Genomic DNA, 56599 nt, shown 5'->3' with positions numbered 1-56599 from the left:
GGCCCGTCCGACCCGCGTCATCGGACGCTTGGAGACGAGAAGCTTGCGGCCCGATTGGCGCGCCTCCTTTTCCGTCATGCCGACGCGTCCGAGCGGCGGATCGATGTAGAGCGCGTAGCCCAAAAGCCGGTCACTCACGCGCCGCGATGCGCCGTCGAGGAGATTGGCGGCCACGATCTCGTAATCGTTGTAGGCCGTGTGCGTGAAGGCGCCGCGTCCATTGCAATCGCCCAGGGCCCAGATTCCCGGGACATTCGTCGCAAGAGTGTCGTCGACCTGGATCATGCCCCGTGCATCGACCGCGACTCCCGCCTTGTCGAGGCCCAGATCGTCCGTGTTGGGGCGGCGTCCGACGGCGAGCAGCACATGCGAGCCGACCACGAACGGATCGCCGGAGGTGCAATCCACATCGACCGCCACGCCGTCCGCATGCGGCTTGAACCCGATGCAGGTGGCATCGGTGCGAACTGCGATCCCTTCGGCAGTCAGGATGTCGCGAATGGCTTCCGACACATCCTCGTCCTCGCGGGCGATCAGGCGCGGCCCTTTCTCGACCACCGTCACCTGCGCGCCGAAGCGGCGATACATCTGGGCGAATTCGAGCCCGATATAGCTGCCGCCGACCACGACGAGATGACGGGGAAGAGTGTCGAGCTGGAGGATCGACGTGTTGGTGAGATAGGACACCGTGTCGACGCCCGGCATGTCGGGCACGCTCGCGCGACCGCCCACATTGAGGAAGATCCGCGGCGCCGTCAGCAGCTCCTCGCCGACGCGAATCACATCCGGTCCCTCGAAGCGGGCATGGCCTTCGAGGACGGTCAGACGGTCCATGCCGCGCAGCCAGGTCTCGACATTCGTGCGTGCATGGGTCGAGACTGTCTGGGCCCGCGCCTTCACCCGCTTCATGTCGACCGCGACGGGGCTCGCAATGGAGACGCCGAAATCCGCCCCCCGGCGCGCCAGATGCGCCGCGTAGGCGCTCGCCACCAGGGTCTTGGTCGGCATGCAGCCGGTATTGACGCAGGTTCCGCCGAAGAGCTTGCGCTCGATGATGGCGACATTCATTCCCGCCGCCGTCAACCGCCCGGCGAGCGACGGCCCTGCCTGCCCGGCTCCGATCACGATGGCGTCGAAAGTCTTCGTCATGGCACCGCTCCCACGATCAAGGCCGCTCCGAGGATCGCAATCGCATCCTCGATCAGGGCGGCGGGACGATCCTTGCTGAAGGCGGCGGCGAGGCGCGCCCTCCCCTCCGCTCCTCCAAGGGTTCCGATGATCCCGCCCACGGCTCCGGCGACGAAACCGCCGAGGAAGGAACCGCCCTGCGCGGCGATCGCGCCGCCGCACAACCCGCCGATGATGATCCGAGCCGCGAAGGGAAGCGGCGTCTTGCGGCTGGGCGTGGTGGGAAGCTGATCGCCGATCAGTTCGCCGATGGCGAGAACCGTTAGGATCCACGGCGTGAAACGATAGCCCAGGAAGGCGAGCCAGGTTCCTTCGAGATGGATGAGGCCTAGAAAGGTCGCCCAGCTGATCGCAGCCGGGGCCATCATCGCACGCAAGCCAGCAATCACTCCGATCAGGAGCGCCAAGATATAGACGACCATCGCTCTCCCCTGCTGCTGCCGGAGCTTGCATGGCCGGGGTGACTTTTACAATCCTATGCGGAAGAGCATCGGGAGCGCGACGGCCCGGAAGGGAGGTCGGGACAGTCCGTCCCTCCTCCGGTGGATCAGGCCGCGGAAGCCTCGGACCGGCCTTCCGCCAGCTCGGCCAGCTGGCCCGCCACGATGCCCCAACCCTGATGGAAGCCCATCTGCTCGTGCTGCTTCATGGCCTCTTCGCTCCAATGCCGCACGCAGGCGGTGTAGCGGGTGCCGGAGCCTTCCGGCTCGAAGGTGAAGACGGCCACCATGAAGGCATTCTGCGGGATCCAGCCCGGCCGGAAGGCATCGGTCACGACGATCCTGCGATGGGGCACGACCTCCAGAAAGACGCCTTCATGAGGCATGTCGGTGCCGTCGGGCGAGCGCATCATCGTATAGGCCCGCCCGCCGGGACGAAGGTCCCAATCGATGACCGGCGTCGTATAGGGGCGTGGCGCCCACCATTCGCCGGCGCGTTCGGTCCAGATCGTGTAGACGGCCTCGGGCGAGGCCGCGATCAGCCGCGTGATCGAGAGTTCATGCGCGGCGCCGTTCTGGTCGGTCATCGTCTTCTCTCCCCCTCTTGAATTTTGGGCTCAGGCCATGACCGGCGCGCTCATGGCGTCCTTGGCGGCCGCGAGATCCATCCACATCACTTCCCAGATGTGACCGTCGGGATCCTCGAAGCTGCGGCCATACATGAAGCCGTAATCCTGCTTCGGGCCGGGATCGATCGTGCCGCCGGCCGCCGCCGCGTTGGCAAGGGTGGTGTCGACCTCGTCACGGCTGTCGGCCGACAGGCAGATCAGCACCTCGCTGCTGTCCTTTGCATCGGCGATCTTTTTGGGCGTGAACTGGCGGAACTTATCGTGCGTCAGCAGCATCGCATGGATCGTCTCAGAGAAGACCATGCAGGCGGCGGTGTGGTCGGTGAATTGTTCGTTCTTCACCGCACCCAGCGCCTCATAGAAGGCGATGGATCGGGACAGGTCGCTGACGGGCAGGTTCACGAAGATCAGCTTGGGCATGGAGTCGTTCCCTCTCGGCTTGTGGTTTGACATGGATTCCACGCTTAGTTATAAATAGCAACTATGAAGTTAGAAAAAATAACTGATAATTTGGAAGGCCGCTCCAGGCGCCATTACGAGGATGCCTGCGCGACCGCCCACGCGCTCGACCTCGTCGGCGAACGCTGGGCCCTTCTGGTGATGCGCGAGCTCATGCTGGGCCCGAAGCGCTTCAGCGACCTGCGCGAGAGCCTGCCCGGGATCAGCGCCAACGTCCTGACGCAGCGTCTCGAAGGCCTGGAGGCCGCGGGCATTCTCGTGCGGCGCAAGCTGCCGCCGCCCGCCGCAGCGCAGGTCTACGAGCTGACGGAATGGGGCTATGAAAGCGAGCCGATCTTCCAGGCGATGGGCCGCTGGGCCGCCCGCTCGCCTTCGCACGATCCGACCCTGCCGTTCAGCACCGCATCCCTGGTGCTGTCCATGAGGACGATGTTCGATGCGAAGCGCGCGGCGGGCCTGGATGCGCGGATCGGCTTCCGCATCGGCGAGGACACCTTCGTCGCGCATGTCGCGGACGAACGGATCGATGTTGCCCGCGCGCCGCTCGATCGGGCGGACGTAATCCTGACCGGGATGCCGCCGGTGCTCGCCGGCGCGATCTATGGCGGCCAGCCCGTCGACGGGCTGGAACAGGCGGGCGTGCTTCAGGTCGAGGGCGACCGCGCCCTCGCCCTTCGCTTCATGAGCCTGTTCCCACTGCCGTCGAAGGCGCCGAAGCCTGTGTGAGGGCTCAGAGCATTTTTCGGCAAAGTGGATCCGGTTCGCCGTTCAAAATGCGGCCTCGCAAAGAAGTGAGCTGCTTCCACAGCGTGGAATCAGCTCTAGCGCAATGTCTCGTCGAAGAAGGTGAGCAGGCGCTTCCAGTGCCGTTCGGCGCCCTGCTCGTCATAGACGCCGTGATCGGACACGGTCCAGCCATGGGCCATGCCGATATAGTTCTCGATGATGTGATCGATCTCGGCCCGCCGCAACGCCTCCGCCAGAAGGGCCGATTGTTCAGGCGGAAAGCTGCCGTCGACGCCGGCACTGCCCACATAAACGCGGCCCTTAATCGTCGACACGTGACGATGCGGGCTGTCGGGAGCATCGCTTGCGAGGCGCCCGCCATGGAAGCTCGCGGCAGCCGCGACGCGGTCCGGATAGGCCGCGGCCGCATGGATCGCGCGCCCGCCACCCATGCAGTAGCCGACCGTGGCGATCGGACCCGTGGCGCCGGCCTCCGTCAGGGCGGCGATGAATGCGGCCGTGTCCCGCCGGGTCATGTCCTGGCTCGTGCCTTCGATCATGGCTCTCAGCGCGCTGCGGGTCGGCTCCTCGGAAAAAGCCGTCTTGGCATCGAGCGGGCCGTAATCGCCGAAGCGATAGAAGAGATCGGGCACGAGAACCAGGTAGCCCTCGCCGGCGAGGCGCTCGGCCATCGCATCGAGGGCAGGCCTCGGCCCGAACGCATCCATGTAGAGGATGACGCCCGCGGCGGATCGATGGCTCGGGCGGAACAAGCCCGCCTTGGCGGTTCCGTCTTCAGTCCGGATGGAAATGTCCTGCTTTGCCACGATCGTCTCCTTGCATTGGCGCTGCCCATGCCCGGAACCCTCACCGGAGGCGAGCGTTTCCTGCCGTCTCCTATGCCCGCATGGGAGCGTTCGTTCAAACCTGGCGACGCATGCCCATTTGCCAAGGTATTTCCGATGAACCCTTCGTCGCAGTCCGGTCGGGAGAAGTTGGGCGCGGAGCAGCCGCTCGTCCTGGTGCTCGGCGGCGGCAACGCGCTCGGCTCCTATCTGGCCGGCGCCTACGCGGCGCTTCTGGTACGGGCCATCGAGCCGCAATGGATCGTCGGCGTATCCATCGGGGCGGTCACGGGTGCGATCATCGCCGGGAATGCCCCCGAGGATCGCCTGGACCGGCTCAAGGCCTTCTGGGACGAGGCGATGATTCGCTCGCCCGGCCAGATGGGACGGGGCACGCGGATCCGGCACGCCTACAACGAGCTTCACACGCTCACGGCGCTTCTGTTCGGGCGGCCGGGGCTTTTCGGCCATCGTTATCCCGGGATGCTGTCCATGCTGCCCTGGATGCCGGACGACGTGGCGCTTTACGATCATGCGCCTTTGCGCCGAACGCTGGAGCGGCTCGTCGATTTCGACCGGCTGAACCGGGGCGATATCAGGCTCACGATCGGTTGCGTCGATCTGGAAACCGGCGACGAGGTGCTGTTCGACACCACCCGCGACACGCTCACCCCCGAGCACGTCCTGGCGAGCGCGGCGATCACGCCGGTCTTCCCGCCGGTCGAGATCGGCGGCCGGCTGCTGTGCGACCCGGGCTATACCAACAACCTGCCCCTCGACGTGCCGTTCGCCGAACCGATGGAGCGGGATTTCACCTGTATCGCGGTCGAGCTGTTCAACCTGCATGCCTCCCGACCGGCATCGCTCGATTCCACGGCGGAGCGGGCGAACGACCTCATCTTCGCCAGCGCCACGCGGCGGACTTTGAAGGCGCTCGAGCGGGAATATGCGTTGCGCGACCGATGGGAGCCGGACGGACCTAGGGCCACGCTGCTGCACATGGCCTATTACGCGGGAAGCGACGAGCGCGCCGGCAAGGCCTTCGACTATTCGCCCTCTTCGATCCGGGATCGCTGGGCGGCGGGAACGCGCGACATGGAGAAGAGCCTGTCGCTCCTGGGCGATGCGCCGAAGGAGCATCGGCGCCTGCGCTACCTCGCCCTCGGTCCGCAACAGGAGGCGGTGTCGGCCCAGCTCGGAGCCATGGCGGCGAGTGCCTGAAGGCTCAGGGGCCGCCAGCCAGTGACCCCACCACGGCCATCGTCAGCTCATCGAGGTTGACGCGGCCTTCGATGGTGATCATCTCGGCCTCGCCCGACGTGAAGCGAAGACCCTGCTCGCCCGCCTCCGACTGGCGCTTCAGCTCGGCGACGATGGCCTCGCGCACCTGCTCCTCGATGTTCATCGTCCTGTCCTTTCGCCGTGACGTTGCTCGCTGTCGAACGTCGGGCAGGACGGCGCTGTTCCACAGCCGCAGGGCTAAAGATCCGGCGGACTCGCCCGGCGCGCCTTCAGGCTCCTGAACACGTCAGCATCCATGGTGCCGCGCTCGTTGTTGCAGGCCGCGCAAGCCAAGACGATGTTGTCGCGGTCGAGGGGGCCGCCGGCCGATTTCGGCGTCACGTGATCGAGGGTCGCGAGATCGGGAGCGCGCTTGACGCCGGGGCCCGGCCGCCGCGCAGGGATGCCGCAATAGACGCAGAATCCCTGGTCGCGGGCGAAGATGTCGTTGAAAAATGCGATGCGCCTGGCTGCTTTCATGCGGATGGGATCTGCGTTCTTGTCCTGGAACCGGAGGGAAGCCGGGTGGTTGCTCCTGCAAACCACGAGGAGCAGAACGATGGTAGATGTCCGCCGCAGGAATCGGAACCCTTTCAACGACGACAACGGCTATGGTGACATGCCTTCGCGGGGCGCCGTCGGCTTTCGCGGAGAGGGCCGGGAATATCCGGGCGGCTATGGTGGCGATGCCGACGACTTCGCCGGCGGCGTGATCGACGACGGACGCGGCGGACCTCCGGACGACGAGGGCTTCGATCCGGGCTACAGCCGTGGCCGCTCGGGCCTGGGCGCCTTCGGTTCGCGCGACCCGAACGATCCCGAACTTCGCTCCGACGGCGGCCATCGCGGACGCGGGCCCAAGGGCTACCGGCGCTCGGACGAGCGCATCCACGAGGACGTCTGCGAGCGCCTGACGCAAGACCCGTTCATCGACGCGTCGAACGTCGAGGTGATGGTGAAGGACGGCGAGGTCACGCTCGCCGGAACCGTGTCGAGCCGCGGCCTCAAGCGCCGGGCGGAAGACCTGGCGGAGCTGGCCTCCGGCATTACCCATGTGCAGAACAACCTTCGCGTCGAAGGCGCCTGAACGGGCCGGAGGCGCGTGTCCGGATCAGTCCCTCACGGAACCTCGGGCGGCGGCATCGGGTGGATGACCGGCGTCTCGGGTTCCGGCGGCTGCTCGGGCATCGGGGATGGGGTGCTGGGGAAAGCGGGCTGAGGCGTCTCGGAAGGCGTCGGAATATCGGGTACCGGCTCCGTCGGTGGCGGCTTGGGATAGAATTCGTCCGGGCGCGGACGGCTGCTGGCGCTGAACACGGACAAGAATTTCTCCCTTGCAACATTCTGTCTTTCGTTCAACCGCTCAGGCGCGCGAAAGTTCTTCCCCGTCTGTCACGAACGCGAAACCATAGAGCCAATCGAAGGCTTGACCTTACGTCTGTTTGCGGCCACCACGGCAGGATGGAAATTGCAATCGGAAGAGCCATGCGCGCAGCCCCCTCCCTCGCCGTTCTCGCCGCCCTCGTGGCGGGCACGACCACGGCTCAGGCGGCCGATCTGTTCTTTTCGCCCCAGCCCATGCAGGAATCCACGGGCTGGATCGTCACCGTGAAGGGCAACCTGCGGGTCGGGCCGTCCTATCCGGGTTCAGACGAAACCAGCTTCATCGGCTATCCGTCCCTGAGCTTTCGCCGGGCCGGCACGGTCGAGCGCTTCAGCGCTCCCGACGATGGACTGAGCTTCTCGTTCCTGGAGGATTCCGCCGTTCGCGTCGGCGTCGTGGGCCGTTTCGTAGGCGGGCGCTACTATCAGGACAACCGGGAACTCTATGGCCTGGAGAAGGTCGACTGGGCGGTGGAGCCCGGCGTCTTCGTGGAATACTGGCCGCTCGAGTTCCTGCGGGCCCGTGCCGAGATCCGGCGCGGCTTCGGCGGGCATGAGGGCTTCGTGGCCGATTTCGGCCTCGATGCGGTTCAGCGATTCGGGGCTTTCACGGTCTCGGTCGGCCCGCGCCTTGCGCTGGGCGACAGCGAGTTCATGCAGACCTATTTCGGCGTGACGCCTATCGAGGCGGCGCTGAACGGCCAGGTCACACCCTATCGGCCGTCGGGCGGTGTCACCTCGGTGGGCGTCACGGGAGCCGTCAGCTACGACTGGTCCCCGCAATGGTCGACCACCGCCTTCGTGACCTACAAGCGCCTGGTCGGCGACGCGGCCGACAGCCCGATCGTCAAGCAATTCGGCTCCGAGAACCAGTTCGGTGCCGGACTGACGGTATCCTATTCGTTCGGCTACACGCCCTGACAGCGGGCGGCACGCCTCCACAATGAAAAAGCCGCCCTCGCGAGGGCGGCTTTTTCATCGTGACGATCCGAAAGGCCTCAGGCCGCGAGGCTGCTGCTGGTGCCGGCCGTTTCGCCGCGATAGATGCAGCCTTCCGTGGAACCGGGCATGCCGCGCCTGAGCTCGACCTCTTCGAGATTGGGGAAGCGGTTCTTGACCAGGCGCCAGATATAGGTCGTCACGTTCTCGAGCGAGGCAATGCCGATCTCGGGGTTGAGATCGAGATTGCCGTGGTCCAGGCCCGATCCGTGCTCGCCCTTGATTTCCTTGATGTAATTCTCGACCTCATAGAGGTTGACCGGCCAGCCATAGATCTCGTCGACGGCGCCGCCGAAGGTGAGCTTGACGATGAAGGTATGCCCGTGCAGCCCGGAATAGGGAGCCACCGAATGCGCGGCTTCGAACGTAAATTCGCAGTATGTCTTCATCAATCCTGCTCCCACTGATCCCGGTCGTGCTGTCTGATTGACGTTCCGGCAGATTGATCCTGCGTAACATAGGACGAACCGTCCGGCCAAGTGTGAGAAGGTATTTTCTCTTATGGCCGTGGTTGCGTATGGTGGCCGTCAGCGCTCCCGCCAGGAACGGTGGAGGCCCGCGATATCGGACGAGCAGAGAAGCGGCATGGCCTCCCTGATCTGCTCGACCGGCCAATCCCACCAAGCCATTTCGAGCAGCATGGCGATCTCCTCGTCGGAAAAGCGTTTGCGGACCGGTCGCGCGGGATTGCCGGTCACGACCGTGTAGGGCTCGACATCCCGGGTCACGACGGCCCGGCTCCCGACGATGGCGCCGTGGCCGATCCGCACACCCGGCATGATCATCGCCTCGGTTCCGATCCAGACATCGCTGCCGACCACCGTGTCGCCGGCCGGGAGGAACGGATCCTCCGGGCTTCCGAACGCCCCGTCCTTGTTCATGTAGAAGAACGGGAAGGTGGAAATCCAATCCCGCCGATGCCCCTGATTGCCATGCATCACGAACGTCACGCCCGTGGCGATGGAGCAGAAGCTGCCGATGATCAGCTTGTCCACCTCCGGCTCGTCGGCCAGCAGGTAACGGGCGCATTGATCGAAGGAATGGCCGTGATAGTAGCCGGAGTAATAGCTGTACCGTCCGACGACGATATGCGGATTGGTGACCTGCTCCGCGAGGGGAATCCCCTGCAGCGGGCCCTGGAAGAAGTTCGTCATGCTGCCCCTCGTTTGACCGAATTTTAGCACGGTCGAGCCGGGGGCGAACAAGCCCGTCTATCGGCTAGAGCATCGAACGCGAAAGAGGGTCCCGGTCATGCGACCTGAACCTTGTGCCGGAGGGCGGCCAGGGTGTGAACGAGCTCCCGAGCCGGCTTGGGGCGTCCGAAATAATAGCCTTGGGCATCCGTGCATCCCGCCGCCTGGACTTGGCGCAGCTGGTCTTCGGTCTCGATGCCCTCGGCCACGGTCGGCATTCCGAGGCTCGAGCCCAGATTGGCGACCGACTGCACGATCGCCAGGCAATCCGCCCGCTGCGACATTTCCCGCACGAAGGACTGATCGATCTTGATCTTGTCGAACGGAAAGCTGCGGAGATAGCTCAGAGACGAGTAGCCGGTTCCGAAATCGTCCATCGCGATGCGCACGCCGAGCCGGCGCAGCTGATGGAGCGTCGAGACGGTCATCTCGTTGTCCTGCAGGAGGACCGACTCGGTGATCTCCAGCTCCAGCCGGTGCGGAGAAAGCCCGGACGACGCCAGGGCATTGCTGACGCTCTGCACGAGCCCGCGGTTCCTGAACTGGATCGGCGAGAGGTTGACCGCCACGTGCATCTCGCCCGGCCAGGTGGCGGCCTCCTTGCAGGCCTCCTCGATGATCCAGTCGCCCAGGGGTGAGATCAGCCCTGTATCCTCGACGACGGGGATGAACTCCGCCGGCGGGACGAGACCGCGCTCGGGATGGTGCCAGCGCAGGAGAGCCTCGAAGCCGCCGATCTCGTTTCTTTGGATATTGATCTGCGGCTGGTAGAACAGCTCGAACTCGCCGCTGGTCATCGCCTTGCGCAGATCGACCTCCAGGGCGCGGCGGGCCTGAAGCTGCTCGTCCATGTCCGGCTCGAAGAAGCGGAACGTGCCTCGTCCATCGGCCTTGGCGTGATAAAGCGCCATGTCCGCATGTTTCAGGATCTGGCTCGGGGTCATGTTTTTCTGGGCCAGCGCGATGCCGATGCTGGTGCCGATGAAAAGCTCCTGCCCGTTCACGCTGAACGGCTCGCGCAACGCCTCGACGATGCGCGAGGCGAGCGCGGCGCATTCTTCGGGCCGACGGATCCCGGTCTGCAGGATGGCGAATTCATCGCCGCCGAACCGTGAAATCAGGTTTCGCACCTGGCCTTCGCTGGCCGGTATGCAGGCACGCAGCCGCTCGGCCACAGCCTTGAGCAACTCATCGCCCGTTTCATGGCCGAAGGAATCGTTCACATCCTTGAAGTGATCGAGATCCAGATAGGACACGGCCAGCGTGCGGCCGTTCGGCCTCAGGCGGGCGAGCGCCTGCTCCACTTCGCTGCGAAGCACCACGCGGTTGGGAAGTCCCGTGAGCGCATCCTGATGCGCGAGAACGTGCAACTCCTCGTGGGCCCGTCCCAAAAGGCGATTATGCCGGTTGAGGAGCAGGATCAGGACGACCCCGATCAGGATCAGGCTGGCGGCGATCGCGGAAAAGACCCAATGCAGGCGAATGAGCTCATGTTGATCCTGCTGAACGTTTTCGGACCCGTAGATGAGCACGGTCGACGCGATCTGCGCCAGGCTGCCGTCGAACGGCTTCAGGCTGTCGATGACCTTTTGGACGGCGCCTGGCTGCTCCAGGTTCTGGATCAGCGGCTCCATGGCTTCGAGCGCGGTCTCGAGACGCTGCAGATTGGCCTGATGCTCGGGCTCCCGCCGGAGCAGGGCGTGGAAATCGCCCTCGTTCAGCATCTTCACCCGCCCGACGAGGATGTCGTAGCGCAAGGCGACTTCATCCTTGTCGACGCCGCTGCCGGGTCTCTCGAACTCCGAGAGGCGGTGCTCCAGTCGAACGAATTCGGAGGCTGCCTGGCTGGCTTCCCAGGCGGGATTGTAGACGCCGATCTGACGCAGCGCACCCTGGCGCTGGACGACCAGCACCGAGATGTAGATCGCGGCGATCAGAAACCCACCGATCACGAGGGCGATCACCGTTTTGAATGTGCGCAGCGACAATGGGAGGCCTCCGCCCCTGCCTACCCTTGCTATTTCACGTCGATCCTGGCGACCTGCCAGGCCGAGCGCGCGAAATAGGTCTGGCTCTTCAGATCCGGATTGCTGTCATAGGGATAGATGATGAACAAGGGTCCCTTGTCGCGCACGGACATGTATTCGCCGTCGCGCTTGATGGAGAGAATCACGTTGTATTTTGAGAAATCCTCCATCGGGATCTCGGTCGTGTAGTCGTTCAGCGCCACGACCACGACTCTCTGTCCGGAGGCTCCGACCAGCTTCATCAGCTTGTCCATGGGAACGCCTTCGAACTTCACCTTGCCCTCGTGCCACGGCGTCGTGGTCTCGACGGTGACAAGACCCATCGATTCCAGCATCGCGCGATCGAACTGGGCCGTGTTGTCCTTGTTGGTGACGCTGATCTTCCCCGAGATCGTGAGGATCGGCCGCTCCTTGGGAGCCGGCAGCGACGCGGCATAGGCCACGCCGAAAATACCCAGGAACGCGATAAACGTTCCCAGCAGGCCCGTTCTCATCTTGGCGCCAAGCATGCAGATCCCCTACGGAACATTAATATAAGCGATAGAAACACATAAATTTGATCAAAGCGTTACACAACTCCGCTACGGAAGTAAAAGCGGCTAAAATGCCCGTGTTGTCCAGTCATGGTTATTCAAACGTAGCGGCTTCGAAACCTGATAGGTTTATAGAGCAAAACCATCCCGCAACCAGTGCGGGATGGTTTCAACTCCTGCGGTCCTTCTCAGACGACGGCGCTTCGATCAGAGCGGCTTGAGACCCGCTTCGATCTGAGTTCGCCGGGCCTCCAGGAAGGGCGGCAGGGACAGGCGTTCGCCGAGCTTGTCCATGGGCTCGTCCGTGGCGAAGCCCGGACCGTCCGTTGCGATCTCGAACAGGATGCCATTCGGCTCACGGAAGTACAGGCTCTGGAAATAGTAGCGGTCGACGGGGCCGCTGGAAGGCGCCCTGAGGGATTGCAGCCGCTCCCAGCATTCCTGGTAGGTCTGCTCGTTCGGTGTGCGGAAGGCCACATGATGCACGCCACCGGCGCCCGGCCGGGCCGGAGACAATCCGGGTTCCACGGCGACATGCAGCTCCGCCGCAGGTCCACCCTCGCCCATCTCGAAAACGTGAACCGGCGTATCGCCGACGCGATACTCGCGAACGGCGCGCATATCCATGGCCTCTGTCAGGACGCGAGCCGTCCGCTCGAGCTTCGGAACGCTGATCCGGATCGGACCGAGCCCGCGGATCTGGTACTCGACCGGCACTGGGCTGCGCTCCCACGGATGCGCCTCGCCCTGTCCACCGTCGTCAACGAGGCTGAGACGCTGGCCCTCGAAATCCTCGAAGTCGAGGCTGAGCCGCCCGTCACGCTCCACGATGGACCCGCTCTCGATGCCGAGGCCGCCGAAGCGGTCCTTCCACCATTGCAGCGCCTTCTCACCATTCACACGCATGGCGGTCTGCGAGATGCTGTGCGTGCCGCGACGCTCACGCTCGACCGGCCAGTCGAAGAAGGTGATGTCGGTGCCGGGCGAAGCCTTTCTATCGGCGTAGAACAGATGGTAGGCGCTCACGTCGTCCTGGTTCACGGTCTTCTTCACGAGGCGAAGGCCCAGCGACTGGGTGTAGAAGGCGTGGTTGCCCGGCGCGTCGGCGGTCACGGCCGTCAAATGGTGAATTCCCGTCAGCTTCATGGTGCTGTCTCCATCAATGTTGCGGTGAAGATAGACCCAGGACTGTGACGTTACGAGACTGCAGGACGCCAAGCCGATCTTGCCAAAATGCAAGAACGGCCGGTTCACATCGCAACGCGTTTGCAGAACCGAAAAGATGCCGGCTGTCAGAGTTCCTGGGAGCCTCGGGTCACCAGGGACCGAGCTGGGACAAAGATCCACAGGTTCCGCCGCGTTTCGCCTTTCGACGATGTTGCGGCTCTGGCGCCCCACGACAGTGTTCCGGTATTGTTCGCTCATGGCACCCCGCACCAAACTCAGTCTCGCCCAGGCCCGGCGCATCGCGCTCGCCGCCCAAGGGCTTCACGAAGCCCGGCCCGCATCCACCTCCAGGCGGCATGTGAGCCGCGTGCTCCAGCGCTCGCACCTGCTGCAGATCGATTCGGTGAACGTGCTGGTCCGGGCCCATTACATGCCGCTCTTCTCGCGGATCGGGGCCTATGACCGCAACCTCCTCGAGACGCTCGCCTGGCATGCCCGGAAGCGCGAGACCTTCGAGTACTGGGGCCATGAGGCCTCGCTGATCCGGCTCGACCTGCAGCCTCTCTTCCGCTGGCGGATGGAGCGCGCCCGGCGGGGCGAAGGCATCTATGGCGGGCTTGCCAAATTCGGCCAGGAAAAGCGTGGCTTCATCGAGGAGGTGCGCCGTGAGATCGCCACGCAGGGCCCCATGGCCGCGGGCGAATTGTCCGGCGGGCACAAGGGGCAGGGCTCCTGGTGGGGCTGGAGCGACGGCAAGCGGGCCCTGGAATGGCTGTTCTGGGCCGGGGAGGTCACCACCGCCACGCGGCGCGGCTTCGAGCGCATCTACGACCTGCCGGAGCGGGTTTTCCCTTCGGACGTCCTGAACGTCCCGACACCTTCGATCGAAGAGGCACAGCGCGAGCTGCTGCGGCACTCCATCCAGGCGCTCGGCATCGCGTCCGAGCGCTGCCTGCGCGACTATTTCCGCCTGGAGCCGCAGGACGCGAAGGCCCGCATTCCCGAACTGGTGGAGGCCGGCGATCTCGTTCCCGTCACGGTGGAGGGCTGGAACGGCCCGGTCTATCTCGACCCGCAGGCCAAGGTCCCCCGCCGGGTCGAGGCCCGGGCCCTCGTGTCGCCCTTCGATCCCATCGTCTGGGAGCGCACGCGCACGGAACGTCTGTTCGATTTCCGATACCGGATCGAGATCTACACGCCGGCCGAGAAGCGGGAATTCGGCTATTACTGCCTGCCCTTCGTGCTCGGCGAGACAATCGTCGCCCGCGTGGACCTGAAGGCCGACCGGGCGGCGGGCAATCTCATCGTGCACTCGATCCACCCGGAAGCCTCCGTGGCTCCGGACGCCATCGCTCCCGCCCTCGGCGAAGAGCTTCGCCTGATGGCCGAGTGGCTCAACCTCGGCAGCATCACCGCGCCGGGGGGATGGCAGAAGCGGCTGGAGGTGTGAAGGCAATGGTGCCTCCGTCGTCATGGCCGGCCTTGTGCCGGCCATCCCGATTGCTTGAAGCGCTTTACCTTTCCGATCGGGATCACCGGCACAAAGCCGGTGATGACATGGAGGGTAACCGTCAGGGTCTGAGACGACATCTCTCGCGCACTCATCCCATGCCCCTCGCCAGACGCGCCCCACTCTCCTATCTCAGGGAGCCATGAATACGCTTCTCGCCCCCGCCACGCGCCTGTGGTTTCGTCTGCGCCTCAACGAGGTCGGCCCACTCCTGTCCCTGTCCGCCTGCGGGTTCTTCGCCTGGGCGTTCATCGCGCTGGCCGACGAGGTGAGCGAAGGGGAGACCCACGCCCTCGACAGCCACCTCCTGCTGGCCCTGCGCGATCCGCAGAACCCGGCCAATCCGCTCGGGCCCTCCTGGCTCGAGGAATCGGCCAGGGACTTCACCGGCCTCGGCGGCTACGCGATCCTGACGCTGATCACCCTGGCGGCCGTCGTCTATCTGCTCATGGCCGGCAAGCGTGGCGCGGCCATCCTGGTGTTGGTCGCCATCGTCGGTGGCACGCTCCTGTCCACGGGGCTGAAGCTCGGGTTCGAGCGCCCTCGTCCGGATCTCGTGCCGCACGCGACGCGGGTTTACACGGCGAGCTTCCCGAGCGGCCATGCCATGATGTCGGCCATCACCTACCTGACCCTCGGTGCCCTGCTCGCCAGGGTGGAGAAGAGCCGGCGCGTCAGCACCTTCATCATGGGGCTGGCCATCGTCATGACCCTCCTGGTCGGCATCAGCCGGGTCTATCTCGGCGTGCACTGGCCGAGCGACGTCGTCGCCGGATGGGCTGTCGGCGCCGCCTGGGCGTCCCTGTGCTGGTTCGTGGCGCTCCAGCTGCAGCGTCGGGGGCAGGTCGAAAAGCCGGGCGAGCTCACGCCGCCTTCCGATGCGAAGCCAGAATGACGGACGAGACCGGCAAACCCCTCCGCAAGCCGCCGCGGCAGGTGACGCCCGCCTACCTGCAGCGGGCGGCCCTCGCCTATCTCGAACGCTATGCCTCCTCGGCCGAGAATCTGCGCCGCGTGCTGCGGCGCAAGGTGGACAAGCGCTGCCGCCTGCGCGGCGAGGATCCGGCCGGGTTCCAGGACATGATCGACGAGGTGGTGGCGAAGAGCCTCAGGACCGGCCTCATCGACGATACCCGCTATGCGGAGGCCCGGGTCGCCACCCTGCGTCGCCGGGGCGGCTCCGCCCGCGCCATTCAGGCCAAGCTCTCCGCCAAGGGCGTCGATCGCACCGCCATCGCGGCCGCGCTCGAGGGCGACGAGGGTGACGAGGAGCAGGCCGCCCGCGCCTTCGCCCGCCGCCGCAAGCTCGGGCCGTTCCGGCCCGGCGAGCGGGCGCCCAATCGCGACAAGGATCTCGCCGCCATGGCGCGGGCCGGCTTCCGGTTCGATGTGGCCCGGGATGTGATCGATTGGGATCCGGACGAGGATCCCGACGGGTGACGCGGGCCTCCGGGTCCGCACGAGGCGCTAAGCGCCCGGGTTGTCCCGGACGAACATGATCGTGGGCTTATCCTTGTAGGTCGTGCGACGGAACTCCCGGTAGCCGCAGCGTTCCGCCACCCGGATCGAGGCCCCGTTCTCCGGCGCGATGATGCAGGCGGTACGGCCGGGTCCGAAATGTGTCTCGCCCCACCGGATCGCCGCCTGCGCGGCCTCGGTGGCGTAGCCTTTGCCCTGGCAAGCAGGCGCGAGAACCCAACCGATCTCCGGCATGCCATCGAGGGAAGGATCGATCTCGCGCCTGAAATCGGCGAACCCGACCTCGCCCATGAAGCGGCCGGTCTCTTTCTCGGTGATCACCCAATAGCCGAACCCGAGCATCGCCCAGTGCCCCACATAGCGCAGCAACCGTCCCCAGACCTCCTCCTGCGTCGAGGGCTTGCCGCCGATGAAGCGCGTCACCTCCGGGTCCGTCCAGAGCGTGAAGCAAGCGGCGAAATCGTCCGCTCGGTGGCCCCGCAGGACGAGGCGCTCGGTTTCGAGGATCGGGACGGAAGCGGCAATCGCCGGGGTGGTGAGCATCGGTTCCTTCGCTGGGTCTGGATCACACGCTTTCAGCGGCGATTTCTGCATAACGATGGTGGTCGTGCAAGGCGGGCGGGCCTGAGAGCCCAGGGCCTAAAGCAGTCCCGCCCCCACGTTCACCGCGAGCGCGAGAATCGTGGTGTTGAACAGGAAGGACAGGATCGTGTGGGCGAGTGCCAGGCGCCGCATGCGCTTGGACACGATGACCACGTCCGACGTCTGGGCGGCGGCTCCGAGATTGAACGAGAAATAGAGGAAGTCCCAGTAATCGGGCCGATCCTTGTGCGGAAAAGCGAGGCCCTGCCGCTCGCCTTTGTCGCCGTAATATTCGTGAGCGTAATGGATGGCGTAGATCGTGTGCACGAAGAACCACGAACAGAGAATGGTGATGCCCGCGATGGCCAGGTGGAAGCCCTGCCCTTCGGCTCCGCCGTCACGAATGCCGGCGAGTTCCACCGCGATGGCGGCAAGGCTTGCGACGGAGGCCGCGAGCGTCAGGGCGAGCACGACGGCGGCCGCCTCGTCCTCCTTAACGGCGCGGTCCTGCATCATGGTGGTCGTGGACCGCGCCGCCATGGCGCCGGCGAGCAGGAGATAGACTACGACGCCGAGATCCCAGGACACGAGTACGCGCGAATTGATCGGCCAGGAGGATGGCAGGATCACGAAGACCAGAACGACGACGAGACCTGCTCCGAGAAGCCGCGGGCGCAGACGGACTTGGTTGATAAGCGACATCACGAACTCGCAACTCGAATGAGGCCGGCACTCTGGAGCCCGGCCCGATCTGTCCTAGATCACTAGCGCATCGCGCGGAAAAGTGGACCCGGCTTTCGCTGGCGCGGCCCTCCGGGTCCGCCCCGAACGATGCGCCTTTCAAGGTGTTGAGCATCGGATGCGGCTCCCCCAAACGGGGCCGCTTTTGGGTCCGATGCTCCGCACCCATCCGCAGAAGGAGATCACGATGAATCGCAAGGCAAGAGCCGTTTGGCAGGGGACGGGCAAGGATGGCACCGGCCATCTCACGTCGGATTCCGGCGTCCTATCCTCGACGCCCTATTCCTTCAAGACCCGTTTCGAGAACGAGAAGGGCACGAACCCGGAGGAACTGATCGCCGCCGCCCATGCCGGCTGCTTCACCATGGCCCTTGCCTTCCAGCTCCAGGGCGCCGGCTTCACGCCCACCGAGCTCTCCACCGAGGCGGTCGTCTCCCTCGAGCAGGAGGGCAGCGGATTCGCGATCAAGAAGTCGGCCCTGACGCTCAACGCCAATGTGCCGGGCATCGACCGCGCCAAGTTCGAGGAACTGGCCCGCGCGGCGGAGAAGAACTGCCCTGTCTCCAAGGTGCTCAACGCCGAAATCACGATGGATTTCACCCTGGCTTAGAAAAGCGTCATCCCGGGTCCGCCTAGCGCATCGCACGGAAAAGTGGACCCAGTTTTCCACCTCATCTGATGCGCCAGCCAAGAGAAGGAGCATCGGATGAATCCCAAAAGTGGTGTCCACTTTTGGGTCCGAGGCTCTAGCGGAACCCGGGATCGCGTGACGAGAACAATGCCTTATTCTGGTGGCGATCCCGGATCGGCTCATGCCGTCCGGGATGACGCCTTCCTGACAACATCCAGGCCTACATCGCGGCCTTCTTGTAGCTGTCGATGATGGCCTGCCCGTCGGGGCCCGCCTTCTTCAGCCAATCCTGCGTCAGCTGCTCGCCGACCTTCTGCAGGCCCGCCTTGAGCTCGGCGCTCGGCGGCTGGATCTTCATGCCCTTCGCGGCCATCTGGTCGACGTACCACTTGGTCTTTTCCTGGGCGGTCGTCCAACCCCGCTCCTCGGCCGTCTTGGCGGCCTTCAGCAGGGCCTCCTGGGTCGGCTTGTCGAGGGCGTCGAAGGCAGCCTTGTTGACGAAGGTCAGGTTCTTCGGGATCCAGGCCTGCGTGTCGTAGAAGTAGGACAGGGACTCCCACACCTTCGAATCGTAGCCGGTAGCGCCCGAGGTCATGAAGGTGGTGACCACGCCGGTGGCCAGCGCCTGCGGCAGGTCCGCCGCCTGCACGGTGACGGGTTGCGCGCCGACGAGTTCGGCGATGCGGGCGGTGCCGGGATTGTAGGAACGCCACTTGACGCCCTTCAGGTCCTCGACCGTGTTGATCTCCTTCTTGGCGAAGATGCCCTGCGGCGGCCACGGCACAGCGAACAGCAGCATCAGGCCCTGGCTGGCGAATTTCTTCTCGATGGCCGGCTTCTGCACGTCCCAGAGCTTCTTCGCCTGGTCGAAAGAGGTGGCGAGGAAGGGCACCACGTCGAGGCCGTAGACCGGATCCTCGTTCTCGTGCAGCGACATCAGCACCTCGCCGGCCTGGGCCTGCCCGGTCTGCACCGCGCGCTTGATCTCCGGCGCCTTGAAGAGCGAGGCATTGCCGTGGACCGTGATCTGCAGCTTGCCGCCGGTCGCGTCGGCGACATCCTTGGCGAAGGCGTTCAGGTTCTCGGTGTGGAAATTGTCCGCCGGATAAGCAGCCGGCAGGTTCCACTTGGTCTGCGCCATCGCGGGCGCCGCCATGAGCAGGGCTCCCGCAAGGCTCAGTCCGAAGCGTGTCATGTGTTTCATCGTCATTCTCCCTCTGGTTTTTATAAAAAGGTCTATTCCGGGAAAGCCGTGCGCGGCAGCCACAGGGCAATGTCCGGAAAAGCCGTGATGATGGCAACGGCGGCGACGAGCAGGAAAAAGAACGGCAGGGCCGCCCGAGCCACGGTGAAGCTGTCGCGCCCGCTCATGTTTTGCAGCACGAAGAGATTGAAGCCCACCGGCGGCGTGATCTGGGCCATCTCCACGAGGATGATGAGGAACACGCCGAACCAGACGAGATCGAAGCCCGCCTGCTTCACCATGGGCAGCACGACCACCGTGGTGAGCACGATCATCGAGATGCCGTCGATGAGGCAACCCAGGAGGATGTACATGACCGTGAGAGCCGCGATCAGAACGTAGGGCGACAGGTGCAGCGACTCGACCCATGAGGCCAGGGCCACGGGAATGCCCGTATAGGCCATGGCCGCGGTGGTGAAGGCGGCGCCGGCCAGGATCAGCATGATCGTGACCGTCAGGCGGGTCGCGCTCAACAGGCTCTCGACGAAGGTCGTCCATGTCAGGGTTCCGGACCACCAGGCCAGGATGAGCGCGCCGGTCACCCCCCAGGCGGCGCATTCCGTCGCCGTCGCCCAGCCGAAGATCAGCGAGGCGAAGATGGCAGCGATCAGCAGGAGGACGGGCAAAAGCTTCGCCGAACTCCGGAGCTTGAAGGCGAGGCTCGTCCGGGGCTCGGGCGGCGGCGACTTGCCGGGATTGAGGGCCGACCACAGGATGATGTAGCCCGAATAGAGACCCATCACGACGAGGCCCGGCAGGAAGCCCGCGAGGAAGACCTGGATGACGGACACGTTCGCCGCGATGGCATAGACCACCATGGGAATGGAGGGCGGGATCAGGAGGCCGAGGGTGCCGGAACCGGCGAGGCTTCCCAGGCTCATCATGTCGTTGTAGCCGCGCTTCTTGAGCTCCGGCAGGGCGATCTTGCCCACGGTGGCGCAGGTTGCGGCGGAAGAGCCCGACACGGCCGCGAAGACGCCGCAGCCCACCACGTTCACGTGCAGCAGGCGGCCGGGCAGCCAGTTGAGCCAGGGCGCCAGTCCCATGAACATCTGCTCCGACAGGCGCGTGCGGAACAGGATCTCGCCCATCCAGATGAAGAGCGGCAGGGCCGCGAGCGTCCAGGACGCGGAACTCGCCCAGACGGTCGTGGCGAGGACCGGGCCGACGGGCACGGTCGTGACCATGAGGATGGCCGCGAAGCCCACGAGGATCAGCGCGATGCCGATCCAGACGCCGAGTGCCAGAAGGCCGAGGAGAAGACCGAAGAGAACCGCCGCGGTGGCGACGAGGCTGAGATCCGACACCATGGCCTAGAGCCCACTCTCGGCCGCGCGATCGACGATCTCCTCGGGCGTGGCGGCCGGCGGCTTCTCGTAGCGCGGCGCCCCTCCGCTCAGGGCATGGATCAGCTCGTCCAGGAAGGCGATCGCGAGAATCGTCAGACCCAGCGAGTAGCCGAGCTGCGGGAACCAGAGCGGCACGGCCACGACCCCCTGGGACATGTCGTTGAAGCGCCAGCTGTCATAGGTCATCTGCAGGGCGTGCCAGGCGAAGAACGCGATGATCCCGGACCCGACGAGGAGGCAGAGGATCTCGACGGCGCGCCTGGAGGCGGCGGGCAGACGGTCGAGGATGAGCCCGATGCGGATCAGCTCCCCGGACCTGAAGGTATAGGCAAGCCCCAGGAAGGCCATCGCAGCCATGGACCAAGCGGCGAAATCGTCCCCGGCCGGAATGTTGAGCCCGAACCCGCGCCCCAGGGAGAGGCACATCATCAGCAGGAAGATGACGAGAAGGAAAACGCCCGCGAGGTAGCCGGCGAAGCGATAGAGGCCGTCGAGGAAGGTGCGGATCATGCGGTCCGTTTCGAATGCGCGGCGAAAAAGCTTGGCCGAGTTTAGGAGCATTCTCCGAAGGAGCAAGCGGTTCCTTGCCGTGCCTCTGCACAGGGCTTGGGCAAAACATGAGGCACTGCCCAACTTCTTGACAGAACCAATCTCGACCTCCGCCGTTGAGAGAACATGAAGTGACAGTGCGTCACGGATAATCAGGAGGAATACATGGCTTCAAAGCATCTCATGATGGCGCTTCTCGGAACGGCTCTTCTGTCGGCCCCGGCGCTCGCCCAGAATCAGCCCGCTGGTTCGTCGACCACCAGCCCGAACGCCGCTTCGTCGACCACCACGTCGGGCGGTGCCATGTCCAGCGGCAACTGGATGACCCAGGAGAAGGCTGGCCAATGGCGTGCATCGAAGATCGAAGGCCTGAACGTCTACAATAACAACAACGAGAAGATCGGCGACATCAGCGAGCTGCTCGTGGATCAGAGCGGCAAGATCGAGGCCGTTGTGATCGGCGTCGGCGGCTTCCTCGGCATGGGCGAGCATGACGTCGCCGTTCCTTTCGACCAGATCAAGTTCGTGAACGAGCCGCGCTCGAACGCAACTGCCGCGAACACCACGACCGGCACGGCAACCAATGCCCCGGCCACGACGGGTTCGACCGCTGGCTCAACCACGACGACGACAACGACGACGACATCCGCCGACAGCAACATGAACCGGTCCGCTCCCGATCATGCCATGCTGAACATGACCAAGGATCAGCTGAAGGCTGCTCCGGAGTTCAAGTACAATCGCTAACCCGTTCCCAGCGGATAAGAGAAAGGGGCCCGTCGGGCCCCTTTTTTGTTGGCGTTCACGATTTCTGATGGGCGATGATCCGGTCCTTGATCGCGTCATAGGCGTTCTGCGGAATGATCTTCTTGTCGACGAGCTCGTTCTTGGCCCGGTAAGGGCGTCCCTTGATGATCGCATCCGCCCGGGCCGATCCGATCTGGGGCAGCTTGTCGAGCTGGTCCTTGGAGGCGGTGTTGATGTCGATGAGCGCGCTCGTGGACGATGTGGTGCTGGGCATCGGCTTGGTGGCGCCCGTCGCCGGAGCCGTGCCGGTCATCGGCGGCTTCGCGGCCGTGCCGGGCGAGGCGGTGCCCGGAGCGGCAGTCTGCGCGAGGGCCGGCGAGACGAGCAGGGAGCCGAGAGCGAGCACGGCCCCGAGATGAGATAAGCGCATCGTATCCTCCTTTGACGGCCGGGTTGTCCCCGAAATCCTTCACCCGGCATCATCAGAGGAGAGAATTAGAGCACAGTTAGACCGGAACGACCCGTTTCCCCGGCCCTTTCGGATACGGGCTCGCCGGGAATCGCCGTCGCCCGCATGGTCGTCCTGCCGTGTCCTCCGACAGCGGGATCGGATGCGACCTCCCGCCCCTGCTGCGGCCCTCGCCAAGGGCCGATCTTTATGCTAGAACAAAACACGAACAATCCTGCGAAAGACCCATGGACGAGAAGCTTGCCAAGAAGCTGCGCATCCTGGCGGACGCGGCCAAATACGATGCCTCCTGCTCATCCTCCGGTGCGCCCAAGCGCAAGGCCGATGTGGGAGGCCTGGGCTCGACGGACGGCAACGGCATCTGCCACGCCTACACGCCGGACGGGCGCTGCGTCTCGCTGCTGAAAATCCTGCTTACCAATTACTGCCTGTTCGACTGCGCCTATTGCGTGAACCGGCGCTCGTCCAACGTGAAGCGGGCGAAGTTCTCGGTCGACGAGGTGGTGACGCTCACGGTCGAGTTCTACAAGCGCAACTACATCGAGGGACTGTTCCTCTCCTCGGGCATCATCCGCTCGCCGGACTACACCATGGAGCAGATGCTGCTGGTGGCCAAGAAGCTGCGCCGCGACCACGGCTTTCGCGGCTACATCCACCTGAAGACCATCCCCGAGGCGAGCCCCTGGCTCATCGAGGAGGCGGGGCTGTGGGCCGACAGGCTGTCGATCAATCTCGAACTGCCCACGGAAAAAAGCCTGGAGCGGTTGGCGCCGGAGAAGGACGGAGCCTCCATCGAGACCGCCATGGCGCAGATGTTCGAGCGCATCGAGGAGGCCCGCGAGGAGCGCCGCCATTTCTCGCCCGCCGGTCAGACCACGCAGATGATCGTCGGCGCGGACGACACCACGGATGCGGACGTGCTGCGCACCTCCGCCAAGCTCTACGGCCATTACGCCATGAAGCGCGTCTATTATTCCGCCTTCAGCCCGATCCCGGATTCGAGCGCCATCCTGCCGCTGAAATCGCCGCCGCTGATGCGCGAGAGCAGGCTGTACCAGGCCGACTGGCTGCTGCGCTATTACGGCTTCGACGTGGACGAGATCGCCGCCGGGACCGACAAGGGCATGCTCGACCTCGACGTCGATCCGAAGCTCGCCTGGGCGCTCAAGAACCGCCACCGCTTTCCCGTCGACGTGAACCGGGCCGAGCGCGAGATGCTGCTGCGCGTCCCGGGCCTCGGGGCGCGGGCGGTGGACAAGATCGTGGTGGCGCGAAAGCACACGACGCTGCGCCTGGAGGACGTCGCCCGCCTCACCTCGGGGCTGAAGCGCGCCAAGCCCTTCCTCATCACGGCCGATCACCACCCGAAAGCGAGGCTCGATTCCCTCGGCCTGCGCGAGAGGTTGGTCGAGAAGCCCGAACAGTTGAGCCTGTTCGGATGAGCGCGAACCGATTGTGTCTCTTCCCTCCCAGCAAGGGGGAGGGAACAAAGCCCAGTCAGGATGACGAGAGCAAACCCATGAGCCTGCACCGCATCACCCTCGGAACCGGCGCGGATCTCCACACCTTCCGCCAGGCGGTGCGGCGGCTGATCGCCGAGGAGCTGGCGCCGCAGCATGTGGTCTTCGCCATCGACGAGGCCCCGAACCTGTTCGGCGAGGAAGCCATGGGAGAGGCGCCTCCGGTGGCGATTCCGAAGGGCGTCGCGCGCCTCATCGAGCATGTGGTCTGCCACAGGGATCCGGAGCGCTACGCGCTGCTCTACCAGCTCGTCTGGCGGGTGCTGAACGGTGAGCGCGAGCTGCTCGATGTCGCGAGTGACCCGCTCGTCCACCGCATCGACCTGATGGCGCGGTCCGTGCGGCGCGACCTGCACAAGATGCACGCCTTCGTGCGCTTTCGGCGGATGCCGGGCGAAGACCTCGAGCGCTTCGCCGCCTGGTTCGAGCCGGAGCACTTCATCCTGGAGGCGGCGGCTCCGTTCTTCGTCGACCGCTTCCGCGCCATGGACTGGACGATCCTTACGCCCATCGGTTCGGTGCGCTGGGACCGCCGGACCCTGACCTTCGGGCCGCCCGCGCAGCGCGAGGACGCTCCGTCCGAGGACAGCTTCGAGGAGGGCTGGCGCGGCTATTACGAGAGCGTGTTCAATCCGGCCCGGGTGAACCCCAGCGCCATGCGGGCCGAGATGCCGAAGAAGTACTGGCGCAACATGCCCGAGACCGCGGCGATTCCCGGCCTGATCCAAACCGCCTCCCGGCGCGTTGAACGGATGATCGAACAGGAGGCGACCATGCCCGCCAAACGCACCCCTGAGCGCGCTCTCGAGGCCATGTGGGACCAGGAGCCGAAAACCCTGGAGGAACTCAACGCCATCATCGCCAAGGCCGGGCCTCTCGTGCCCGGTGCCACCCAGGCGGTGTTCGGCGAGGGCCCTGCCCATGCGGAGATCGTCTTCGTCGGTGAGCAGCCCGGCGACCAGGAGGACCTGCAGGGCCGTCCCTTCGTGGGCCCCGCCGGCAAGCTCCTGACCAAGGCCATGAAGGAGGCCGGCATCGATCGCGAGCAGGCCTATCTCACCAATGCGGTGAAGCATTTCAAGTTCGAGCAGCGCGGACACCGGCGCATCCATGCCAAGCCCACGGCCGGCGAGGTGAAGCATTACCGGCCCTGGCTCATGAAGGAGCTCGACCTGGTAAAGCCCAAGCTTGTCGTGGCGCTCGGGGCGACGGCGCTCCTAGCGCTCACCGGCAAGGCGACGCCGATCACCCGCTCGCGCGGCCGTGCCCGATTCGGGTCCTACGAGGGCTACGTCACCGTGCACCCATCCTACCTGCTGCGCCTGCCCGACGAGGCGACCAAGCGGGAAGCCTACGAGGCGTTCCTGAACGACCTGCGCCGCGTTCACGATCTCGCGAAGGCCGACCTGGAGACGGGAGAACTGCCGCTCGCTGCGGAATAATGAGCCTGAACCCAGCCCGAAGTTCCTGCGGCTAAGACGTTAATCCTCGTTAACCGCCCCTTAAACCGCCACATTTAGGGTGCTCCACAGCATGAAAGGCCGGACAATATACCGGCCAGATCGATGCGGGGTTTAAGAGGTGGCGAACGGACGCGACCGGCGCGAGCCGGTCTTCGATGCGACCGCTGGGGAAGCGGGGGAGTTGGACTTTCGCCTCTCGCCCGAGGACCGGGCAGGGGGGACTATGGCGCGCAGGCGGGCTTCTTCAAACGGCGGGGGCGGACCGGGACGTCCGGCCAAGCTCAAGAAATCCAAGCGCAAGGGCGGCCGTTCCCTTTTCAGCAAGCTCGTCTATGCCGGTCTGGTGCTCTGCCTCTGGGGCGTCATCGGCATCGGCGGCGTCGTGGCCTATTACGCTTCGCAGCTGCCGCCTATTGACCAGCTCACCGTGCCGAAGCGCCCGCCGAACATCGCCATCATGGCGAGCGACGGTTCGCTCCTGGCCAACCGCGGCGAGACCGGCGGACGCACGGTCTCGCTCAAGGAGCTGCCGCCTTACCTTCCCAAGGCCTTCGTGGCGATCGAGGACCGGCGCTTCTACGACCATTTCGGCATCGATCCCGTCGGCATCGCCCGCGCGATCTACCGCAACCTGGCCCATAAGGGCGGCCTGCAGGGCGGCTCGACCCTCACGCAGCAGCTCGCCAAGAACCTGTTCCTGACCCAGGAGCGCACCGCCTCGCGCAAGATCCAGGAGGCGATCCTGGCGCTCTGGCTCGAGCGCAACTACTCGAAGGACCAGATCCTCGAGCTTTACCTCAACCGGGTCTATTTCGGCGCCGGCGCCTACGGCGTCGAGGCTGCCTCCCAGCGCTATTACGGCAAGTCCGCCCGCAGCATCTCGCTCTCGGAAGCAGCCGTGCTGGCCGGCCTCGTCCAGTCGCCCTCGCGCCTTGCGCCCAACCGCAATCCCGAGCGCGCGCAGGCCCGTGCGGAACTCGTGATCGCCGCCATGAACGAGCTCGGCTTCATCACGCCGGGCATGACCAAGACGGCGCTGGGCGCGCCCGCCGAGCCCGTGCGCGCGAAAGGCGCAGGCTCGGCCAATTACGCGGCCGATTACGTGATGGACGTGCTCGACGATTTCGTCGGCAACGTGGAATCCGACATCGTGGTCTCGACCACCATCGAGCCTACGATGCAGGCGGCCGCCGAGCGCGTCCTGGTGGAAGAGCTCGACGCCAAGGGCCAGAAGTTCAACGTGAGCCAGGGCGCCTTCGTGGCCCTGCAGCCGGACGGCGCCGTGCGGGCGCTGGTGGGCGGCCGCAATTACGAGACGAGCCAGTTCAACCGGGCCACGACCGCCCGCCGCCAGCCTGGATCATCCTTCAAGCCCTTCGTCTATCTTACCGCTGTGGAACGCGGCTACACGCCCGACATGGTCCTCGAGGACGGACCCGTGAATTTCGGCGGCTGGGCCCCCAAGAACTACGACCGCAAATATCGCGGGCCGATCGCCATGCGCGATGCGCTGGCGCTCTCCCTCAATACCATCGCGGTCAAGCTCAACATGGAGGTCGGGCCGAAGAACGTGGCGCAGACGGCGCAGCGGCTCGGCATCTCTTCGCCGCTCCAGGCCAACGGTTCGCTCGCGCTGGGCACCTCGGAGGTCACACCGCTCGAACTGGTGAGCGCCTATGCGTCGTTCGCCAATGGCGGCATGGGCGTCGTGCCTTACGTGATTGCCCAGGTGAAGACCACGGACGGCAAGCTGATCTACAAGCGGCCGACATCGGGCGGGCTCGGTCGCGTCATCGATCCGAACGCGGTCGCCATGATGAACGACATGATGCACAACACCTTCGTGGTCGGCACGGCGCGGTCCGCGCAGGTTCCCGGCTGGATCATGGCCGGCAAGACCGGGACGACCGACGATTACAAGGATGCCTGGTTCGTGGGCTTCACCGGCAGCCTGGTAGCCGGCGTCTGGCTCGGCAACGACGACGGCACGCTCACCAAACGGGTCAGCGGCGGCAATCTTCCCAGCGAGGTCTGGCACAACTTCATGAAGGTCGCGCTCAAGGACCAGCAGCCCGTACCGCTGCCGGGCAGCGAGCGCTTCCGGAACGAGGTGCCGGTGGCCGGCGCCGGTCAGGATCCGCGCTATGCCACGGCAGGCGCCGGCGAGAATGCCTGGATCGCCCCCCAGCCCACGCCGCAGCGCCGCGCCAGCCGCGAAAAGAATTTCTTCGAGAAGCTGTTCGGGTTGTGAGGCAGGGGCTCCTTCGTTCGCCGCATCGTCAGTCCGAGGCGTCCCCCGGACTGACGAGGGCCCGTTCGAAATCTTCTGCCTCATTACCTGCCACGTAATCGCCAGCGCTCTCTCCCCTCGGCATGCTCGCTTCGCCACTCAGGAAGGAGCCTGCCATGACAGCCTATGCCATCGGCCATCTGCACGAAGTCGATGTCGGTCCCGACATCGTCGAATACCTGCGCCGCATCGATGAAACCCTCGCGCCGTTCGAGGGACGCTTCATCATTCACGGCGGGCCGGCCACGGTGGTGGAAGGATCCTGGTCGGGGGACCTGATCGTGATCGCGTTCCCGGACCAGGACAGGGCCCGCGCCTGGTACGACTCTCCCGCCTACCGGAGGATCCTGCCGCTGCGGACCGAGAACTCGCGCGGAGACGTCTTCTTCATCGACGGAGTTTCGGCCGACCATCGAGCCGCCGATGTGATCGCCAAGCTCCCCCTGGCGGATCAGCCCTTGGGCTGAGTGCTCCGCGCCCGTCCCGTCGCCAGAAACAGGGCAAGGGCCAGCAGGCCCGTCGCCGCGATGGTGGTGGGCAGAGGGATCGCCGACGCATCGAGGTTGCGTCCCAACAGGATCCCCACGATGGCCGCGAAGGTCATCTGGCAGATGCCGAGCAGGGACGAGGCCGCCCCTGCGCGATCCGGGAAGGGCATCAGGGCCGAGGCCATGGATTGCGGCATGGTGAGGCCGACGCCGACGCCGTAGAGCGCCATGGGGGCGCTGATGCTGAGGGACGAAGGGATGCCCGCCAGCACCAGGGCCAGCATGGTGACGCCACCGAGCGCGAGGCAGGTCACGCCGATCCGGATCGTGCCGTCGAGCCCGTAGCGGCCGACGAAGCGCTGCGCCAGCATGGTGCCGGTCATGAAGCCCACCACCACGAAGGTGAAGGAGAAGGCGAAGGACAGCTCGTCCAAGCCGTAGATCTTCTGCAGCACGAAGGACGAACCGGAAATGAAGGCGAAGAGCCCGCCATAGGTGAGCATGGACAGGCCCACATAGGTCCGGTAGCCGGCATGTCCGAGCAGAAGCCGGAAGCCGCGCAGGATCGCCGGGAAGGAGATCGGCACGTCGGATTTCCTGCGGATGCTCTCCGGCATGCGCCACAGGATGGTGGCGGCGAGCGCGATGCCGAACAGGATCATGACCCCGAAGGTCACGCGCCAGCCGGAGAAGCGCTCGATCACGCCGCCGAGAACGGGAGCGGCCGCCGGCACCACGCCCATGATCGTGCCCATGCGCGACAATTCGCGGCCCGCGCGCGGGCCCTCGTAGAAATCGCGCACGATGGCGCGCCCGAGCACGATGGGGCCCGAGGCGCCGAGCGCCTGCAGGAAGCGGGCGCCGATCAGCGTCTCGATATTGGGCGACAGCGCGCAGATCAGGCTGGCCACGGTGAAGAGCCCGAGCCCGAAGAGCAGCACGGGCTTGCGCCCGATCCGGTCGGAGATCGGCCCGTAGAAGAACTGCCCGGCGGCGAAGCCGAGAAGGAAGGCCGACAGGGTCAGCTGCGTCTGTCCCGTGCTGGCCTGGAGCCCTGCGGCGATCGCCGGGAGCGAGGGCAGGTACATGTCCGTCGAGAGTGGCCCGAGCGCGGTCAGGAGCGCCAGGACGATGGTGAGGGCCAGCGTGTCGGGTTTGAGCATGGAATGATCGCAGCAACGAAGGAGGTCCGGACTACCCTGGAAAGCACCCGCTGTCACGCGTGCTGGGATTCGGGAGGGCTGCACCTGCGAATCCGCCGGTCCAGCGGCGCCTATGGGCTGAAAGCCGAGCTGGAGATGCGCGGTCCTTGCGCAGTCTGAATATGACTAACCCTTTGTTATGGAACGTTATTCGATCTCATTGCCTTTTCGCAAAGCCACTTTGCGAAAAGGCAGCAACTGAGTAACATTTTGATAATGAACGGCTATTCCGGCTTGAGAGCATCGATTCCGTTCGGTCGCTGCGGAACCTGCTTGTTCAGGGAGCATCTGCGCTGAAACCGTTCACATATGATCCATCGAGGGGAATTGACCCAACAAGCCTTTAGAACAGGGGACTTCCGATGGATAAATCTGCTGATGATCTGATCGTGATCCAGACGGGAGATGTCTTGTCGGATGTCACCGAGCCTCTTGAAGCCGAGGAGGAGTCCTCGACGCAGAAGGCGATGACGTTCGGACTAGCGCCCGCTGCAAATCCAAGCGTCATCACCGGCGATGCCGGCGACAACGATCTGGGCAGCCATAGCACCACCACCGCTACGACGATTTATGGCGACCTGGGATATGACACGTTGCGGGGCGGCACCGGCAACGACAAGCTCTATGGCGGCGACGACGACGATCTTCTGATCGGATGGCGCGGCAACGATACCCTGGATGGCGGCGATGGCTACAACGACACCGTCTCCTATGCGACGGAAACGGGCGGCGCGGGCATCGTGGTCAATCTCACGACCGTAAGCTGGACCTACAATGGCCAGACCTATGCATCCATGACGGGCAAGGACACCTGGGGAGGTACCGACACCTACGTCAGCATCGAGTCGCTGGTCGGTTCCCAGGGGAACGACATCATCAATGCGAGCGATACGCCGGATCAGTTCACTCTCAACGGCGGCGCCGGAAACGACACCCTCATGGGCGCCGGAAGCGAATGGGACAAGGATTATCTCATCGGTGGCGCCGGCGACGACCTCCTGATCGGCGGCATCGCGTATTTCCAGGGCAGCGCCGCCGTCCAAGTCGATCTGGCAACGGGAATCGCCACCGGTCAAGGCACCGATACTCTCCAATCCATCAACTCCGTCGTCGGCAGCAGCAGCGGCGACGTTCTCAAGGCCGGCAGTGAGGCGGTGACGCTCGACGGCGCTGCGGGCAACGACACGCTGTATGGCAGCAACGCCCAAGACTGGCTGTATGTAGGATCCGGCGCCGACGTGGTCTATGGGTCGGCAGGCAACGACCAAATCTACGCCAACGGGGCGACAACCCTACGGTATGATCAGATGGTCGTGCTTGATGTCAATGGGAAGAATCTGGCCGGTATGATCTTAGCGGATCTGGCCCAAGGATATGTCAGAAAGTACATCAGCGGATCGAGCATCCCTCAATGGGATGAAGATCGCATCTATTCTTCTGCGATCGATCTGGTTGCGACCAAATATAACGACTATGTTGACGGCAACAGCCTGAACAACCATCTGTTTGGCCTGGGCGGAAATGACAGCCTGAGCGGCGTCGGCGGCAATGATGTGCTCTCAGGCGATGTCGGCAACGATACGCTCGATGGCGGCATCGGCAACGACACCCTGGACGGAGGTCTCAACAATGACCTTCTGATCGGCGCAGATGGGCATGACAGCCTCGTCGGCGGCAGCGGCAGGGACACGCTGGACGGCGGGAACGGCAACGACACGCTCGACGGCGGCATCGGCGCCGACATCATGGTCGGTGGCGCGGGCAATGATGTCTACTATATCGACAATCTAAAGGATTCCGTCACGGAGCTGGCCAATGGCGGCACCGATACGGTCTATGTGTCGGTCAGCGGCTTCGACCACCTCAGGCTCGCCAATATCGAGAACGTCATCCTCGTCGGCGAAGGCAGCATCGACTACAGCAACCGCGCCCCGACCATTCTCGGCGCCTCGAGCCCGACCCGGGTGACGGTGGCCGACACGGGCGTCGTGAATCCTTTCGCGGATCTCACAGTCGACGATGATGGTTCATGGGTCACCGTCACGGTGAAGATGAACCAGCTTCCCGGGTATGCGATCGGCACCTTCACCAATCTCGGCACCGGTGTTTACGACCGCCTTGCCGCCACCTACACCGTCAGCGGCGACCTCGCGACCGTGCAGGCTGCTCTACGTGGCCTGCAATTCAGCCAGAACGCTTCACCCAACGCCACGAGCGCGGGCACGGTCGGATCCATAAGGAGCGATTCCTTCACGATCACGGTGGTGGACGATCACGGCATCGCCTCCGTGCCCAACAGCAATATCTCGGTTGATGTGGTGGCGCAGAACCGCGCGCCCATTCTGATCGCTCCGACGGTGGCCTACACTGTCGTCGATACGGACAACGTCAATCTCGTATCGCCCTTCGTCAGCATCGAGCTCATCGACCCGAATCTCAGCGACATCGTGACGGCGAGAATCGCCTTGGACTCCCCCGCCAAAGGCGTCCTGATCTCTACGAGCGGAACATACGATGCCGCGACCGGTGTCTACACCGTCTCCGGATGGGCCAGCGATGTCCGGGCTATCTTGCGCGCGTTGAAATTCAACCCGACGGACCGGACCGCCGACGGCACCGAGACCACGCAGTTCACGATTACCGTCACCGATGCGGCGGGCGCGTCGACCGGGCCGGTCAGCACCATCAAGGTGAACTCTGTCCACGGCACGGCCCCTGCCAATTCGGCCCCCGTCGTCTCGGGATCGGATACGCTCTCGTATGGAGTCTCGGGACCCGTTGCGGCCTTCACCAAGCTGACGATTTCCGACAGCAGCCCGACCGTCACCGCGACGGTGGCCATGAACGATCGGAATTACGGAACGTTCGTGAATCTCGGCACCGGCACCTACGATGCGGTGGCCGGGACCTATACCGTCACCGGCACGGCTGCTCAGGTTCAGGCGGCGATACGGGCTTTGAAGTTCGACGCCCTGCAGACCGCCACCGTGAAGTTCACCATCACCGTGACGGATGGCGGCCTCACCACGACGAACACCAACTTCACCCTCAATCCGACCATGCCGAACTTGGCGCCAATCATCCAAGCGCAGCCTACGACAGTGCAGATCGCGGATAACGAGGAAGATGATCTCGCGAGGCCCTTCGCCAACGTGGTGCTCGATGATCCGGAAGCGACCACCAACAATTCCTACGTTCAGCTGAGAGTCTATCTCGACGATCCATCCAAAGGCGTTTTCGTTCCTGGCCAGGGTGGATCCATCATGGTCAACACCGATCCCGTGTACGGTTATTATTACTATACCGTCTCGGGCAGTGTGCAGACCGTCCAAGCCGCACTAAGGGCTCTGGAGTACAATCCGCGGACGCGCCTGGGTGCGGAGAACGGCAGCGTCGAGGTCAGCACCTTCACCATCAAGCTTTATGATGGATCGGGCCTCTCGGTCACGAACACCAATGTTCGGGTGGAATCGATCCATGGCTCGCTCCCGAACGAGGCACCGATCATCGAAGGTGCCGAAGCCCCTGTGGGAGTGACCATCGCCGATACGGATCTTGCGTCACCCTTCGCGAACGTGGTGATCAAGGACGACGGCGCGTGGGTGAGAGTCACAATCACCATGGATGCCGCATCCGAGGGCGAGTTCACCAATCTGGGCAGCGGCACCTATAACCGGGTTGCGGGAACCTACACGGTCAGCGGCACGATCGCCGAGGTCCAGGCCGCCATTCAGGCGCTCCAGTTCAATCCGGCCGACCGTCCGGACGCACAGGTCGGATCCGTCCAGACGACGAATTTCACGATCTCCGCCTGGGACGGAACCTATACCACGACAAACACCAACGTCTCGGTGAGCGCAACGGCAACGAACCACGCCCCCACCATCGACGCTCCGGTTTCCGTTGTGACGATCGCAGACGACGAGGAAGCCAATCTCGCTGCGCCATTCTCGGACGTGACGATCGGAGACACGAATTCCGGCGATACGGTCACGGTGACAATCACGTTGGACAGACCCGACAAGGGTGTTCTGGTTCCCGTCAATGGCGGTGACTACAATGAGGAGGCCGGGATCTTCACGTTCACCGGATCGGCGGCAGATGCCCAGTTGGCTGTGCAGGCCCTGCTCTACAATCCGGCCATTCGCTCCGACGCGGAGAACGGCAGCATCGAGACCTCGCATTTCACCATCATGGTGACAGATGCGGGTGGTCTGTCGGCAGCTCCGAACACCAATATCAGTGTCGACTCGGTTCATGGCGGCATCCAACAAAACCAAGCCCCGGTCATCGGCGGCGTCGATACGCCCGTGGCCGTGACCATCGCCGATACGGATCTTGCATCGCCCTTCGGCAATGTAACGATCAACGACGATGGAGCGTGGGTGAGGGTCACCATCGCCATGGATGCCGCATCCAAGGGCGAGTTCACCAATCTGGGCAGCGTCCCCAATCCGGGCAGCGTCACCTACGACCGGAATGCGGGCACCTATACCGTCATCGGGACGGTCGCCGAGGTCCAGGCCGCCATCCAGGCCCTCAAGTTCGATCCGACAGATCGCGTCGCTCCCGTCGGCTCTGCGCAGACGACGACTTTCACGATTTCCATCGTCGATGATCAAGGGGTCGCGGGCCAGTCGGTCGGCAACATCTCCGTCACGTCTCTCGCATCGAACATCGCACCGACCGCGCCGCAACTGGCAGGCGGCTCGATCAGCGACATGGCGGTGGCCGGAAGCCAGGTCGGCACTCTTTCGGCCAGCGATGCGAACGGCGATTCTCTCACCTATACCTTCAGTCAGGCGCTGGACGGCTCCAACGGCCTGATCAGCGCGGATGGAAGGTTCGAAATCGTCAACAACACGATTGTCGTTCGTGATCAGAAGCTGATTCAGGTCGCACAGGACTCCACCTTCACGTACAACGTGATTGCCGATGACGGGCATGGCGGCCAGAATTCCGGCAACGTGTCCATCGTTGTAACCGATATCAACAAGGCGCCGACGAATCTCCAGCTCTCCAATTCCGTGGTTCAAGAGAACGTGGCGGAAGGGCACGTGATCGGATTGGTCTCGGCCACCGATCCGAATGGAACGGCCCTGACCTACACCCTCCTGAATGATGCCGGTGGCAGCGTCGAGCTCGTGAACGGGGAATTGCGCGTCAAGGACGCGACGAAGATCGACTTCGAGCAGAACGCCCAGCTGTCCGTCACCGTCGCGGTGAGCGATGGAATGGAAACGGTGAACAAGACCTTCGCGATCACCATCGAGGATCAACGGCGCGAGGATGTGGTCGGCAATAGCGGAGACAACGTGATCCGCGGCGGCGTCGGAAATGACACCCTCAATGGTGCCGGCGGAAACGACACCCTCAATGGCGGCGAAGGACGCGATCTGCTCACGGGCGGCACGGGAGCGGACACCTTCGTCTTCGACACCGCCGTGATGAAGACGACGGCCGACTCGATCCTGGATTTCAGCCTCGCCGAGGGAGACCGCATCCAGCTCTCGCAGAAGATCTTTATAAGCCTCGGGCTCGGCCAGCTCACGGCGAATGCCTTCGCGCTCGGGACCGAAGCGCACGATCAGGACGACCGGATCATCTACGACCCGGCGACCGGGCGTCTCTTCTACGACGTGGACGGCGCCAGCGGCGCCAAGAAGGATATCGCACCGATCCTGTTCGCCGTCGTCAACGAGAACGGCGAGAAGCCGGCTCTGACGCACGCCAGCTTCTTCATCGTCTGACGTTGGGAGAATTCGGCGGAAAGGCGGCTCTTCGCTGAAGAGCCGCCTTTTCCTTATCTAGCGCATGGTGCCCGAGGTCTTAGCGCAGCGTGCGGATCCGGAGGGCCGCGTCGGTGAAAAGCGGACGCTGTTTTCCGCACGATGCGCCAGAGCCATTTTTCGGTGAAGTGGATCCGGTTCACCGTCAAGAAATGCGGCTAAAGCATCGAACGCAAAGGTGGGAACCGGTTTTGCGTGTAAAGATGCGACACAACAAAAACTGAGCGCATCGGCCGTGGGTTCGAATTCACGGCCGATGCGCTGCGCAAGGAAGAGAGATGATTCCACGTGAGTGGAAGCAGCTCTAAGCCGCGCGCACGGTCGCCAGGAAGTGACTGACCTGGTTGCGCAGATGCTCGGCCTGATCCACGAGCGCCGAGGACGATGTCAGCACCTGGTGGGCGGCCACTTCCGTCTCCTCGGCCACCTGGGCCACCTTGTTGATGTTGGCCGTCACCTCCCCCGTGCCGGCGGAGGCCTGGTTCACGGAGGAGACGATCTCCTGCGTGGCCGCGCCCTGCTGGTCCACCGCCATGGCGATGCTGCTCGACACGTCGCTCATCGCCTGGATGCGCTGGGTGATGCCGTTGATCGCCTCCACGGCCTGGGAAGTCGAAGCCTGGATCGCGGCGATCTGGCTCGAGATGTCGGCGGTCGCCTTGGAGGTCTGGTCGGCGAGCGACTTCACCTCGGTGGCGACCACGGCGAAGCCCCGACCCGCCTCGCCTGCTCGGGCCGCCTCGATGGTGGCGTTCAGCGCCAGCAGGTTGGTCTGGCCGGCGATGGCCGAGATCATGTCGATGACGGCGCCGACCCGGTCGGCGGCGGCGCTCAACTGCGAGACGATCTCGGTCGTCAGGGTCGCGGCCTGCACGGCTTCGCGGGACATGACGGCGGATTGCTCGACCTGGCGGCTGATCTCGCTCACGGAGGCGCCCAGCTCTTCCGTGGCGCTCGACATGGCCAGCACATTGGCCGAGGTCTGCTCGGCCGCCGCCGCGACGGCGGTGGAGCGCGAGGAGGTCGCCTGGGCCGACCCCGTCAGCTGCTCGGCGGTCGCCTGCATGCGGTCGGCCGCCGTGGAGACGGACAGGATGATCTCGCCGATGGCGCCGTCGAAGGTCTCGGCCAGTTCGGTCATCATCCGCTTGCGCTGGACTTCGGAGGCCTCGCGGGCCTGAACCGCCTCGATCTCGAGCGCTTTGTTGCGGACCATACGATCCTTGAAGACCTGCACGGCCTCGATCATCTGGCCGATGTCGCGGCTGCGGTTGCCGGAGGGCAGCTCGACCGCGAGATCGTCGTTCGCCAGGCGGCGCATGACCGAGGTCAGGTTGCGCAGGGGCGACACGATGCTGAACCGGGTCATCAGGAGGCTGATCAGAAGCCCGAGCAGAATGCCCGTGGCGGCCACGCCGATCTGGAGCCGGATGGCCGCATTCGCTCCTTCCTCGGAATCCGAGCGCATCGCGGCGAGTTTCTTGGCCGTATAGGCGCTGTAGCCCTTCACCGTGTCGGTCACGTTGCGCTGGGCGGCCAGCCCTTTCTCGACCTCGGCGTTCATGATCGCCTGATCGGCCCCTTTGTCGGAGGCCGCCACCTTGATCATGGAGCGGATGACGTCGAAATAGCCGTTCAGGGCCGCCCGCATCTGGTCGAGCAGGGCCTTCTCCTGCGCGTCCGCGACCCCCTCGAGAATCCTGAACCGCTCCAGCATCTCCTTGATGCGGCGATCAGCCTCCTGGCTGAAATCGGACGCTTTGTGCGGCTGCTGCGCCACCTGATAGGTCATCCGGCTGATGGCGATGATGTCGACGCGCAGGTCCATCGCCTCGCGCGCCGCCTCCTCGCGCCGGCCGACAACCTCCATCGCGTCCCTGAGCTTGGACGTCTCGTGCCAGCCCACCACGGCGATGATGGCCGCCACGAGCCCCATGAGAGAAACGACCGCGATCACCTTCTGCGGGATCGAAAAACCTTTGATTGCCATTGGAATCATGCCCCTGCGGACCTGCCTTCGCGTCCAGCTCTGAAACGGCGGATCGGCGAATGTTCAAGTCCATTACCCTAAGGTTAGATGTGCGGGGCGCCGGTTAAAAAACCGATAAATTGTTTAATGGAAACAAAGGAGTTGGGTTTCGTGTCGAGCGCAGCCGGAGCATCCCTTCAACAAGGGTAGGCAATCCGCTGTGAGAGTTCCGCATTCGGCATGAGAGATCGAGCGCTGGATGTGTCGAGGAACGTTTGCCCAAACCCAAACTGATCCTGGCGTGGAGCATCGAAGAACGGTCCTCTTGCTGCGGGCAAGCGCAGATCGCATAAGAACGAAACTTTGTATCGAAAGAACGTTCTCATGTCCTTCTTGACTCGAGCCAGTCGATTCCTTCCTGTTTCCACCCTGGCTCTTCGCCGCTTCCCATTCGCCGTCCTCGCTTCGAGCCTTGTGACTGCCGCCCTGCTCGTCCCGATCTACGGCGAGAAGCGCGGCGATGTCATCTTAGCGCTGATCCTGTCGTTCTTCACGGCCACCATCATGGCGTTTGCCTCATCCGGACAACGGCTCTGGGTCCGGGCTCTGGCCGAGGGAATAGGATTTCTGATCGGCGTCTCGCTTCTGTTCTGGGTGAAGTTCGGAGATTACACTATCCCTCCGCTCTTCTTTGCATTCGTGTGCTTCATGTCCGTGACGGCGGGAATGGCTGCGCGGCAGGGTATGAGCGGCTTTTGGCTCGTAAATGCCCATCTCATCTTAAGTCTTGCCGCCTCTCTTCTCGCTTTGGGCATCGTGCTTGCAGGCGGCGCAATCGTGTTCTTCGCCATCGATTCCTTACTCGGATGGAACAGCGGCAACCTTGTATCTACATTGACGACGCTGGTCGCCTTCTTCGCCTTTCCCCTGCTGTGGCTGACGCTGGTGGCTTCCGTCACAGTCGAGCCAATCGACGTGGCCCAAGATAATATCCTGCTGCGTGGCATCGCCGTTTTGACCGACGCATTGTTGATCCCACTAGTGCTGACGTTTGGCGCCATCATTCATCTCTATGCCATCCGCATCGCGTTCTTAGGCGAGTTGCCGAAAGGGCAGATCGGTATGATCGTGCCGCTTTATATGGCGCTTGGTTATGGGACTTATCTTCTTGCTTCCGGGCCTAACGAGCAGTTTGCCCGCTTGCGGCGTCTGTTTCACGGCTCGTGGCTTGCGAGCACGTTGGTACCTCTCGCCCTGTTGACACTCGCGACCGTGATCCGGGTCCGGGCCTATGGCATTACGGAGGAGCGCTATTGGTTGATCCTGGTGATCGTAGGCGCCGCGTTCCTGGTGCTGTCTACCCTCATTCGTCGGCCGTTCGACATCCGCCTTGTGCCGCTCACGGGTGGCGTTCTGACACTCGTCGCGGCGGTTGGGCCGCTGAGTGCCGAGAAGGTGAGGTTCTATAGTCAATCTGCCCGGGCAGGAACCAATGTCTCGTCAGCAGCGGACACTCGCGCGGAACCCAAAATCTTTAAGCCGAGCAACAGCTTTATCAACTTCTCAGAGAGAAAGATCATAAGCTTTGGCTCAGCCACCTTTATCGATGACGTTTACCTTTACCATAACAGCGATGCAGAAATTCGCTACTTGGCGGCAAGCCCTTATAAGGTCCTGTTTAAGGACAATGTCGTGGAAGTCAGCGGCGAAAATGGCACCTCCCGCTTTGATCTTTCGCCACTCCTGGCAAAGTACCTATCGGATACTGAACATCGACCGCCGCAGGATGATCCCTATCCTGCAATCGAGAGCAGCGATGGCCGTCAAGGAACATTCATCGTGAGAAATTTCTCAGGAGAAAGTCGCCCAAACGGCATCTCGTTCAAACACGTTCTTGGAAAGATCATCCTTTATTGAGCCCGGCAGCGCCCCTCACCCGATCCGGTGCAGGGCGCTGCCGTAGGTCTTGAGCCAGGCTTCCGCCTCGTCGGTGCGGGGGCAGAGCTGGTAGGTGAGCTTCCAGAACCGGTTGGAATGGTTCAGTTCGCGCAGGTGGGCCACCTCGTGGGCGGCGAGGTAATCGAGTACGAAAGGCGGCGCCATAATGAGGCGCCAGGAGAAGCTGAGCGCCCCGTTGGCCGAGCAGGAGCCCCAGCGGCTCTTGGTGTCGCGCACGGTGATGCGCTTGGCCGGCTGCCCGAGCTGGGCCGTATGCTTCCTCACGGCCGCGGCGAAGTCCTTTTTCGCCTCGGCCTCGAGGAAATCCCGTACCCGACGGGCCACATGGGACACCTCGCCGGCCACGGCGATGATCGGCTCGCCCGCGCCGCCCTTGGTGGCCTGGGTCACGCCCCGGATGGTCGACCAATGGACGATCCGATGAGGCACGCCGCGAAAGGGCACCAGGGCCCCCGGCTCGAAGGGCACGCGCTCCGGCACCTTGGCGAGCCGGGTGGCGATCCACTGGCTGTGGCTGTCGGCGAACTTCTGGGCGAGGCCTACGTCCGTGCGCTCGGGGATGCTGAGCACGACCTCGCCGGTCGCGTTCGAGACGCGCAGGGTGATTCGCTTGGCCGTCGGACGGCGCTTGAGGGCCACCTTGAAGGTCTGGCCATCGTGAAAGACTCTGAGGTGAGGCGGGTCCGCGGGAACGCGGCGAAACAGGGCGGATTTCATGTCCGCAATCTGCCCCGACAGGTCGATTCTGTCAGCGCAGCCGTTTGCCGCTCCTAAGAACGCATCAAGAACAGAGTCAGGCTCTTGACGGCCTCTTCCGGGCTGGCTCTCGGCTGTGATTCTCAATGAATTCAGCGATTCGAGGAGCGATCTGAGCCCTGAAACGAGAACCGTTGAAGACGCCATAATGACCGACCCCGGCCTGCAGATGATAGAGCTTCTTGTCGGAGGACAGGTTGGGGGTCAAGTCCAGGGCCGCCAGGGTCTGGCCCACGCCCGAGATGTCATCCCGCTCGCCCTCGACGGCCATGATGGCGCAACGCCGGATGGCCATCAGATCCACGGGTTCGTCCCGGTGCATCATCTCGCCCTTGGGCAGCTCGTGGTTGACGAACACCGTCTCGATCGTCTGCAGGTAGAACTCGGCGGTCAGGTCCATGACGGCGAGGTACTCGTCGTAGAACTCCCGGTGCTTCTCGGCCGAATCGCCGTCGCCGTCCACGAGGTGGTTGAACATCTCGTAATGGGCGGTCAGGTGCCGGTCGATGTTCATGGCCATGAAGCCGGAGAGCTGCTGGAAGCCTGGATAGACATCGCGCCAGAAGCCCGGATGGGACGGGGGCACCTTGGTGATGCAGTGCTGCCGGAACCAGTCGATGCCGCGCTCCTCCGCCAGCCGGTTGACCGCGGTGGGCGAGCGGCGGGTGTCGATGGGGCCGCCCATCAGGACCATCGAGCGCGGGACGAGCGGGTCGTTCTCGGCCTCGAGGCGGGCGATGGCCGCGATCACGGGAACGGCCGGCTGGCAAACAGCCATGACGCTCAGGTCCGGACCGAACGCCCGGAACATGTCCTTAAGGTAATCGATGTAATCGTCGAGATCGAAGGCGCCTTCCGCCAGGGGGACCATGCGGGCGTCGATCCAGTCGGTGATCATCACCTGGTGGGTCGGCAGGAAGGTCTCGACGGTGCCGCGCAGGAGCGTGGCGTAATGGCCCGACATGGGCGCGACGATCAGGAGCTTCGGCTGCTCCTTGGCGAGGGCGTGGTCGCGATCGAAGGAGATGACGCGGCAGAACGGGCGATCCCAGACGATTCTCTCGGTGACCGCCACCTCCTCGTTGCCGATCGAAGTGGTCGGCAGGTTGAAGGCGGGCTTGCCGTAGCGCCGCGTGGTGCGCTCGAACAGCTCGCAGGCCGCCGAGACGGTCCGGCCATAGGGCGTGTTGGTCAGGGGGTTGCCGGGATTGTCGAAGAAATGCTTCGTGAAATCGGACGCGGCGCGAGCGGGGCTCAAAAGCCAATGCGCCGTATCGTACCAAACATATGAAAAGTTCATCATTGTCCCCAAAAAGGGTCGGGCGCCTGATTCTCGCATCATGCGGTAGGCTTTATCCTCAACCGTAATTTTAAGATTAAAGTTCCTTCAGATTATTGCAACAGACTATCTCTTCCACAGCGAAAACGGGCTACATACTTTGGTTCCGGAGCAGAGCCTAAGCACATCTTAGGAAAATAGGCCAAGAATGGATGCTTGGCGAACACAATCACGGCCCTATTCTGTTCGGGGATGTCCAAGATCGACCAGAAAAGCCTGACCCACCATGCCCGGCACCTGCGACTCGACACGCTCGTGCGCCTGCGCTGGCTCGCCATCGCCGGTCAGGCGGCGGCGGTCGCGGGCGTCCGATTCGGCCTGGGCTTCCCCCTCCCGTTCGGTCTTTGCTTCCTCGTCATCGGCGCCTCGGTCTGGGTCAACCTGCTCCTGCGCATCCAGTACCCGGCGAGCCACCGGCTCAGCGACAATATCGCCACGTCGCTGCTCGCCTTCGACATCCTGCAGCTGACGGGGCTCCTCTACCTGACGGGGGGCCTGGAGAACCCCTTCGCCATGCTGTTCCTGGCGCCCGTCCTGATCTCGGCCACGGCCCTGACCCCGGAGCGGACCCTGGGCCTGGGCCTTCTGGCCATCGGCTGCGCGACGCTCCTGGTGCTCACCCATCGGCCGCTGCCGTGGTTTCCCGGACAGGACCTCTCCCTCCCCTTCCTCTACGTAACCGGTATCTGGACGGCGATCGCCCTCGGCACGGCCTTCACGGGCATCTATGCCTGGCGGGTCGCCGAGGAGGCCAGGCAGCTCGCCCAGGCGCTCGCGGCCACCGAGCTGGTGCTCGCCCGGGAGCAGCACCTGTCCCAGCTCGACGGTCTGGCCGCCGCGGCCGCCCATGAGCTCGGCACGCCGCTCGCCACCATCGCCCTGGTGACGAAGGAGCTGAGCCATTCCATGCCCAAGGATGGCCCCGAGGGGGAGGATCTGAAGCTCCTGCAGGAGCAGGTGGAGCGCTGCCGCACCATCCTGACCAAGCTCACCTCCATGGGCCAGGAGGAGGAAGCCGAGTTCCTGGAGACCATCTCGCTCAGCCATCTGGTGGAGGAGATCGTCGAGCCGCAGCGCGCCGTGGGCTTCGACGTCAAGGTCGAGACCAGGGGCGAGGGACCGGAGCCCATGGGGCGGCGCAACCCGGGCGTCGTCTATGGCCTGTCGAACATCCTCGACAACGCCACGGACTTCGCCGAAAGCCGGGTCATGATCGAGGCCTGCTGGTCTCCTCACGAGGTTTTCATCGAGATCCGGGATGACGGCCCCGGTTACGCGCCCGATATTCTGCTCAGGGTCGGCGAGCCTTATGTGACCACCCGCAGCGCCGCCGAACGGACGGAGGACAGCGAGGAAGGCGGAGGATTGGGCCTGGGGCTGTTCATCGCCAAGACCCTGATCGAGCGTTCGGGCGCCGAACTGATCCTGACGAACGCCGCGCCGCCGGCCTCCGGGGCCATCGCACGGATCGTTTGGCCCCGTCATGCGTTTGAACGAGGTGCGGCAATTTCGCCGCAGGGAGACACGTCGCCGTCTCTCAAAGTTTAGGGGAAGAATTCCCATATGAGAGAGGAGCCGGACAGGCTCGCTCATGAAGGGATTTCATCCTCGGATGCAAGGAGAATGTCTGATGGCCGATGCGCCTGCCGCGTTCGAAGATCGCGCCGACAAGAGTCTCTTGATCGTCGACGACGACCGGCCGTTCTCGACCCGTCTCGCCCGCGCCATGGAAGGCCGCGGCTATGAAGTTCGCGTGGCCGAGAGCGTGACCGATGGCCTGGCCGCCATCGAGAGCGAGCCACCGGCCTTCGCGGTGATCGACATGCGCCTCGGCGACGGCAACGGCCTCGACGTGATCGAGCGCCTGAAGAGCCGCCGCCCGGACGCCCGTGGGGTCATCCTCACCGGTTACGGCAACATCGCCACCGCCGTGACGGCAGTGAAGATGGGAGCTTTCGATTACCTGGCCAAACCCGCCGATGCGGACGAGATCCACGCCGCCCTCATGGCCCAGCCCGGGGAGCGCGCCCTGCCGCCGGAAAACCCCATGTCGGCCGACCGGGTGCGCTGGGAGCACATCCAGCGCGTCTACGAGCTCTGCGGCCGCAATGTCTCGGAAACGGCGCGGCGCCTCAACATGCACCGCCGGACCCTCCAGCGGATCCTCGCCAAGCGCGCACCGCGCTGATGCTCACTGCCTTGAAGGTCAGAGCGGAGAAGCTGCAGTTCGCAGGCTCGTCCCCCTGATCGTCTCGGTCCGCCTTCGCATCCAGAGGAAAGCAAGCCCGAACAGCGGCAGCAGGATATCCGTGTAGAAGATCACGCCTGCATTGCCGGGGGCGAAGTTGTGCGCCGCAATCATCTGCTGCACGTGACCGGCCGCGGCTCCCCAGAGGAAGCAAGCCGGGCCGACGAGGGCGGCGAGACGCATCCCGTGACCGCCTTTGAAGGCCATGAACCCCACCACGGAGAACCCGAGGCTGGCGAAGCCGACTTCCTTCTGGAACGGGCTGGTCTGCCAACCGATGAACGCGGCAGCCATCTCGGAGAAGAAGACATGCATGACGAAATTGTAGAGGAAGCTGACTCCGAGCGAGAAGAACAGGAACCACGACAGCAGGGCCTCGACGATCGTCACGCGGCTCCAGGGACGCGGGTGCCGCATCAGGGCGATGAGCGATGCCATGAGCCCGACGACGAAAAGCGTCAGCGTGAAATTGCTGAGCAGAAACCTGATCGCCTGTTCCATGGCTGGTCCATGATCCTCGCGGCATGAAGCGTCGCGGGAACTGTGAAACCTGGTCTCCCGTCACGCAACCGTTCCGGGAACAGGCATGCACAGGAATCGCTCCACGGGTGTGGAGGTCTCAAAGCCGCCCGTCGGCGATCCGATCCGGGTCGGCCAGGGCGTGCAGCAGGGACGCGGCCGAATGGGCGAAGCGCAGGGTCACGGCCTTGCGGCGCGCGCCGGCGAGCGGATGGTGCGCCGCCTCCCGCATGATCGCCGCCCCGAAGCTGTCGGCGACGATCAGGCCGCGGTCCTCGGGCAGGATGTCGAAGGGAACCGTCTCCGGCACGGCGAAGTAGAACCGGTCGCAGAAGTCCTCGTAATCGGGCCATTTCCGGTCGGCCCGGAAATCCGCCACGCTCGACTTGATCTCGATGATCGTGAGTGCCCCATCGGGGGCGAGCGCGATGAGATCGGCGCGCCGGCCGTTGGCGAGGGTGAATTCCGGCAGGGTCACGTGGCCGAGCTGCGAGAACAGGCGGCGCACGCCGCGCTGGACGCCGGCGGCCACGGGCGACTGACGGCCGTCGACTGGCAGGATGATGGGGCGGGACAGGAGGGCAGGCGAATCGGACATGGCGCCTAAGGTACGCCCTCGCCGGCGGGCCGCAACGGCCCCAATGTCGCGCTTACACGTCCCCACGGACCTCAATGCAGCATCAGATGATGCGGCGACAGGTTCTCCAGCATGTCGCGCAGGTCGTCCATGTGCGGATTGATCGACAGGGCGATCTGGAAGGCCGCGCGGGCCTCGTTGAGATGGGCGTTGCGCAGGCAGATGTTGCCGAAGCCCGCGATGGCGCCGAAATGGCGCGGCTCCAGCTGCAGGGTGCGGGCGATGTCGAGCAGGCTGTCCGCATCGCGCTTCTCGATGGAGGCGAGCGTCGCCCGCTTGTTCCAGGCTTCCGCCCAGTCCGGGTACGTGCCGACGAGATGGTCGAGCAGGGGCCGGGCGGTCTTGAGCGACCCCGAGCCGATGGCCTCCACGGCCGCCATCAGGGTCTCCTCGGCCAGGCGATCCTCGTGCGATCCCCACAGGGCCCAGATCTGATCCTCGATGTCTTCGACCGGGCGCGTGGGTTCGGGCAGGGCCAGTTCCCTGAACAGCCCCGTCAGACGGCGCGGCAGATCCGGGCTCGGCGTCCTGTTCGGAACCTCGAGGACAGTTTGGAAGACCGAATCGAGCGGCAGAGGAGACGTCATGGAAAGCCTTACGATCCTCCGTAAAAGGCAGCAGAGCGGGATTCCAAGGGGGGTGACATAGCGTTGAAGCGCGGCGCGGCGAGAGGAGGAACCGGCAAAGTTTGAAGCGGCTGGCGATTGCGGGAATCGGGCTTAAAGCTGCGGCAACGGCCTCTCCCCTGCCCCACGTCATCACCTCCCCGGACTTGATCCGCGGGCCCGTGCCGGTGATCTCGATTGCATGAGGCGCTGAACTCTTCCGCGTCGGGATGGCCGGCACGAGGCCGGCCATGACGTGGTCGGCGTCACCTTGCAAGCACGCCGACGTGGCTGGCCGATCAAGGCAATCCGGACCGTCATGTGCCGCAACACACTTTTTAACCGCCACGCTCATCCCATTCGCCGAAAAATGCTTTAGGTTCCATCTCCGTTACGTGAACCTGACCGTTGGAGTCGTCCTTGGGACTTGTCGTGGAGCGCGATCCGCTGCGCCTGGCGTGGAAAACCTCTCCTTATCGCCATCTCGTCGGATTTGGTCTTCTGGCCCTGGCCGGCCTTCTGATCCTCGCGGGGTTCCACCTCGTGCACGACGTCGTCGACCGGGCGACCGGGGCCGCGGGCGGCTGGGATGCGCCTGGATCCTTTCTGCGCGTCGCCATCGCGTCGCCGGTGGATCCCCGGCCCGACGCCATCGTGCTTTTTCCGGGCATCCTGCTGGGGTCCGAGGCCTTCGCGGTGGTCTCGATCGTCGGCATCATGCTCGTTCCCCTTCTCCTCGGCCTGATCCTGGTCGCGTTCGAGTGGCTGGTGGTCGGCATCGGCCTGAGGATGCTCACGAAGACCCAGTCGGCCGCCCTCGACGTCATTCTCAAGGTGCCGTCCGCCTCCCATGACGAGATCGCCATGGTGACGGCCCTGGCGGGCCGCGGGCTGGCGCGCGAAAGCGGCGTCCTGGGCGCGAGCCTGCTCATGCCGGTGAAGCTGGGCGGCATGATCGGCCTCGCCTGTGTCTATGTGTTCGTCATGGACTGGCACCTGGGCGCTGCCCTGGCGCTGGTCCTGACGCTGGGCGCCGTCGCGAGCGCCCGCCGCTCCCTGCTGCGCTTCGATGCCACCGCCGCCCGGCACCGCGAGGGCGACGAAGCCGAGGGCGTGTTCGAAGATCTTGAGCACCGCATTCCCGCGCTGCGCGCTCACGGCACCGCGCCCTTCGAGCGCAACCGGGTGCGCGAGGCGCTGGTGCTGAGCCACCGGCCGGTGATGCGGTGGGAATACCGCCTGGCCCTTGTCGAAGCTGCCTCCGCGGCCGTCCTCATGGTCGCCCCCCTGTCGATCCTGGCCCTCGGCGCCTGGTTCTCGCAGGAGCGCCCCCTGACGGCCGGAACGGTGGCGGCCTGCGTGCTCGCGGCGGCGCTGGCCGCCTACGGAACGCGCGAGGTCGTCCAGTGGCACCGGCTCACCTTGAGGGCGCGGGCGCTCCTCATCGATCTCGGCAAGGGTCTGGGGCCGCTGAAGCTGCGCGCGGCCCTGAAGGGCAAGGCCGGCCTGCCCGAGAGCGGCGCGCTCGTCGCCCAAGGCGTCTCAGCCTACGATCCTGCCAGCGGCGCGCGGGTGACCTCCGTCAACCTGAACATCGCCTTCCCGTCCCACGTGGCCCTGGTCGGCGACGGGGATGCAGGCCCACGGCTGCTTGCGGCCCTCATGAGCGGGCAGGTTCCCCCGTCCTTCGGCCGTCTCACCTATGGCGGCGTCGATCTCTCGGCCGCCGATCCGGTGGAGCGCAGCCGGCGCATCGCCTTCACGGGCAACACGGTGCTGATCGAGGGCAGCCTGCGGGACAACCTGCTCTACGGCGCCTCGGCCCCTGAGGGCGAGCTCAGGCACCGCCTGTCCGAGGCCATCGCGGTAGCGGGCCTCGACCGCCTGACCCATGCCCGCGGCCTGTCGGGAACCCTCGATCCGGCGCGCGAGCCGGAGCTGGCCGCCGCCATCGTGGAGGCGCGCCGCGCCGTGCAGGCGGCGCTCACCGCCGATGGACTCGACCGCTTCGTCGATCCTTTCGGGGCGACGCGCTACAACCGCTACGCCACGATCGGCGAGAACCTGCTGTTCGGGAAGCCCATCGGGGATTCCTTCCAGGAGGACCAGCTGTCGAGCCACCCCTTCGTCCGGGCGATCCTGGAGGCCAACGAGCTGACCAAGCCGCTGGCCCGGATGGGCCTGTCGATCGCCACGAGCATGATCGAGATCTTCGCCGACATCCCGGACGGGTCGCCGCTCTTCGAGCGCTTCTCGTTCTTCTCGGCGGCGGACCGCCCTTACTTCCAGGATCTCGTCGATCGCAGGAACGAGCAGCGGCGCAGCGACCAGACCTCGCGGGACCGGGAGCGCCTGATCGGCCTCGCCCTGCGCTACAACGAGAGCCGGCATCGCCTGGGGCTGCTCGAACCCGCCATGGAGGAGCAGATCCTCGTGGCCCGGGCGGACTTCGCCCGGATGCTGCCGGTGAGCCTGAAATCCTCGATCGAGTTCTACGACGAGAGACGCTTCTGCGCGGCGGCCAGCATCCAGGACAACCTGCTCTTCGGGCGCATCGTGGCCGATCAGGCCGGCGCTCTCGAATCCGTGCAGGAGGTGACGCGCCGCATCCTCACGCAGCGGGGCCTCGACGGCGAGGTCTCGCGCATCGGGCTCGATACGCCGGTGGACCCGCAGGGCGACGACCTGACCTTGACCGAGGTGGCGGCCGTCGATCTGGTGCGCGGCCTCGTGCGCCGGCCGAGCATCCTGGTGGTGCAACGCGCCCTCGACGGCCTGCCGGGTCCGGCCGCCGACCGGCTCGTCGCCAACCTGCGCCGCGCCTTCGTCGGACGTGGGCTGATCCTCGTCACGCCATCGATCTCGCCGGCAATGGATCAACCGCCCTTCGACGCTGTTATCCATTTCGAGCGGGGCGAGCCGGTGGTGGATCGCCGCACCAGGGCTCTCGAGGCGTTGAGTGCGTGATATATTTACCTTGACCTGCCGTCCCGCTCGGGGGCAGCTTGTTCGATGTGCGCTAGCACACATAAGCAGGGTTTTCGATTGGTCATGATCCTGAAATGGTAAGGCGTGTTGCATCCTCTGACGCGTTGCGGGTCCGGTTCTGGGGCATACGCGGCTCCACCTGCGCATCCGGCCCCCAATTCGTCGAGTTCGGCTCGCATACGCCGTGCGTCGAGGTCCGCTGCGGGGATCGCCTGTTCATCCTCGATGCGGGAACCGGTCTTTCCGCCCTCGGCACCGAGCTCGCCGCGACCGCGCCCGAGAAGATCGACATCCTCCTGAGCCATCTTCATCTCGACCACATCAGCGGCCTTCCCTTCTTCAAGCCTGCCCTTCTCGCCAAGGAGCGGGTGATCCGCACCTATTGCGGCCACCTGGAAGGGGAGAGCGCCATGGAGCCCCTGAACCGCCTCTTCGCTCCACCGCTCTTTCCCGTGCGCCTCGGCCAGCTTCCCGCGCGGTTCGAACATCATGGCTTCAAGGCGGGCGAGGCGCTCGTCCTCGACGACGGGACGCGGATCGACACGCACCTCCTGAACCATCCCGGCGGAGCCACGGGCTTCCGCATCAGCCACCGGGGCCGCAGCATCTGCTATATCAGCGACGTGGAGCACAGCGACCCGTGGCCCGATCCGAGCCTCGCGGAGTTCGTGCGCGGCACCGACCTGATGGTGTTCGACGGCATGTTCTCCGACGCCGAATATTCCTATTGCCGGGGCTGGGGCCATTCCACCTGGCAGAAGGGCGTCGAGCTCGCGCAGAGCGTCGGCGTGAAGGCGCTGGCGATCTTCCATCTCTATCCCGGTCACGACGACGCCTTCCTGAAGGCCGCCGAGGCCGAGATGCAGGCCGTCATGCCCACGGCCTTCATGGCCCGGGAGCGCCAATCCTTCGCGTTCGAGCCGCTGGAAGAGGACCTGGACGCGACTTGCGCGGAACCTCCGGCAGAAGCCAAAGAGACACGTCCCGCCTCCTTGAAGGATTTCGCGACCTGAATTCCGCGCCTGGCGCGGCTGCCCCGAACGGGTCTCTCCCTGACGAAAAGGTCTGAAGCATCCGACCCAAAGGTGGGCCTGCACTTTCGGGTTCGGCCCGGTGCTCCACATCCCCGGAGAGCGCAATGTCCAGGCGGAAAAACCGGGACCACTTTTCCGCACGATGCGCTAAGGTTCCCTCCACTTCATCAGGCAGGCCTCTTCATGTCAGCTCCCATCCTTGTCACCGGCGCAGCGGGTTTCATCGGCTTCCACGTGGCGCAGCGGCTTATGGCCGATGGCCATCATGTGGTCGGAGTCGACAGCTTCACGCCCTATTACGACGTAAGCCTGAAGGAAGCCCGCTTCGGAAAGCTGACCCCGCACAACACCTTCGCGGGCGAGCGCCTGGATCTCGCGGACGCCGAGGCAACCCGCGACCTGTTCGAGCGCCACCGTTTCGAGAAGGTGATCCATCTCGCGGCCCAGCCGGGCGTGCGCTTCGTCGATCCCAACCCGTATGCGTCGTCGAACCTCATCGGCTTCATGAACATGCTCGAAGCCTGCCGCCACGGCGGGATCCGGCATCTCGTCTATGCCTCGTCGAGTTCCGTCTACGGGGCCAACCGCAAGCTGCCCTTCTCGGAGCACGACAGCACCGATCACCCGATCAGCCTCTATGCCGCCACCAAGAAAGCCAACGAGATGATGGCGCATTCCTATGCGTCTCTCTTCGGATTGCCCTGCACGGCCCTGCGCTTCTTCACCGTCTACGGTCCCTGGGGCCGGCCCGACATGGCGGTGTACAAATTCACCCACGCCATCGCCGAGGGCCGGGAGATCCAGGTCGCCCAGGCGGGGCGGGTCTGGCGCGACTTCACCTATGTGGACGATATCGTGGAGGGGATCGTCCGGCTGGTCGACAGGATCCCGGCGCCCGATCCGGCCTGGGATGCCGAGCATCCCGATCCGGCCACCGGCCCCGCGCCGCATCGGGTCTACAACATCGGCAACGATTCACCGGAAGAGGTGAACGATCTCATCGCGCTCATCGAGAATGCGCTCGGCAGACAAGCGAACCGCGTGGACGTCCCGCTCCCGCCCGGCGACGTGCTGGAAACGCGCGCCGACGTGACGGACTTGCGCCGCGACGTGGGCTTCGCGCCCGCGACCTCGCTGGAAGAGGGCATCAGGCGGTTCGTGGCTTGGTACCGCGACTATCACGGGGCGTGAGATGATCGCGGATTATCTCAAGCTGATCGGGTTTTGGGCTGCGTTGGTGGCGGTCGGCTTTCTGCTGTCCGTGCTGTTCAATCCTTTTGCGTTCTTCACCGTCGTCATTCTATCTGTGATCATGCTGACAGCAGGTTTCCTGTCGGCCGTTCTTATCGTGGCTCTCAAGCCGCTCTTGGTCCGCTATGCCCTAGCGCGACCCAATGCTCGGTCGAGCCACCAGAGCCCGACACCTCAAGGAGGTGGCATCGCTGTTGTCGGCGCCGTGCTGATCGCGATGGCTCTGGCTTTCGCCTTGCTCAGTTTGCCAGACCATTTCTTCAAAACCTTCGTCGTTCTTGCAGGCGCCTCGTTGCTCTTGGCCATCGTTGGCGCAGTCGATGATATTCGTCCCTTGCCGGCGAGCCTGCGCCTTGTTCTTCAGGTTGCAGCCGTTGCTGCCGTCGTGGTGACAAGTGACTTAAGGGTGCTGCCGGAAGTCGTTCCTCTCGCCGTCGAGCAGGCCATTCTCATTCTCGGCGGCGTCTGGTTCGTGAACCTCGTCAACTTCATGGACGGGCTCGACTGGATCACCGTGGCCGAGATGGTGCCGGTGACGGCTGCTATTGCTCTTCTTGGGCCTGCGGGGGAGCTACCTATGTCGGTCCTGGTGACCTTCGTAGCCCTCGCCCTCTGCGGCGCACTCCTCGGATTCGCGCCCTTCAACAAGCCCGTGGCCCGCCTGTTCCTCGGCGATGTCGGCTCATTGCCCATCGGACTTCTCGTCGGCTGGCTGCTGCTCCAGCTCGCCGGAACGGGCGCGCTCGCGGCGGCGCTCCTGCTGCCGCTCTACTACCTGATGGACGCGACCATCACCCTGCTGCGCCGCATCGCCCGTCGCGAGAAGGTGTGGGAGGCTCATCGCAGCCATTTCTATCAGAAGGCGACCGACAACGGCTTCTCGGTTCTTCAGGTCAACGCTCATGTTTTCGGTCTCAACCTTGTCCTGGCCGCTCTGGCCGCTATGACCCTTGTCTGGCCCTCGGGCGCGGTGCAGATCGCGGCGCTTGCCTTGGGGGCCGCTCTCGTCGGCCTGGTTCTCAGGCGTTTCTCGCATCCGCGCGTATCAGTCCCCTTGGAGGTTTCCCGATGAATGCACCCCTGATTGCCCTGACCGGCGCCACGGGTTTCATCGGACGACATCTCCTGAACGAGCTGCCCCGGCGCGGCTACCGGGTCCGGGTGCTGCTGCGCCGGCCATCCGAGGTGCCCGCCGGCGCGTCGAGCGCGGTGATCGGCGACATCGCCTCCCCGCACAACATGGCGGCGGCGCTTCGCGACGTGGACATGGTGATCCACTCGGCGGGGCTCGCCCACGCCATGTCGGGACGGCCGGAGGACGATTACCGGACCATCAACACCGAGGCGACCGTGAAGCTCGCGCAATCCGCCGAGCGGGCGGGCGTGAAGCGATTCGTGTTCCTCTCCTCGATCCGGGCCCAGAGCGGACCGACCGCCGAGGGTGTCCTGACCGAGGCCCAGGAGCCGCGCCCGACCGACCCTTACGGCCGCTCGAAGCTCGAGGCCGAGCGGGGCCTCTCCGCCCTCGGGCTCGACTGGGCGGCCCTTCGCCCCGCGCTCGTCTACGGTCCCGGCGTGAAGGGCAACATGGCGGCGCTCCTGACGCTCGCACAATCGCCTTGGCCCCTGCCCCTCGGCAGCCTGAGCGCCAAGCGCTCGCTCCTCTCCCTCGACAATCTGGCTGAGGCGGTGGACATGATCCTGCGCGCGGAAGGCTCCCTGAGGCGCCCCTTCCTCGTGGCCGACCCGGAACCGGTGACGATCCCCGAGATCGTCACGGCTCTGCGCAAGGGTCTGGGGCGTGGGCCGGGCCTTGTCCCGGTGCCGTCCTTCCTCCTGAAAGGAGCGGCTGCCCTCACCGGCCGGAACGAGGCCTATGAGCGGCTGGCCGGCTCGCTGGTCGCGAGCCCCGAAGCCTTGCGGAACCTGGGATGGAAGCCGGTCAGCTCGACGCGAGACGCGCTTGCTGAACTGGCTCGGCAGGCGGCGGCGCGGGCTTCCGGCGCTTGAATTCCGGGATCGCATCCTCGAACACCTGCTCGGCCAGGGCGCGGTCGCCGTTCGCGAGGGAGCGCGTCAGGATCTGCAGCCACTGATCGACCCGCTCCCGGTCGGCGAAGATGGGTTTCGCCGCCATGACGCCGTCGATGCCGATTTCCGTACGGGGCTCTTCGCGGGCGAAGAGGATCTCGTGCAGCCGCTCGCCCGGACGCGTGCCGGTGACCTGGATCTCGATATCCTCGCCCGGCTCGTAGCCGGCGAGCCGGATCATGCGCTCCGCCAGTTCGTAGATCCTCACCGGCTGGCCCATCTTGAGCACGTAGACCGAGGCGCGCTCGTCGCCGTTGGTGCGCTCCGTCAGGGCGCGGCTCTCTTCCGCGTGGGACGCGGAGGTGAGCACCAGATCGGCCGCCTCGCGGGTGGTCATGAAGTAGCGCACCATGTCCGGATGGGTGACCGTGAGCGGTCCGCCGCGGGCGATCTGCGCCTTGAACTTCGGCACCACGGAACCGACCGAGCCCAACACGTTGCCGAAGCGCACCGCGATGATGCGGGTGGCGCCGTTGCGGCCCATGAACTCGGCGTCGAGCGCCTGCCCGTACATCTCGGCGAAGCGCTTGGTGGCGCCGAGCATGGAGACCGGGTCGATGGCCTTGTCGGTGGAGATCATCACGATGGTGTCGGCGCCCGCCTCCACGGCCGCATCGGCCACGTTCACCGAGCCGAACACATTGGTCTTGACCCCCTCGGTCCAGTTCTTCTCGAGATAGGGAACATGCTTGAGGGCGGCCGCGTGGAAGACCACCTCGGGCTGGAACCCGTTCATCACCTCGCGCACCCGGTCCCGGTCGCGCACGTCGGCGATGACCCCGTCCACGTTGGTGTCGCTCGACAGCAGGGCGGGGTTTTCCAGGATGTGGTGCAGGGACGGCTCGGAGCTTTCGAGGATCATCAGGTCGCGGGCCCCGAAGGCGACCACGCGGGTGCAGATCTCCGACCCGATGGAGCCGCCGCCGCCCGTGACCAGAACGCGCTTGCCGCGGATGAAGGTTTCGAGCCGCTTGCGGTCGATCTGCACGGTCGGGCGCAGGAGCAGGTCCTCGATCTCCAGCGGCGCGAGCTCGGCGTCGCGCATGCCCTCGCCCAGGCTCGTGACCCGCACCAGCGGCAGGCCGAGGCGGCGGGCGCGGGCGAGCAGCATGTCCGGGTTCGCTTCCGGCATCAGGGCGCTCGGCGTCGCCAGAAGGCGGCGGATGGGTGTGCCCCGCTCGTGGAAGTCCTGAATCACCTGGTCGAGATCGCCGAAGGTGCCGAGCACGGGCACGCCGCGCATGGATTGTCCCAGATCGTCGGCCCGCCAGGACAGGATGCCCTTGGGCTGCGTCTTCTTGACCGTGCCGGCCTCGATGGCCCGCAGGATCACCTCGATGTCGCTGCCGCGGCCCAGGAGCAGGGTCGGCGTGCTGGAATCCCGCTGCAGGGTATGGCGCGAGCGGGCGTATTTCATGTAGCGGAACGCCAGCCGCGGGCCGCCCAGCAGGAACATCTGGATCAGCCAATAGAGGGCGATCGTGATCTTGCCGAAGAAGAAGGTGCCCCGAAGCTGCGGCGAGACGAGAATGTAATCGACCACCAGCAGGGTCACGGCCAGGATGGTCGCGGCCCGGAAGATGTTGAACAGGTCGGGCAGGGACGCGAAGCGCCACTTGGACTTGTAGAGCTGGGAGAACCAGTAGACCACGCCCGCGAAGGCGATGAAGGGCGGAAGGAAGACCGGCAGATGGGAGAGCCTGTCGTGAAGGACCGAACCGTCGAAGCGCACGTAGAAGGTCGCAAGGACGGCCACGCCCGTCATCACGAGATCATGCACAACGATGAGCGCTTTCTTGAGACCCTGCTGATTCATAGACCTGCCGTACCGTAGCACATCGTGCGGCCTCGAAGGACCACGTGAGTAAAACAAGGGGCCCCGTTTTCTGCGAAGAACGATGCGCCAGCAACGAGAAGATGCACCGGACGGATCCCAAAAGTACACATCCGGGACCGGATCCGATGCCGCAAGCCAGGGGTATCCGTCGGGCTTATGGCTTTGTCAATGCAAGTCCGTAACGGAATACCAATGTGCGAAATTCATTGCCCGGCATCCGGCCGAGCCCCCTCCAGGGGCCTCTCGGCCAGCACCAGGAGGCCACCCGCCAGCTCCAGAACCTGCGCCCGGATGCCGAAGATCGCCGCGAGCCGTTCCTCGGTCAGAACCGCCGCCGGCGGGCCGGAGGCTTCGACCCTCCCCCGGTCGAGCAGCACGATGTCGTCGGCGAAGCGGGCCGCCAGCGTCAGGTCGTGCATGACGGCGACCACCGTGACGCCGGCGCGGGCGCGGGCCTTCAGGACATCAAGCACGACGAGCTGATGGCGCGGATCGAGGGCCGCGACCGGCTCGTCGGCCAGCAGCACCGGCGCCTGCGTGGCGAGAGCGCGGGCGAGCAGCACCCGGGCCCGCTCGCCGCCCGACAGGGCCGTGGCGGGCCTGTGGGCGAAATCCTGCAATCCGACCGAAGACATCGCCGAGGCGACCGCCTCCCGGCCCTCTCTCGGCAGGCGATCGGGCCTCTCCCCATGGGGCAGGCGTCCGAGCGCGACCACGCCTGCCACCGGCAGGGGCCAGGCCACTCCGCCGCCCTGGGGCAGATAGGCGATGGAGCGCGCCCGCGCGCCGGCGGACATCCCAGCGAGGGCGCGGCCGTCCAGGGCGACCTCGCCCTTCGACGGCACCGCCAGTCCGGCCAGGCTTCGCAGCAGGGTCGTCTTGCCGGCCCCGTTGGGACCGATGATCACCGTGAAGCGCCCCGGCTCAAAGGACAGGTCGATGCCGTCGAGGGTTCGGCGCGTTCCGAGATCCACCATCAGAGACCGGGCTTCGAGACGCGTCATGCGGGCGTCTCCACCAGCTCGGCCCTGCGGCGGGCGATGACCCAGAGGAAGAACGGGACGCCGAGCAGGGCCGTCAGCACGCCGATCTTCACCTCGGCGCCGGACGGGATGAGGCGCACGGCGATGTCGGCGGCGAGCAGGAGCGCCGCCCCGGCCAGGCCCGCCGGCACGAGGGTCCGGGCCGGGTCGTAGCCCACGAAGGGGCGCACGAGATGCGGCACGACAAGGCCGACGAAGCCGATGGAACCCGCCACGGCCACGGAAGCCCCCGTGCCGATGGCGGCGCCCGCGACGATCAGGCCGCGCAGGAGCGGCACGTCGATCCCGAGGCTCCGCGCCGTCTCCTCGCCGAGGGCGAGCGCCCGCAGGCCCGGTCCCGCCGCCAGGATCAGGGCCGAGGCCAAGACGATGAAGGGGGCGCAGAGCAGCACATGGACGAAGGACCGGTCCTCGAAGGAGCCGAGGAGCCAGAACACGATCTCCGTCACGGCAAACGGATTGGGCGAGAGACTGATCGCCAGCGACGTCCCCGCTCCCGCGAGCGCCCCGACCGCGAGCCCCGCGAGGACCAACACCACGATGGTGGCGCCCCGTCCCGCCACCGCCACGACCAGCGCGATGGACAGGAGGGCTCCGGCGATCGCCGCGAAGGGCAGCACCCAGGACAGGGTGCCGACGAGGCCGAAATAGATCACGAGCACCGCCCCGAGCGCGGCGGCCTGCGGGGCCCCGAACACCGCCGTGTCGGCAAGCGGATTGCGCAGCAGCCCCTGGAGCCCCGCGCCCGAAAGGCCGAAGATCCAGCCGATGAGCAGGGCGAGAAGCGTGCGCGGCAGGCGGATCTCCCGCACCACGATGCTCGCCGCTCCCTGGTCGGACACGAGCGCCCGCAGGGCCACGGGCACCGTGATCGGCGCCGGGCCGACGACGAGGGATGCGACGCTCAAACATCCGAGAAGGACGATCAGGCCATAGGCGAGAGGCGACCGGGCGAGGGGCATGGTTTTGCGGTTTCGATGCTCCGCCCGATAGAGCACGAAACGCCGGGTCGGCAAAGCCGGGCCTGTTCTCGCGCGTCCCGATTGTAAGGGCGGCCTCGGTGTCATTCCCGGCCGGAGCGCAGCGAAGGGGAAGGGAATCCATGGCTTCGTGCGTGATCGTGGATCCCCTTCCCGGCCTGCGGCCGCCGGGGATGACACCCGCGGGAACCCTCCTCCCCCTTGTGGGGAGGGAGACAGGCGCCGCGCCTATCCGATCGGGATCGCCGGCACGGGTGCCCGGATCAAGTCCAGGGAGGTGACGACGTGGGCGGGCGTGAGGCGCGCAGCGTTATGTTCTTGCTTTGTTCTTGACAGCGGCTGTAACCTTAGCTATATCGTTACTCACCTGATCCGACGAGGGGCGCGCTTCGCGAGGCGTCGCAAGTTGTGGGAGCAGGCA

The 56599-nt window shown here is 65.0% G+C and carries 51 protein-coding genes (1 of these 51 cut by a window edge); 22 read left to right on the top strand and 29 right to left on the bottom strand.

Annotated elements, in window-relative coordinates:
- From OC446_RS11605 to OC446_RS11590, 4 genes are all read right to left on the bottom strand, one after another.
- A protein-coding gene (locus tag OC446_RS11605; RefSeq protein WP_262029184.1) for an FAD-containing oxidoreductase crosses the window boundary here: on the bottom strand, positions 1-1149 show its 5' portion. 231 nt of this gene lie to the left of the window's left edge; 1149 of the gene's 1380 nt are visible here — the first part of the coding sequence; its start codon is at positions 1147-1149; the stop codon falls past the left edge of the window.
- Positions 1146-1610, bottom strand: a complete 465-nt coding sequence (locus OC446_RS11600; RefSeq protein WP_262029183.1) for a DUF4126 domain-containing protein — start codon at positions 1608-1610, stop codon at positions 1146-1148. Before OC446_RS11600 ends, OC446_RS11605 begins: the two co-directional genes overlap by 4 nt.
- 125 nt (positions 1611-1735) lie before the next feature.
- Positions 1736-2215: an SRPBCC family protein gene (locus OC446_RS11595; RefSeq protein WP_262029182.1), complete on the bottom strand. Its 480-nt coding sequence runs from the start codon at positions 2213-2215 to the stop codon at positions 1736-1738.
- A gap of 30 nt (positions 2216-2245) precedes the next feature.
- Entirely contained in the window at positions 2246-2677 is a 432-nt protein-coding gene (locus OC446_RS11590; protein WP_262029181.1) for a VOC family protein, read from the bottom strand.
- Between the two features lie 63 nt (positions 2678-2740).
- Here OC446_RS11590 and OC446_RS11585 point away from each other — a divergent pair, with 63 nt between their 5' ends.
- A complete protein-coding gene (locus OC446_RS11585; protein ID WP_262029180.1) occupies positions 2741-3442 on the top strand; it encodes a winged helix-turn-helix transcriptional regulator in 702 nt (233 codons plus the stop codon).
- A gap of 95 nt (positions 3443-3537) precedes the next feature.
- On the opposite strand, the gene OC446_RS11580 is transcribed toward OC446_RS11585, so the two are convergent.
- The gene (locus tag OC446_RS11580; protein ID WP_262029179.1) at positions 3538-4269 is read right to left on the bottom strand and encodes a dienelactone hydrolase family protein; all 732 of its coding nucleotides are present in this window, start codon (positions 4267-4269) and stop codon (positions 3538-3540) included.
- 135 nt (positions 4270-4404) lie between these two features.
- On the opposite strand from OC446_RS11580, the gene OC446_RS11575 reads away from it, so the two are divergent.
- Positions 4405-5508, top strand: coding sequence for a patatin-like phospholipase family protein (locus tag OC446_RS11575; RefSeq protein ID WP_262029178.1), 1104 nt, complete (start codon positions 4405-4407; stop codon positions 5506-5508).
- A gap of 4 nt (positions 5509-5512) precedes the next feature.
- Here OC446_RS11575 and OC446_RS11570 read toward each other — a convergent pair whose 3' ends face one another.
- The gene (locus tag OC446_RS11570; RefSeq protein WP_262029177.1) at positions 5513-5692 is read right to left on the bottom strand and encodes a hypothetical protein; all 180 of its coding nucleotides are present in this window, start codon (positions 5690-5692) and stop codon (positions 5513-5515) included.
- Between the two features lie 74 nt (positions 5693-5766).
- Positions 5767-6048 carry an HNH endonuclease gene (locus OC446_RS11565; RefSeq protein ID WP_262029176.1) on the bottom strand — a complete coding sequence of 94 codons (282 nt, stop codon included), beginning with the start codon at positions 6046-6048 and terminating at the stop codon, positions 5767-5769.
- A 79-nt stretch (positions 6049-6127) separates the two neighbouring features.
- Between OC446_RS11565 and OC446_RS11560 the strand changes: the two genes are divergently transcribed.
- A complete protein-coding gene (locus tag OC446_RS11560; protein WP_262029175.1) occupies positions 6128-6655 on the top strand; it encodes a BON domain-containing protein in 528 nt (175 codons plus the stop codon).
- A 32-nt stretch (positions 6656-6687) separates the two neighbouring features.
- Here OC446_RS11560 and OC446_RS11555 read toward each other — a convergent pair whose 3' ends face one another.
- A complete protein-coding gene (locus tag OC446_RS11555) occupies positions 6688-6891 on the bottom strand; it encodes a hypothetical protein (protein WP_262029174.1) in 204 nt (67 codons plus the stop codon).
- 162 nt (positions 6892-7053) lie between these two features.
- Here OC446_RS11555 and OC446_RS11550 point away from each other — a divergent pair, with 162 nt between their 5' ends.
- Positions 7054-7872: a MipA/OmpV family protein gene (locus OC446_RS11550; protein ID WP_262029173.1), complete on the top strand. Its 819-nt coding sequence runs from the start codon at positions 7054-7056 to the stop codon at positions 7870-7872.
- Between the two features lie 77 nt (positions 7873-7949).
- On the opposite strand, the gene OC446_RS11545 is transcribed toward OC446_RS11550, so the two are convergent.
- The 5 genes from OC446_RS11545 to OC446_RS11525 all read right to left on the bottom strand — a co-directional run bounded on the left by OC446_RS11545 (position 7950) and on the right by OC446_RS11525 (position 12849).
- Positions 7950-8339 carry a 6-carboxytetrahydropterin synthase gene (locus OC446_RS11545; RefSeq protein ID WP_262029172.1) on the bottom strand — a complete coding sequence of 130 codons (390 nt, stop codon included), beginning with the start codon at positions 8337-8339 and terminating at the stop codon, positions 7950-7952.
- A 138-nt stretch (positions 8340-8477) separates the two neighbouring features.
- Entirely contained in the window at positions 8478-9104 is a 627-nt protein-coding gene (gene catB / locus OC446_RS11540; protein WP_262029171.1) for a type B chloramphenicol O-acetyltransferase, read from the bottom strand.
- Between the two features lie 95 nt (positions 9105-9199).
- Entirely contained in the window at positions 9200-11131 is a 1932-nt protein-coding gene (locus tag OC446_RS11535) for a putative bifunctional diguanylate cyclase/phosphodiesterase (protein WP_262029170.1), read from the bottom strand.
- A 29-nt stretch (positions 11132-11160) separates the two neighbouring features.
- Entirely contained in the window at positions 11161-11664 is a 504-nt protein-coding gene (locus OC446_RS11530) for a molybdopterin-dependent oxidoreductase (RefSeq protein ID WP_410055063.1), read from the bottom strand.
- A 246-nt stretch (positions 11665-11910) separates the two neighbouring features.
- Positions 11911-12849: a ring-cleaving dioxygenase gene (locus OC446_RS11525; RefSeq protein WP_262029168.1), complete on the bottom strand. Its 939-nt coding sequence runs from the start codon at positions 12847-12849 to the stop codon at positions 11911-11913.
- Between the two features lie 277 nt (positions 12850-13126).
- On the opposite strand from OC446_RS11525, the gene OC446_RS11520 reads away from it, so the two are divergent.
- The 3 genes from OC446_RS11520 to OC446_RS11510 all read left to right on the top strand — a co-directional run bounded on the left by OC446_RS11520 (position 13127) and on the right by OC446_RS11510 (position 15820).
- Complete coding sequence (locus tag OC446_RS11520) at positions 13127-14320, top strand: winged helix-turn-helix domain-containing protein (RefSeq protein ID WP_262029167.1); 1194 nt, start codon at positions 13127-13129, stop codon at positions 14318-14320.
- Positions 14321-14522: 202 nt separating this feature from the next.
- The gene (locus tag OC446_RS11515; protein ID WP_262029166.1) at positions 14523-15275 is read left to right on the top strand and encodes a phosphatase PAP2 family protein; all 753 of its coding nucleotides are present in this window, start codon (positions 14523-14525) and stop codon (positions 15273-15275) included.
- Positions 15272-15820: a regulatory protein RecX gene (locus OC446_RS11510; protein ID WP_262029165.1), complete on the top strand. Its 549-nt coding sequence runs from the start codon at positions 15272-15274 to the stop codon at positions 15818-15820. Before OC446_RS11515 ends, OC446_RS11510 begins: the two co-directional genes overlap by 4 nt.
- A gap of 27 nt (positions 15821-15847) precedes the next feature.
- On the opposite strand, the gene OC446_RS11505 is transcribed toward OC446_RS11510, so the two are convergent.
- Positions 15848-16402: a GNAT family N-acetyltransferase gene (locus OC446_RS11505; protein WP_262029164.1), complete on the bottom strand. Its 555-nt coding sequence runs from the start codon at positions 16400-16402 to the stop codon at positions 15848-15850.
- Positions 16403-16498: 96 nt separating this feature from the next.
- Positions 16499-17143 carry a DUF1345 domain-containing protein gene (locus tag OC446_RS11500; protein ID WP_262029163.1) on the bottom strand — a complete coding sequence of 215 codons (645 nt, stop codon included), beginning with the start codon at positions 17141-17143 and terminating at the stop codon, positions 16499-16501.
- A 226-nt stretch (positions 17144-17369) separates the two neighbouring features.
- Between OC446_RS11500 and OC446_RS11495 the strand changes: the two genes are divergently transcribed.
- Positions 17370-17792: an OsmC family protein gene (locus OC446_RS11495; protein ID WP_262029162.1), complete on the top strand. Its 423-nt coding sequence runs from the start codon at positions 17370-17372 to the stop codon at positions 17790-17792.
- Positions 17793-18033: 241 nt separating this feature from the next.
- Here the strand turns inward: OC446_RS11495 and OC446_RS11490 are convergent, their stop codons facing one another.
- Genes OC446_RS11490 through OC446_RS11480 form a run of 3 tightly spaced genes read right to left on the bottom strand, consistent with a single transcriptional unit; the run spans position 18034 to position 20915 of the window.
- A complete protein-coding gene (locus OC446_RS11490) occupies positions 18034-19017 on the bottom strand; it encodes a TRAP transporter substrate-binding protein (protein ID WP_262029161.1) in 984 nt (327 codons plus the stop codon).
- A 32-nt stretch (positions 19018-19049) separates the two neighbouring features.
- Positions 19050-20366 (bottom strand): TRAP transporter large permease, encoded by a 1317-nt coding sequence (locus OC446_RS11485; RefSeq protein WP_410055059.1) that lies wholly within the window; start codon positions 20364-20366, stop codon positions 19050-19052.
- A gap of 3 nt (positions 20367-20369) precedes the next feature.
- Positions 20370-20915: a TRAP transporter small permease gene (locus OC446_RS11480; protein ID WP_262029160.1), complete on the bottom strand. Its 546-nt coding sequence runs from the start codon at positions 20913-20915 to the stop codon at positions 20370-20372.
- Between the two features lie 204 nt (positions 20916-21119).
- Between OC446_RS11480 and OC446_RS11475 the strand changes: the two genes are divergently transcribed.
- Complete coding sequence (locus OC446_RS11475) at positions 21120-21701, top strand: PRC-barrel domain-containing protein (protein ID WP_262029159.1); 582 nt, start codon at positions 21120-21122, stop codon at positions 21699-21701.
- A 55-nt stretch (positions 21702-21756) separates the two neighbouring features.
- Here the strand turns inward: OC446_RS11475 and OC446_RS11470 are convergent, their stop codons facing one another.
- Entirely contained in the window at positions 21757-22131 is a 375-nt protein-coding gene (locus OC446_RS11470) for a ComEA family DNA-binding protein (RefSeq protein ID WP_262029158.1), read from the bottom strand.
- 266 nt (positions 22132-22397) lie between these two features.
- Between OC446_RS11470 and OC446_RS11465 the strand changes: the two genes are divergently transcribed.
- The 4 genes from OC446_RS11465 to OC446_RS11450 all read left to right on the top strand — a co-directional run bounded on the left by OC446_RS11465 (position 22398) and on the right by OC446_RS11450 (position 27910).
- Positions 22398-23612 carry a putative DNA modification/repair radical SAM protein gene (locus OC446_RS11465; RefSeq protein WP_262029157.1) on the top strand — a complete coding sequence of 405 codons (1215 nt, stop codon included), beginning with the start codon at positions 22398-22400 and terminating at the stop codon, positions 23610-23612.
- 77 nt (positions 23613-23689) lie between these two features.
- On the top strand, positions 23690-25132 hold the full coding sequence (locus tag OC446_RS11460; RefSeq protein ID WP_262029156.1) for a UdgX family uracil-DNA binding protein: 1443 nt from the start codon (positions 23690-23692) through the stop codon (positions 25130-25132).
- A gap of 139 nt (positions 25133-25271) precedes the next feature.
- The gene (locus OC446_RS11455; protein WP_262029155.1) at positions 25272-27404 is read left to right on the top strand and encodes a transglycosylase domain-containing protein; all 2133 of its coding nucleotides are present in this window, start codon (positions 25272-25274) and stop codon (positions 27402-27404) included.
- 155 nt (positions 27405-27559) lie between these two features.
- Positions 27560-27910 (top strand): DUF1330 domain-containing protein, encoded by a 351-nt coding sequence (locus OC446_RS11450; protein ID WP_262029154.1) that lies wholly within the window; start codon positions 27560-27562, stop codon positions 27908-27910.
- Here the strand turns inward: OC446_RS11450 and OC446_RS11445 are convergent.
- Positions 27895-29094, bottom strand: coding sequence for a multidrug effflux MFS transporter (locus OC446_RS11445; protein ID WP_262029153.1), 1200 nt, complete (start codon positions 29092-29094; stop codon positions 27895-27897). The genes OC446_RS11450 and OC446_RS11445 overlap by 16 nt on opposite strands.
- Before the next feature lie 401 nt (positions 29095-29495).
- Between OC446_RS11445 and OC446_RS11435 the strand changes: the two genes are divergently transcribed.
- Positions 29496-34883: a hypothetical protein gene (locus tag OC446_RS11435; RefSeq protein ID WP_315986496.1), complete on the top strand. Its 5388-nt coding sequence runs from the start codon at positions 29496-29498 to the stop codon at positions 34881-34883.
- Between the two features lie 343 nt (positions 34884-35226).
- On the opposite strand, the gene OC446_RS11430 is transcribed toward OC446_RS11435, so the two are convergent.
- Positions 35227-36912 carry a methyl-accepting chemotaxis protein gene (locus OC446_RS11430; protein WP_262029152.1) on the bottom strand — a complete coding sequence of 562 codons (1686 nt, stop codon included), beginning with the start codon at positions 36910-36912 and terminating at the stop codon, positions 35227-35229.
- A gap of 363 nt (positions 36913-37275) precedes the next feature.
- On the opposite strand from OC446_RS11430, the gene OC446_RS11425 reads away from it, so the two are divergent.
- Complete coding sequence (locus tag OC446_RS11425; protein WP_262029151.1) at positions 37276-38808, top strand: DUF4153 domain-containing protein; 1533 nt, start codon at positions 37276-37278, stop codon at positions 38806-38808.
- Between the two features lie 15 nt (positions 38809-38823).
- Here the strand turns inward: OC446_RS11425 and OC446_RS11420 are convergent, their stop codons facing one another.
- The gene (locus OC446_RS11420) at positions 38824-39567 is read right to left on the bottom strand and encodes a M48 family metallopeptidase (protein WP_262029150.1); all 744 of its coding nucleotides are present in this window, start codon (positions 39565-39567) and stop codon (positions 38824-38826) included.
- A gap of 76 nt (positions 39568-39643) precedes the next feature.
- Positions 39644-40906: a polyhydroxyalkanoate depolymerase gene (locus tag OC446_RS11415; protein WP_262029225.1), complete on the bottom strand. Its 1263-nt coding sequence runs from the start codon at positions 40904-40906 to the stop codon at positions 39644-39646.
- A gap of 231 nt (positions 40907-41137) precedes the next feature.
- Here OC446_RS11415 and OC446_RS11410 point away from each other — a divergent pair, with 231 nt between their 5' ends.
- A complete protein-coding gene (locus OC446_RS11410) occupies positions 41138-42493 on the top strand; it encodes an ActS/PrrB/RegB family redox-sensitive histidine kinase (protein WP_262029224.1) in 1356 nt (451 codons plus the stop codon).
- Positions 42494-42575: 82 nt separating this feature from the next.
- Positions 42576-43133 (top strand): ActR/PrrA/RegA family redox response regulator transcription factor, encoded by a 558-nt coding sequence (locus OC446_RS11405; RefSeq protein WP_262029149.1) that lies wholly within the window; start codon positions 42576-42578, stop codon positions 43131-43133.
- A gap of 18 nt (positions 43134-43151) precedes the next feature.
- Here OC446_RS11405 and OC446_RS11400 read toward each other — a convergent pair whose 3' ends face one another.
- The 3 genes from OC446_RS11400 to OC446_RS11390 all read right to left on the bottom strand — a co-directional run bounded on the left by OC446_RS11400 (position 43152) and on the right by OC446_RS11390 (position 44936).
- Positions 43152-43694 (bottom strand): DUF6790 family protein, encoded by a 543-nt coding sequence (locus tag OC446_RS11400; RefSeq protein ID WP_262029148.1) that lies wholly within the window; start codon positions 43692-43694, stop codon positions 43152-43154.
- 118 nt (positions 43695-43812) lie between these two features.
- Entirely contained in the window at positions 43813-44310 is a 498-nt protein-coding gene (locus OC446_RS11395) for an MmcB family DNA repair protein (RefSeq protein ID WP_262029147.1), read from the bottom strand.
- Between the two features lie 71 nt (positions 44311-44381).
- Positions 44382-44936, bottom strand: coding sequence for a hypothetical protein (locus tag OC446_RS11390; RefSeq protein WP_262029146.1), 555 nt, complete (start codon positions 44934-44936; stop codon positions 44382-44384).
- A gap of 438 nt (positions 44937-45374) precedes the next feature.
- Here OC446_RS11390 and OC446_RS11385 point away from each other — a divergent pair, with 438 nt between their 5' ends.
- The 5 genes from OC446_RS11385 to OC446_RS11365 all read left to right on the top strand — a co-directional run bounded on the left by OC446_RS11385 (position 45375) and on the right by OC446_RS11365 (position 52237).
- Positions 45375-47921 carry an ABC transporter ATP-binding protein gene (locus tag OC446_RS11385; protein WP_262029145.1) on the top strand — a complete coding sequence of 849 codons (2547 nt, stop codon included), beginning with the start codon at positions 45375-45377 and terminating at the stop codon, positions 47919-47921.
- Positions 47922-48016: 95 nt separating this feature from the next.
- Positions 48017-48955, top strand: coding sequence for an MBL fold metallo-hydrolase (locus OC446_RS11380; protein ID WP_262029144.1), 939 nt, complete (start codon positions 48017-48019; stop codon positions 48953-48955).
- Positions 48956-49159: 204 nt separating this feature from the next.
- Positions 49160-50167, top strand: coding sequence for an NAD-dependent epimerase (locus tag OC446_RS11375; RefSeq protein WP_262029143.1), 1008 nt, complete (start codon positions 49160-49162; stop codon positions 50165-50167).
- A gap of 121 nt (positions 50168-50288) precedes the next feature.
- A complete protein-coding gene (locus OC446_RS11370) occupies positions 50289-51299 on the top strand; it encodes an MraY family glycosyltransferase (protein WP_262029223.1) in 1011 nt (336 codons plus the stop codon).
- The gene (locus OC446_RS11365; protein WP_262029142.1) at positions 51296-52237 is read left to right on the top strand and encodes an NAD-dependent epimerase/dehydratase family protein; all 942 of its coding nucleotides are present in this window, start codon (positions 51296-51298) and stop codon (positions 52235-52237) included. The genes OC446_RS11370 and OC446_RS11365 overlap by 4 nt, the downstream gene beginning before the upstream one ends.
- On the opposite strand, the gene OC446_RS11360 is transcribed toward OC446_RS11365, so the two are convergent.
- The 3 genes from OC446_RS11360 to OC446_RS11350 all read right to left on the bottom strand — a co-directional run bounded on the left by OC446_RS11360 (position 52170) and on the right by OC446_RS11350 (position 56160).
- A complete protein-coding gene (locus tag OC446_RS11360; RefSeq protein ID WP_262029141.1) occupies positions 52170-54134 on the bottom strand; it encodes a nucleoside-diphosphate sugar epimerase/dehydratase in 1965 nt (654 codons plus the stop codon). The two genes, OC446_RS11365 and OC446_RS11360, sit on opposite strands and share 68 nt — an antisense overlap.
- A 224-nt stretch (positions 54135-54358) precedes the next feature.
- Positions 54359-55159, bottom strand: a complete 801-nt coding sequence (locus tag OC446_RS11355) for an ABC transporter ATP-binding protein (protein WP_262029140.1) — start codon at positions 55157-55159, stop codon at positions 54359-54361.
- Positions 55156-56160 (bottom strand): FecCD family ABC transporter permease, encoded by a 1005-nt coding sequence (locus OC446_RS11350; RefSeq protein WP_262029139.1) that lies wholly within the window; start codon positions 56158-56160, stop codon positions 55156-55158. Before OC446_RS11350 ends, OC446_RS11355 begins: the two co-directional genes overlap by 4 nt.
- Positions 56161-56599: the final 439 nt, after the last annotated feature.

The sequence above is a fragment of the Microvirga sp. Mcv34 genome (genome assembly GCF_024519725.1).
Classification (GTDB): domain Bacteria; phylum Pseudomonadota; class Alphaproteobacteria; order Rhizobiales; family Beijerinckiaceae; genus Microvirga.
The sequence above is the reverse complement of the archived record's forward strand: the minus strand, read 5'-3'. Positions and strand labels throughout refer to the sequence as shown.

Coding starts and splice junctions, on each gene's coding strand:
- OC446_RS11515 (WP_262029166.1), top strand. CDS start 14,523: ATGAATACGCTTCTCGCCCCCGCCACGCGCCTGTGGTTTCGTCTGCGC.
- OC446_RS11505 (WP_262029164.1), bottom strand. CDS start 16,402: ATGCTCACCACCCCGGCGATTGCCGCTTCCGTCCCGATCCTCGAAACC.
- OC446_RS11445 (WP_262029153.1), bottom strand. CDS start 29,094: ATGCTCAAACCCGACACGCTGGCCCTCACCATCGTCCTGGCGCTCCTG.
- OC446_RS11355 (WP_262029140.1), bottom strand. CDS start 55,159: ATGACGCGTCTCGAAGCCCGGTCTCTGATGGTGGATCTCGGAACGCGC.
- OC446_RS11525 (WP_262029168.1), bottom strand. CDS start 12,849: ATGAAGCTGACGGGAATTCACCATTTGACGGCCGTGACCGCCGACGCG.
- OC446_RS11460 (WP_262029156.1), top strand. CDS start 23,690: ATGAGCCTGCACCGCATCACCCTCGGAACCGGCGCGGATCTCCACACC.
- OC446_RS11400 (WP_262029148.1), bottom strand. CDS start 43,694: ATGGAACAGGCGATCAGGTTTCTGCTCAGCAATTTCACGCTGACGCTT.
- OC446_RS11435 (WP_315986496.1), top strand. CDS start 29,496: ATGGATAAATCTGCTGATGATCTGATCGTGATCCAGACGGGAGATGTC.
- OC446_RS11485 (WP_410055059.1), bottom strand. CDS start 20,366: ATGGTGTCGGATCTCAGCCTCGTCGCCACCGCGGCGGTTCTCTTCGGT.
- OC446_RS11395 (WP_262029147.1), bottom strand. CDS start 44,310: ATGTCCGATTCGCCTGCCCTCCTGTCCCGCCCCATCATCCTGCCAGTC.
- OC446_RS11530 (WP_410055063.1), bottom strand. CDS start 11,664: ATGAGAACGGGCCTGCTGGGAACGTTTATCGCGTTCCTGGGTATTTTC.
- OC446_RS11585 (WP_262029180.1), top strand. CDS start 2,741: ATGAAGTTAGAAAAAATAACTGATAATTTGGAAGGCCGCTCCAGGCGC.
- OC446_RS11500 (WP_262029163.1), bottom strand. CDS start 17,143: ATGTCGCTTATCAACCAAGTCCGTCTGCGCCCGCGGCTTCTCGGAGCA.
- OC446_RS11475 (WP_262029159.1), top strand. CDS start 21,120: ATGGCTTCAAAGCATCTCATGATGGCGCTTCTCGGAACGGCTCTTCTG.
- OC446_RS11470 (WP_262029158.1), bottom strand. CDS start 22,131: ATGCGCTTATCTCATCTCGGGGCCGTGCTCGCTCTCGGCTCCCTGCTC.
- OC446_RS11390 (WP_262029146.1), bottom strand. CDS start 44,936: ATGACGTCTCCTCTGCCGCTCGATTCGGTCTTCCAAACTGTCCTCGAG.
- OC446_RS11575 (WP_262029178.1), top strand. CDS start 4,405: ATGAACCCTTCGTCGCAGTCCGGTCGGGAGAAGTTGGGCGCGGAGCAG.
- OC446_RS11550 (WP_262029173.1), top strand. CDS start 7,054: ATGCGCGCAGCCCCCTCCCTCGCCGTTCTCGCCGCCCTCGTGGCGGGC.
- OC446_RS11570 (WP_262029177.1), bottom strand. CDS start 5,692: ATGAACATCGAGGAGCAGGTGCGCGAGGCCATCGTCGCCGAGCTGAAG.
- OC446_RS11520 (WP_262029167.1), top strand. CDS start 13,127: ATGGCACCCCGCACCAAACTCAGTCTCGCCCAGGCCCGGCGCATCGCG.
- OC446_RS11510 (WP_262029165.1), top strand. CDS start 15,272: ATGACGGACGAGACCGGCAAACCCCTCCGCAAGCCGCCGCGGCAGGTG.
- catB (WP_262029171.1), bottom strand. CDS start 9,104: ATGACGAACTTCTTCCAGGGCCCGCTGCAGGGGATTCCCCTCGCGGAG.
- OC446_RS11545 (WP_262029172.1), bottom strand. CDS start 8,339: ATGAAGACATACTGCGAATTTACGTTCGAAGCCGCGCATTCGGTGGCT.
- OC446_RS11430 (WP_262029152.1), bottom strand. CDS start 36,912: ATGGCAATCAAAGGTTTTTCGATCCCGCAGAAGGTGATCGCGGTCGTT.
- OC446_RS11590 (WP_262029181.1), bottom strand. CDS start 2,677: ATGCCCAAGCTGATCTTCGTGAACCTGCCCGTCAGCGACCTGTCCCGA.
- OC446_RS11360 (WP_262029141.1), bottom strand. CDS start 54,134: ATGAATCAGCAGGGTCTCAAGAAAGCGCTCATCGTTGTGCATGATCTC.
- OC446_RS11495 (WP_262029162.1), top strand. CDS start 17,370: ATGAATCGCAAGGCAAGAGCCGTTTGGCAGGGGACGGGCAAGGATGGC.
- OC446_RS11350 (WP_262029139.1), bottom strand. CDS start 56,160: ATGCCCCTCGCCCGGTCGCCTCTCGCCTATGGCCTGATCGTCCTTCTC.
- OC446_RS11375 (WP_262029143.1), top strand. CDS start 49,160: ATGTCAGCTCCCATCCTTGTCACCGGCGCAGCGGGTTTCATCGGCTTC.
- OC446_RS11565 (WP_262029176.1), bottom strand. CDS start 6,048: ATGAAAGCAGCCAGGCGCATCGCATTTTTCAACGACATCTTCGCCCGC.
- OC446_RS11490 (WP_262029161.1), bottom strand. CDS start 19,017: ATGAAACACATGACACGCTTCGGACTGAGCCTTGCGGGAGCCCTGCTC.
- OC446_RS11425 (WP_262029151.1), top strand. CDS start 37,276: ATGTCCTTCTTGACTCGAGCCAGTCGATTCCTTCCTGTTTCCACCCTG.
- OC446_RS11560 (WP_262029175.1), top strand. CDS start 6,128: ATGGTAGATGTCCGCCGCAGGAATCGGAACCCTTTCAACGACGACAAC.
- OC446_RS11415 (WP_262029225.1), bottom strand. CDS start 40,906: ATGAACTTTTCATATGTTTGGTACGATACGGCGCATTGGCTTTTGAGC.
- OC446_RS11410 (WP_262029224.1), top strand. CDS start 41,138: ATGTCCAAGATCGACCAGAAAAGCCTGACCCACCATGCCCGGCACCTG.
- OC446_RS11450 (WP_262029154.1), top strand. CDS start 27,560: ATGACAGCCTATGCCATCGGCCATCTGCACGAAGTCGATGTCGGTCCC.
- OC446_RS11595 (WP_262029182.1), bottom strand. CDS start 2,215: ATGACCGACCAGAACGGCGCCGCGCATGAACTCTCGATCACGCGGCTG.
- OC446_RS11420 (WP_262029150.1), bottom strand. CDS start 39,567: ATGAAATCCGCCCTGTTTCGCCGCGTTCCCGCGGACCCGCCTCACCTC.
- OC446_RS11480 (WP_262029160.1), bottom strand. CDS start 20,915: ATGATCCGCACCTTCCTCGACGGCCTCTATCGCTTCGCCGGCTACCTC.
- OC446_RS11405 (WP_262029149.1), top strand. CDS start 42,576: ATGGCCGATGCGCCTGCCGCGTTCGAAGATCGCGCCGACAAGAGTCTC.
- OC446_RS11600 (WP_262029183.1), bottom strand. CDS start 1,610: ATGGTCGTCTATATCTTGGCGCTCCTGATCGGAGTGATTGCTGGCTTG.
- OC446_RS11370 (WP_262029223.1), top strand. CDS start 50,289: ATGCTGACAGCAGGTTTCCTGTCGGCCGTTCTTATCGTGGCTCTCAAG.
- OC446_RS11365 (WP_262029142.1), top strand. CDS start 51,296: ATGAATGCACCCCTGATTGCCCTGACCGGCGCCACGGGTTTCATCGGA.
- OC446_RS11465 (WP_262029157.1), top strand. CDS start 22,398: ATGGACGAGAAGCTTGCCAAGAAGCTGCGCATCCTGGCGGACGCGGCC.
- OC446_RS11380 (WP_262029144.1), top strand. CDS start 48,017: ATGGTAAGGCGTGTTGCATCCTCTGACGCGTTGCGGGTCCGGTTCTGG.